Source organism: Rhodopila sp., assembly GCF_965276935.1.
Taxonomy (GTDB): Bacteria; Pseudomonadota; Alphaproteobacteria; order Acetobacterales; family Acetobacteraceae; genus Rhodopila.
Genome location: NZ_CBDIBS010000003.1, coordinates 265,172 through 320,827, shown reverse-complemented (window position 1 = coordinate 320,827; position 55,656 = coordinate 265,172). Strand labels below are relative to the sequence as shown.

Here is a 55,656-nt window from a genome sequence, read left to right as displayed (position 1 = left end):
GATTAGGTACCGATTGGTTGCGGACCAGGTAAGGCTGCGACATGGAAGGTAAATTTATTGCGCAGGCCAATAAGGCTAACCGCCCGAATGAAAGGCGAGAGCGGCCTGACGCCGGTAAACCGGACAGCTCGCCTCGCTCATGCAGGTCGCCCACGCCAGAGACTGCGCGCGGCCGACGGCCACAAGCCACTACGCCGCAAGTGGTATGGTAAATCATGGTGCAAGCAGACCGGATGCCGATGCACCGACGTGCCAACCAGTGGCAGGACCATCCGACGCGAACAGCACTACCTCCTGTGGTTGCAGATGATTCTGGTCCCCAGCCACAGGTTTCTGTTATGGCGCTCACGCAATCGGGAGGTCGCGTGCCTGCGATCCCTGGCGGCGGTGTCCAATGGCGAGCATCAGTGCAATGTGGTTTTTCAGGATGACGACCGGAACGGTGCTTTTCCTGCTGGATGCCGGCCTGATCCTACTCGCCTGGCCGGTTGTCCTGTGGCTGGGCCGATCCGGCTTCACCGACCTGTTTAGCCTGCCCGCCGACCCGCGTGGCCTGCTGTATCCGGCCTGCGAACTGCTTGTCCTGTTCGCCATGGGGTTGTATCGTCGGGATGCCATCCTGGAGGAGCGGCGGTCCTTCAGCCGGGTGCCGCTGGTTGTCGGGATGGGCGCCGCCCTGTCGGTGCTGATCTCACTTGGCCTGCCCATGGTCACGTCCCGGGCAACCCCGGTCGGTCGCCTTGACCAGGCACAGATCTTCACCCTCGCGACGGTTTCCTTCACGGCGTGCGCTTTCGTCGCGCGCCTCGTGCTGCATCTGCTGCTGCGTCAGCATAGGCTGCGCCGCCGGCTGCTGATCGTGGGCGCCGGTCAGCGGGCGTGGGACCTGCTGCTGATGCTGGGGCGCGAAGGCCGCAGCCTGCACGACGAGGTGACGCTGATCCACCACCCCTCGCTGGGGGAGGTCGATCCGCGACTGCTGGACGAACGGCCGGAGCGCATCCTGCGTCCCGCAGGATTCGATATTGCCGCCGTCGCCACGCAGGTCGGTGCGGACATCGTCATTGTCGCGCCGGACGAACGGCGCGGCATGGATCTGCGCCGGCTGCTCGAGTGCAAGAAGGCCGGCTTCCCGGTCATCCAGTACCTGACCTTCGTGGAGAAGGAGATCCGGCGCATCGACCTCAAGCGCATGGAACTTGGCTGGCTGGTCTACACCAACGGTTTTACCTTCGGCATGATGGATCGTGTCCTGAAGCGGCTGTTCGACCTTGTTGTCAGCAGCCTCGTGCTGCTGCTCTCGTCGCCGCTGCTGCTGGCCGGCATGATCGCCATAAGGCTGGAAGGGCCGGGCTCGGTGTTCTACCGGCAGGAGCGAGTGACGCGGGACGGCGCCGTGTTCTGGATCCTCAAGCTGCGCACCATGCGCGTGAATGCCGAAGCCGAGGGCGCGGTCTGGGCGCGGGAGAAGGACAACCGCATCACGCGGGCGGGGGCGTTGCTGCGGCGGACGCGGATCGACGAACTGCCGCAGCTGGTGAACATCCTGCGCGGCGAAATGTCCTTCGTCGGCCCGCGGCCAGAGCGGCCACTGTTCGTGGCGGAACTGGCAAGCCAGATCCCGCTCTATCATGAACGTCATATGGTAAAGGCCGGCCTGACCGGATGGGCACAGATCAATTACCCCTATGGTGCCTCGATCGACGATGGCCGGTCCAAGCTGAGCTACGACCTTTATTACGTGAAGAATTTCTCCATCCTGTTCGACCTGGTCATCCTGCTGCAGACGCTGCGCGTGGTGCTGTGGCCCAGCGGCGTGCGTTAAAGCGCGATTGGTTTAGGTTGCCCCAGCAGTCGCGCTTTAACTCGTTGTTTGATCACGTGATTCACGCCTTCTGACTGGGTCAGCCTCATGCGATCACGCTCTGAGGCAAAAGCCGGCTGGCCTCACGCCCGCTCGAAGTCGATGCGCTCGACCACCGGCAGGCCCTGCAGGAAGCGGCGGAGGCAATCCAGGCCCAATTCGACCGCGCCCAGGCGGACCCAGTCCCGCCCGCCCAGAATGCGGGAGCGGCGGAATTCGGTGCGATCCGCCGTGGCGATGCCGATCCAGATCGTGCCTCCCAGATCAAGCCGGTCAGCGCCTTCGTCCAGCTCGATGAGGACCACCAGGGCATGGCTGGCGCCGGTCTGCCGGCGCGCGGCGTGGACGACAGCCTCGGTGGTGTCCTGATCCAGTTCGGCCGGAATGGCGACGCCGAATAAGTTGCCGGTTCGCCGGACCACGGTGCCGTGGCGGAAGACGTTTTCAGCCCCGGGCAGATGCGCGATGCGCGCGGCGATCTCGCCGGCGGTGAAGGTTTCCACCACGGTCAGCGTCGCGTCCCGCGCGGCCAGCGCCGCCAGGGTCACGCCTTCCAGGGTCTGGTCGTCCTCGGCGATGATGAAGTTGCCCAGGCGCTGCTTCACCTCGGCCGTCACCGGGGCCAGCTTGCGGTGGACGTCGGCCATGTCGGTGCCGCGCACCGTCAGCTTGGTCTCCAACTGCGGATAGTGCGCGCGGAAGCCGAGCTTTACGCCGCCATCCGGGTCCAGCGCCTCCAGCCCGGTCAGCAACTGGTCGACATGCGACTCGCCTAGGCCATAGGAATGGAACCGCTTCAGGTAGATCGACGCCGGCGCGCCGGCGCGGGCGAGGATCCGCGGGATGACCTGCTCTTCCAGCATCCGCCGCAGTTCCCGCGGCACGCCGGGGGTGAAGAAGAAGCGGGCCTTGCCGATATCCAGGGCGAAGCCGCAGGCGGTGCCGACCGGGTTGTCGATCATCTCCGCCGATGCCGGCAGCATCGCCTGCTTGACGTTGTTCGGCGGCATGGAACGCGCCCGCCGGGAAAAGAAATCCTGCATCTTCGCCAGCCACGCCTCGTGCAGCACCAGCTCCACGCCCGCGGCCTGGGCGGCGATCTCCTGCGACAGGTCATCAACGGTCGGCCCCAGTCCGCCATTGACGATCACCGCGTCCGCCCGGGTGCCGGCAAGCTGGAACGCCGCGAGCAGGCTGTCGCGATCGTCGCCCACCGTAGTGCCCCAGTGCACCGACAGGCCGACATCCTCCAGCTTCTGCGCCATGTAGGAGAAATTGGTGTTGGTGATCTTGCCAGTCAGCACCTCGTCGCCGGTGCAGATGATCTCGATGCGCATGCGGGCCCCTTTCAGCGGCGGCAGATTGCGGGCAAGCGGCGCGAGGGGCAAGCCGCTTGCGAGAGCACTGCGGAACCGTCAGCGGAAGGTGCTTCATTTATCAGTGCCTTCGCCGTTATAGTTCGCGTCACGCCGCAGACTCGTGGCGATCGACGCAAGAGGACCCATGGCCACTCGATCACCCACGGTAGACACTCGCCGAATCGCTTCCCCCGCGCTGCGGACCTTGATGAACCGCCGTGCCGCCGAGTTCGGCGGATTGCTGCTGGGGCTGCTGGGCCTGGCGATCCTGGTGGCGCTGGCCACCTATGATCCGCGCGATCCATCGTTGGATACCGCCACATCACGGCATGTCGGCAACATGGGCGGGGCAGGCGGGGCAATCCTGGCGGACGTTCTGCTGCAAGGTTTTGGAGTCGCCGGATTCCTGCCGGGCCTGACCATGCTGGCCTGGGGCTGGCGGATTGGCTCCCGCGGCGGTCTGGGCAACCTGGCGCTGCGTGTGGCGGCCCTGCTTGCCGCGATGCCGCTGCTGGCGGCGGTGCTCGGGATCTTCCCATCGGCGTCTGCCGGATGGCCGGTGGTCGCTGGGCTGGGCGGGTCGATCGGATCGATCATCTCGACCGAGGCGCTGAAGGCCGGCCACTCGCTGTTCGGCATCGTCGGCGCCGCGTCGATCTGGCTGATCGGCGCCGCCCTCGCCGGCATCCTCACCCTGCTGGCGCTCGGCCTGTCGGCGTCCGAATGGCGAACCGCCGGACGCGCCGCCGCAATTGCCGGCCGATATTCGGTGCATGGCGGCCGTAGCGCCGCCGGAGTCCTGGCGCAGGGCGCCGGCAATGTCGGCAGTGTATCAGGCTGGCTGGCGAGCGTGGTCAGTCGCGGACCCGGGCTGGAAACGGATGAACCCGCGGTGGCTCGCCCTGCGACCCGCGCCGAGGTGCGGGAGGAGCCACGCCGGCCGAAGATCACCGATGCGTCGCCCAGGGAAGTACCAAGGGAAGCGGGAACGCCGTCCGGTCGAACCGTCAAGCCAGCCCCTGCTCCGGTTCGCAAGCCGCTGCAGCAGAACCTGCCGCTGGCGGAAGAGGGCTGGAAGTTTCCTTCGCTCGACCTGCTGAACGATCCGCCGGCGCGTGCCGTCGCCGGGCCAAGCGAGGAGGCGCTGCAGGCGAACGCCCGCTTGCTGGAGACCGTGTTGTCGGACTATGGCGTGCAGGGAGAGATCGTCGAGATCCGCCCAGGCCCGGTGGTCACCTTGTATGAACTGGTGCCGGCGCCCGGCATCCGCAGCGCGCGGGTCATCGGCCTGGCTGACGACGTGGCGCGCAGCCTTTCGGTCACCGCGGTACGGATCGCCACCGTCTCCGGCCGCAACGTCATCGGCATCGAGGTGCCGAACAGCAAGCGCGAAACCGTGTTCCTGAGCGAGATCCTGGCGAGTGATGAGGCGCAGCAGCATGGCGGGCGGCTGTCGCTGGCGTTGGGCAAGGACATCGGCGGCAAGTCGGTCGTCACCGACCTGGCGCGGATGCCGCACCTGATGATCGCCGGCACCACCGGGTCGGGCAAGTCGGTGGGCGTCAACGCGATGATCCTGTCGTTGCTGTACCGACTGTCTCCCGACCAGTGCCGGCTGATCCTGATCGACCCGAAGATGCTGGAACTGTCCACCTATGAAGGCATCCCGCACCTGATGGCGCCGGTGGTGACCGAGCCAGCGAAAGCGGTGACCGCGCTGAAATGGGCGGTACGCGAAATGGAGCGTCGCTATCGCGCCATGTCGCAGTTGGGCGTCCGCAACATCGGCGGCTACAACGATCGCGTGGCCGAGGCCCGCGCCAAGGGGGAGATCGTTACGCGCCGGGTGCAGACCGGCTTCGATCCCGACACCGGCCGCCCGACGTTCGAGGAACAGCCGCAGACCTTGGAGTCGCTGCCCTTCATCGTCGTGGTGGTGGACGAGATGGCGGACCTGATGATGGTCGCCGGCAAGGAGATCGAGGCCGCGGTGCAGCGGCTGGCGCAGATGGCGCGCGCCGCCGGCATTCACGTCATCATGGCAACTCAGCGGCCGTCGGTGGACGTGATCACCGGCACCATCAAGGCCAACTTCCCGACCCGGATCAGCTTTCAGGTGATCAGCAAGTTCGACAGCCGGACCATCCTGGGCGAGCAGGGGGCGGAGCAGTTGCTGGGCATGGGCGACATGCTGTTCATGCAGGGCGGCGGACGGATCACCCGCGTGCACGGCCCATTCGTCTCGGACGAGGAAGTCGAGAAGGTGGTGGCGTTCCTGCGTGAGCAGGGCGAGCCGTCCTATGTGGAGGATGTGACGGAGCCGCTGGAATCCTCGAGTGACGCGGACCCGCTGCTGTCCGGCATCACGGGCGCCAGCGACGGCGACAAGACGCTGTTCGACCAGGCCGTGGACGTGGTGGCGCGGGAGGGCAAGGCGTCGACGTCATTTATCCAGCGGCACCTGAACATCGGCTATAACAAGGCGGCAAAACTGATCGAGCAGATGGAGAAGGAAGGCATCGTCGGCGCCGCCAACCACGTCGGCAAGCGCGAGATCCTGGTGCGCCGGACGCATGATGACATGGATTGCTGAACCGGCCGGTCATCCCATCGTCGAACTCCGCCACCATTGTCGCCTTATGCAAAAATGTCAGCAATGATCCATAACAGGCCGAGATGCAATCTTGATCCGATATGGTGTATCCACCACATTACATGACGAAACGGTAAGGCTGGCTTGGTCGCGATGATGTCGATGACCGGCTGCTGCAAGGAGCACCCAATGCGGTTCGTGCCTCTGACCCTGCTCTTGGCTTCGCCCCTCATGCTGGGCGGATGCATTGTCGAGGCTCCGCCGCGACGGCCGCCTCCGCCGCCCGAGTATCGGCCGCCGCCACCGGATTATGACCGCGGTCCGCCGCCGCCCGGTTATGATCGGGGGCCGCCTGGTTATGATCGCGGACCGCCTCGGTAAAGTTCAAGCGCCGTCGGCCTTCGCCACGGTTTTCGGCCGGGCGGCGGACATGGGTCTGGCGGGGTCAGTCTATGCGCCGTGCCGGATCGAATTGCGTCAGCAGTTGGTGGACCGGCGGCCGACGTGCTTAGCGCGGCGAGGCGCCGCTGCCATCCGGCGTCATCTGCGCCAGCACGCGCTCGAACGGCTCGGGCGAAATCCTGAAATCGCCGCGAAACGGATTGCTGAGTGCCACGATCAGCAACAGCACCAGAGCGCCCGACAGCGTGAGCAGGAATGACATCACGAGATGCATGCGCAGGCTACGGGCGCCGAGGAACGAAGCGAAGGCGACGCTGATGCTACCCCCGGCGAGAAGGACGAGCCAGACGATCAAGGGGATCGGATTGCGCTGGACCAACAGGCGCTCCCGCCGCACGCTGCTGAGTTTTGTCAGGTCATCAAGCAGCAAGGTATGCAGGTCGCCGTCAGCGATGTTGCCTGGGCGCAGGTGCAGGGCGGTGCGGGTCAGGCGGATCAGAGTGGGGTCGTCGGCTCGCGGGACAATGCCTTTCGCCTGCGCGGGCCACTCGGTTTCGACGACGGTTGCCGCGTAGGCGATGATGTCGCTTCGCATCGTCACCATGTCGGGTCCGGTCAGGCCGTCGACCAATTGGTAGACGTTCTGAACGAGTGATGCCTCGGTATCGGTGACGGACTGCGCCTTGTTGAAACCGTCCCAGGCCAGCATGGCAACGAATGCCAGCAGCACCGCGTAGGTGGTTCCGACGACGTTGAACATCGCTGAGGCCGCCGTGCTGTGGTTCGTCCGGACCTCGAGCGAGATCAGCCGGCGGACGAGCAATTCGACCAGAACGGCACCCATCATGGCGAAACCCGCGATCAGCAATCCGGCCAGCCAGATCGGCAGGCTGGCGATCATCTGCGGCTGCATCGTCATCATCGTAGGATTGTGCTCATGGGGCTGACTTCCCGCGCTGACGACGGCCAGTCAATCGCCTGGCGGAAACTCAGACGAGCGGCATCGTGGATAGCGTCGCATTGGGCTGAGACCGCATCCGATGCCGGCGATTGCCGCTGAGACATCACGAATCGCGTGTCAGGGAAATTCCGGCGGTTCAACAACGTCCGTCCGATCATACAATTACCGCTTTATCGCAACAAAATAGGCCGGAGAAACCCGCATGGTTGCCGATCCTGAGAGCCTGTCAGGCAGCCCTGTTGGAGACGACCCTAATTTAGGGCATCACTAATGTTAGTCTCGGCGGCGAGCCGCTATGTTGCGCCATCAAACCGCCAGGAGCTATCATGATGCGTGCTGCTGTCCTGCTCGCCGCTCTGCTCGCCACAGCCGCGGCGCACGCCGCCGAACCCATCCGGATCGGCATCACCACAATCCTCAGCGGCCCGACCGCCGACAGGGGCCAGTCAGAGCAGTACGGCGCGCAGCTCGCACTCGACCGGATCAACCAGGCGGGCGGCGTCCTCGGCCGCCCGGTGGAGGCATTCTATGCCGACAATGCCTGCAAGCCCGCCGTCGGCGTCCCCGCGACCAGGCGGCTGATCGAGCAGGAGCACGTTCCCGTGGTGATCGGCGCGCTGTGCACGCCGGTGACGCACGCCATCATGCCGATGATGGCCGAGGCAAAGGTGCCGCTGGTGATCGCCACCTCCGCCGGTCAGGATTTCGTCGATGCCTCGGGTCCCGGCGGCAACGACTATGCCTTCAAGACCATCCCGTCGGAGGTTGACATCGCCCATGCCCTGGTGCGCTGGCTGCAAACGCAAGACGTGAAGTCGGTGGCGATCGTTGCCGACGCGGGCGGCTTTCCGCAGGCCAACGCGGTGGCGATGGCGAAGGCGGCGGCGGAGGCCGGCATGAAAGTGACGGATCAAGCGACAATCGCACCGGCCACGACCGATTTCGCCCCGCTGCTCGACAAGCTGAAGGCGACCGCGCCCGACCGGCTGTGGACGATGCTGGGCAAGTCCACCACCGGTTTCTTCCGCGCCTATGAGGCTTCCGGTTGGAAGGTGCCGATCACCGGCCGCGTGGATCTCGCCGCGGCGCTGGGTGCCGTGTCGCCGGGATTCCGCCCCAGCCTGTCAGACCTGACCAGCGTCGCGGTTTTTACGCCGCTGCTGGATAAGCCCGGCGTGCGAGACTTTGTCCTGGCATATCAGGCTCGTTTCCAACTGATGCCGACGCAGCGATCCTTCTTTGTCTATGAGGCAACCTATCTTGTGGTGGACGCCATCCGACGCGCCGGGTCTGACCAGCCGGCCGCGATCGAACAGGCGCTGAAGACCACCGCCATGCCGTCCCTGCTCGGTGGGACGTATGCGCCCGACCCGCACAACCACGCCCATACGCCGCTGTTCATCCTTGGCATGAAGAATGGCAATCCAGCGGTCATAGCGACGGAACAGTGACACAACGCGCACCTTATCGCGCCGGCGTCTTCGGCAGTCCGCCGCGGCGGTGACGGGGATCACGTGGCGTCTGGCTTAGACCGAAAAAGCGCCGCCCCCGCAAGGGCGGCGCCTTCCTCAGTTTAAAGGCATGTCAAACGGCATAGGCGGGTTGACATAGCGGAACCGGGTCGTGGCTTCCGCGTCCAACGGGTCCGATTCAAAAGGTATCGGAAAGGGCTCATGCCGGCTGAATTCGTCAATGAGCCCCTTATAGTCGGCGACAGTTTCTTCATAATACTGAATGGTTGCGGCAATCTGGGCGAACGTCATGAACTGGGGTAGTTTTCCTTCACGAAGACTGGCGATCTTCTTTTCAAGTATCGCGCGCTCCGTCGTCCACCCTGTTATCAAATCGGCGGTTGATCGAGACATAATTGCTAGCACTGTGCTGGTGTCGCGCGTGCCGTTTTGCCTCGCGCGGCTCAAGGACATACAAGCCAATGATTAATCAATCGCTAACGATAAGTCTGTCAGTCGGTGGCACGTTGAAGCGCCTGGCGGCCGTCCGGTTCAGCGGCCTGCGCACGAAATCGGTCGCCTAGCCTCTGCGTGCAATCCGCCGGACGTCTTGCTGGCAAGCCCATGGCGGCGATGTGTTGCCGCGGTTCGACCGTCCCGCCGCCAGGTCCTGGATTGACTGGTGGAGCCGAGGGGAATCGAACCCCTGACCTCCTGAATGCCATTCATGGGCCGGCGCTTGACAGCACGCGCCACCTGACGCCAAAGCTCGCCATATCAATGGTGTAGCTAGTTGCGTTCAGGACAGGACATGCAACCATACGTCGTAATTACCCGCTCCCGTTGGTCCGCGGTTGGTCCGCGAACTAAGCGAAACGAATCAACAGGAGATTCAAAACCGGCCTTGGGACCCTCTTGTGTTCCGGTCCTGTTCATGGCTGTAGGATCGGCAACCGAGAAATCACGGTGTTCTCTGTGTTCCAGTGTTCCACACACAGATAACAAACTGATTTGCCGGGTTCCCTTGCCCGGATGGCGTGGAACACCAAGGCCGATCGTGGTGTTCCATGGTGTTCCACGAGCGGTGTCCCGATGAAGCTGACTAAGCGCGAAATCGACGCGCTCGGTTGTCCGCCGGGCCGGCGCGATCGGATCGTGTTTGACGACTCGCTTCCCGGATTCGGCATCCGGGTGACCGCCAACGGTGCCAAGACCTTCGTGCTGCAATACCAGCTTGGCGGACGCGCCGGCCGCCGGACCCGTCTGGTGCTGGGATCGTATGGCGAGATCACGCCGGCCGAGGCGCACCGCCTGGCGGAGATCGCGCGGGCGAAACTGCGGCTTGGCCAAGACCCGGCTGGCGAGCGCCGCGCGGCCATCGCCGCCACCGCGGCGGCGGCGGACGCGCAACACCAGGCCCGCCAAGCCGCAGCCTTCACCGTCCGGACGCTGATCGACCAGTGGGGCGCCGGTCCCCTGGCCGACCGCAGCGCCACGCACCGGACCGAGGCGCCGCGGGCGATCAAGACGACGTTCGCGGCGCTGCTGGACCAGCCGGCGCAGAGCGTGACAACGCTGGCCGTGCAGCGCGTGCTCGATGCCGTGGCGAAGTCGCACCCGATCGCCGCGCGCCGCACCCGCGACTACGGCCGCGCAGCATTCAACTGGGGGGTTGGCCGCGGGCTTATCACCGTCAATCCGTTCGCCGGGGTGAGCCTGGACGTGCGCGAGGCAAGCCGCGACCGCGTACTGTCGGACGCCGAGCTGGCCGAGGTCTGGCGCGCCGCCGCGGCGACGGCCTACCCATTCGGTCCGCTGGTGCAGTTGCTGATCCTGACGTTGCAGCGCCGCGGCGAGGTGGCCGGCATGCGGTGGTCCGAGCTGGCCGAGGATCTGTCGACCTGGACGATCCCGGCCAGGCGGGCGAAGAACCGCAAGGCCCACATCGTTCACCTGGCCGAGCCGGCGCGGGCGATCCTGCGCGCGCTGCACCCGTCGGACCGGCGCGCCCTGGTGTTCACCACCAATGACCGGGTGCCGGTATCGGGCTTCTCCCGGGCGCATGAGGACCTGAAGGCCGCGATCGTCGCCACCCGGGAAGCGGCTGGACACGATCGGGCTGGCAAACATCGGGCCGCGCGGGCGGCACCGGATTGGCGATGGCACGATTTCCGCCGCACCGGCGTGACCGCCCTGGTCCGGCTGGGGTTCGCGACCCATGTCGCCGACCGGCTGCTGAACCATGTGCAAGGCTCGATCAAGGGCGTCGCCGCGGTCTACCAGCGGTATGACTTCATGCCCGAGCGCGAGGCCGCGCTATACGGTTGGGCGCAGCATGTGCTGGCGGTGGCGGCGGCCCTGGATCGGACTGAGAGTCTGCCACGATCCGACACGATTGCCGAACCATCCAAGGCGTCGGCGCCTGGCGCGTCACCCGATCGGCGGCGCGGTGTCGGTGGCTGAGATCATAACGTATCCATCGAAACGATCTGGTTGCATCGGATATTAGCGGATATTACCGGGCGCCTTTGGGCGCGGGCCTGGATGCAACGCGGCCTTCAGCCGTTGGGACAGCCCATGCCCAAAACCGTAAACCCCGCCGGCGCGCGTCACGCGTCGGACCGGTTCTGTGAATTGGTATCGAAGCACGCCTACCGCGGCGGCTTCGTTCGGCCGCGTCACCCGTGCGCGGCCGTGGCGCGGCGGGCAACTGTCGGGCTGTCCATGACCCGCCGCGCCAAAGATTTCCCGTCGGCACGACCTGCTTCGCCCGACTCGACACCGCCCGACTCGACAGCGCCCGGCCGATCGCTTGCCATTGCCCAAGCAGCATACGCCTTCATCGCGTGCCTGGAACCCCCTGGCGCCGCGCCGCGCCGTCGCCATGGGGTGCCGCGCCACGGGTGTGGCGGGTGCCCGTCACCAACAGATGCCGACGGCTCGCGTCCATCGCATCGGCCTCGCGCATAGACGCCGCGGGCAGACCATCGGTCCGATCTGAGGTCAATACGAAAGCTGTCCTGCAACATTCGCCAATAATATACTGCAACAGTCACGTCTCAGCCCAGAGGATCATTCATGGGACCGCAGCGCCTTCAGCCGACCGTATCGATTGATACAATCCATTTTCGCGGCATCAAGACACTGGCGACACAGCCACCGTCGGCGACCGTTCGCTCGCGCCCGGCCGCGTGGTCGCGGGTGTGCGCGGAAAAACCTGTCCGATTCCTCGGCATAGGGGCCGGCGGACGCACCCCAGACGTCGCCGCGCGCGAGCGGGATCATCCTGATCCTGGCGGCGCTGGCCGGGCCCGTCAGCAGCGGGCGGACGCCCTGCTGGACCGCTGCGCTGCCGCCGCTGGCATCACCTAGCCGACCGGGAGCTGGTCATCTCCCCCATCCGCCCCACCGCTAATCAGGGACACGCACGGCACGCCAGGCGTCCCGCCGCTTTGCTCTAGCAACAGGAATCAACAATGAAGATCACAGATGATGCAATCATCCAGGGCATGCAAAAGGCGCGCGCGGCGCTGGACGATCGGACACGCCTGGTCGCCTTCGGCCGCGACCTGACCGCCCGCCTGGCGGCGGCCGAGGTGGCCGAGGCGGCAGCCACCGCGGCGCAAGGCGAGGCCGATGCCAAGGCGATCCTGGCACCCCCGGCGGAGCGCGATAGCTGGGCGCAGCGGGCCGATGCGGAAGCCATGAAGGTCGCGACTGCGCGCCGCGAACGTGACCGCCTGACCGCCGCTCAGGGTAGTTTCCCGGCGCTGCTTCAGACCGCCGACGAAGCCATCATGGCCGCGCACACCATGCTTGCGGCAGCCAGCGCGCCGGTTTTGGAGCTGGCACGGCAAGACCTCCAGGCGGAGCTTCGGGAGACGGCCGAGCAGCTCGGCCGGATCAAGCTGCGGGGCTATGCGCTGGCCGCGGCGGGTGTGCCGCTCGGTTCGGTATTGGACCAGATACAGATCCCCAGTGCCACCGGTGGGCCATGGCTGATCCGCGGCGCCACGATGCAGCTTGGCGATGACGCCGTCGCCTTGAACACCGCCTGGCGCGCTGTTCCGGAGGCACTGGCGCTGTTCGAGGCGCACATCGAACTAGCGGCGCTTCAGTCGCAAATCGGACGGGATGTCTCCCGCATCGAGGCGGACCGCCAACAGACCCTGCGGGCGGTCAATCGCGCCGCGCGGAGCCGATCATTCGACAATCCACCCCCGCAACATGTCGGTCCCCGAACAGAGTATGTCGCGCCCAAATCCACGTTCGTGCCAAAGGTAACGAACCAGCCACCCGCCGTTGCGCGGGATGCAACCGTGCCACTGGATGTCCTCGGGGAAGACCCTGTAGCAATGACCCGTGGCGAGACCGATGCCCTGCATGATCAGGCAGCCGGCGCCGGCGCGCGACCAACTCCGCCGGCCGCACCGCAGGGCGACACGCCGGAGGTTGCCGCGCTGTCGCGGCACATGCCGGTCCGAATGGCGCGACGGCAGGTGGAGAACGAAGCTCACCTGAAACGGCTTGCCACCGGACAGGCGCCGGCCGCCGGCGAGCCCGTTGTCGCGGCGGATGTCGACGCGGCATAGACGACAGACGCAGAGCGTCGGGCCCGCTCGCGGCCCGGGCTGGCGGATCGCGCCGGCTCGTCATTTCGTTCGGCGATCAAAGGAACCGCGATGGACCAGCCTGAGGCAATGCCGCCACCCCCAACGCCTGTCGGGTTCCTCGACAACCTGGCGGCGGTGACCTTCGAAGGGCAGCCGATCGATCCGGTGACCATATTGGGTGAGCCCGACGAATGGGCGGACCAGGCGGCGCTTGACTACGCGCTGCTGCGGCAAGCCCTGGAGACCTTCAAACGTTCCGATCAGCAGGTGAAGGGGATGGCGCGGGATAGCGGCCGGGCCCGCTTCGTGGCCTTCGGCCGCGCCGTCGCGGAGCTGCGTGACAGGTTCGCCAAGCTCTCGGAGTTGCTCGAAGCCGCGGCGATCCGGGTTGCGGCCGTCTTGGCGCGTGAACCGGACGGCCGCGCCGATGCGCTGGACATCGCCCTCGCGAACGGACGCGACACCGGCGGTGCGCCGAGCGATGCGAGCCTGATCCTGGCATGTGAGGTATTGGATCGGCTCGACCACGCGGGCATTGAGCATGATCACCAGGCGCATGCGGCCGGCGACGCGGCCAGCCAGGGTCAGCACCGCGCCGCGGCCGAAGCGGCGGCGTCCGGGTGGCTTGCGCAAATCTGGACGGTGAGCTCGATCCCGGCGCAAACGCGCTTTGGCGAGACGTCCAAGGCGGCCATCCTGCTCGACCTGATCACCACCAACCTGGATGGCGCGCCAGACCGGCTGGCCGATCCGTGCGAGCAGCTCGGCTTTTCCCTGGCGTCGGATATCCTCCGCCGCTCCGCGTTGCTACCGACGGGAAGCAGCGAAACCGTACAATCGGGATGAGGTGGACTTGGCCCCGCCCGTGGCGGCTCGGAGCCTCGAACGGCGAGTCGGGCAGGATCGGTTCCGCCGCCCGCCTGGCCGCCATCAGGAGTGCAATACGGGCGACACCTGACGCGCTGACCGCCGGCACCGAGCGTCGTCGCCGCGCATTACCCCAACAGCCGCTGTCGGTCCGTGGACCGCCGTCCACCAGGCCGGCCCAGGACAACACGGTGCCAGCGAGGCGCGCCCGTTGCCCTGCACCACCTGGTTGGCTTGGTGCGCCAACGTGCCGATTGTTGTCCCTCTGACCGCCCAGGACAGCGCCGGGGTTGCCCCCGTGCCTGGCCCGCGGCACCGGGTGGGCTGTCCGCCGGTCGCCCCGAACTGTTGCGCCCCGCGCAAGCCAGGCTGGCGTCCATTGTCGTCGAACGGTGCGCCGCCACGGCATCCGCTGGCCGCCGGCGCGGATCAGCACGTCGGCACAGCCATGCCAGCCGCGGCCACATCGTTTGCGGTAAGGCATTGTTCTTTCACCGGAGGATGGCCTGCGGTAAACCAGGCATCGTTGCGGCTTGGGAGTTTGACGATGCTGGTGATCAAGGTTGATACGGATGGCCTGCTGCGCATGGAAAAGGCGCTGATCGCCCTGGCGGACAAGCAACTTGCCACGGCGACCGCAAAGGCCTTGACCCGGGTGGCGACGGGTGCGCGAAAAGACGTCATGGGTCGCCTCGACAAAATCTTTGATCGGCCGGTCCCGTTCACCCTCAACGCCATCCGCTACGAAGCGGCGACGCGGGATCATCTGCAAGCGCGGGTTTTCATCAGCGACGATGCGCCGAAGGGGATTTCACCAAGGAAGTACCTGGAAGCTGAAATAGCGGGCGGCAACCGCGGCATGAAACGTTCTGAAAAGGCCTTGGTGGCCATGGGCTTGATGCAACCAGACCAGCACATCATGCCAGCAAAGGGCATGACATTGGACGGTCACGGCAATATCTCTGCCAGCGCGATGACCCTGCTGTTGTCGCGCATCGGCGGCTTTCGCGAGGCAGGCTACAGTGCCAATGCGACGGCCAAGACGAAAAAGCGATTGGCCCGGCGCAAGATGGCGACGCGCCGATCCGGCACGGATTTTTTCGTTGCGCAGAGCAAGCAAGACAGCGCACCGCTTGGGGTCTACCAGCTTATGGGACGCCATAATGTAGCACCGATCTTGTATTTTTCGCGAAAGGCACCGTCCTATCGGCCGATATTTCCGTTCCCGAAGCTGGTGGAAGAGTATGCGAAACGGAAATTTGCAATCGAAATGATTAAGGCAGTAGAAGAAGAGATGGACCGGTCAAAATAGTCGGATATTACGGCCAACTACTATCATTATTTTGTTCTAGCAATCATCCGCTTGTCGGCTGATCCGCCTACGTGGGTCAGGCCGCGCCACCAACCCTCGCCCTGGCGTTCCTGGCGCCCGGCGCAGACCAGCCACGGCCAAAGTCGGCTGACGCCAGGATGACGGTCTGCCCGTCGATCGCCGGCGACGGCCGCCGAACCAACCTGCTTGGCGACGCGCATCGCCATTGGTCGCCGGTCGCCGCTGATTGTCGCCGGCGGTCGCTTGCTATGATGAAAGCCATGTCGGCCGGCTCCGTCAGTGCCCTGAAGCGCCGTCGGACCGCGCGAATCGCCTGTCTTGTCACGATCAAGCCGTAACATCCTATCTGGAACATTCTGCCTAGCCAACGGAGCCGCGTTGTCGGCGTCGGACGGCTGGTGGTTTGGCGCAATATCCGCTCCTCTCCATGCGCAACTGCTTCGGAGCCGCCAGGTCGGGCCGCAACTCCGCGCCCAACGCGAAGACCGTAAACGCAAGCAAGGGGAAGCGATGCTCATGACCAGTCACACCATGCGGATTCGGCTTTTGCCTTTATGCGGGGTGGCATTCGTCACGCTTGAAAATGGCCACCCTGGGCCATCGACGGTTCGCCGGATCGGCTGTTAGCGATGGCGCACCGCGTTGCCGCGAAACGGCCGTCGGCGCCGCGTCCGCCCAAACGCTCGGAGATCCTCGACAGGATGGACGAGGTCGAGGCGGCGCTGCTGTCGATCGTGCGGCGCTGGCAGGACGGCGTCGCGCCGGAGCTGCGGGACGAGATCAACGTCAAGGCGCGTGAGCCGCTGCTGCGGATGCTGATCCGTGCCGGCCGTCGGCCACACGCCGCGCGGGGCCGATGATCAGCCGGGACGAGTAACTAAGGCACACCTGGTCCGCAGCGCCGCTCACGCGCCGGTTTGGCCCGCCCGGAGAACCTCGCGTTCGCCGCGTAACAGAAGCCATCTTCCGGAGTCGCCTTTTCCATCTGCTTCGTCCGTGCAGAGATCACGAACCCAGCCCCGAGGAACCAATGGTCGTGACCAGTCACAGCACGCGAACCATGCTCTTGGGCGACCGAGCACGCGAGGAAGGGCTTCGTCCCCGAGGGTTGGGCCTTGCCTTCAGCTAAAATGCCAATCGCCACCCTGCACAATCATGCTGTCGGGCATCGGTGGTCCGCCAGGATCGGCGGTTGGTAATGGCACGCCGTTTTGCAACGCAGGGACCGCCGCGTCAGCCGCGGCCCAGACGATCCGACATCCTCGACAAGACGGACGAGGTCGAGGCGGCGCTGCTGTCGATCGTGCGGCGCTGGCAGGACGGCGTCGCGCCGGAGCTGCGGGACGAGATCAACGTCAAGGCACGCGAGCCGCTGCTGCGGATGCTGATCCGCGCCGGCCGTCGACCGCACGCCGTGCGGGATCGATGATCAGCCGCAAGCGCGCAACGCGGCAACGCCCGGTCGCCGGCGTGTCTCTGGCGCCGATCACGCGCCGGCCGGCCGTCGGCCTGACAGGCACTGAGCCGCCGCCCATCACCTGGCCGATCACCGCCCGCCTCGGCGCCGGCCTGACAGCACGTCGCCGCTGGTCAGTCACCCCGCCGCGCGGTTGATTGCCGCTTACCCCGCGCGGGCTTCAGCAATCGCCTCGGCAACGACATTCGGGCTCTGGCTGATCACGATCAGCAATATGCGGGCGGCGGAACCAGGCCGTCGCAACCCTTGCTCCCAATCGCGGACGGCCGCGACCGCCAGGCCGAACCGCTTGGCAAACGCCGGGCGACTGAGGCCCAGCTTTTCGCGGATGGCGCGTACGTCGACCGCGTCCGGCGGCTGGTGGACCCGCGCCGGCTCTGTCTCGCCACGCACGATGGCGACTGCCTCCATAGCGGCGATCAGCGCGCGTCCGAACTCGGTATCTTCGTCCATCACGTGCGCTGCTTCGTCTCGGCCGCCAGATCAGCCACTTTCTTGCGCTGTGGTGGGCTGAGGTCCCCCGGCTCGTTCTTGCCATGGATCAGCAAAGCCAGGATCGGTTGCGCCTCGGTCAGCACGTCGTGGATCACCCGGAAGGCGCCGCTCTTGCCGCGCCCCTTCGGAGCAACACGAAGCCTTCGTATACCGTCAAGCCCGGGCATGACATCGCCAGCGCGCGGATCGCGGGCCAAGGTGTCGATCAACGCCATTCGCGTCCCGCCACAGCAAAGCATCGGCCTGACTGGAAAAGATCGAGGTTTTCAGCCGCACATGCAGCACAGCATCGCTGTAAGGTTGCAGCAACAGCATTGCTGTATGCCACTGCCCTTGCTGGCAGCCGCTTGTTCGACCCGTTGGCGGCGTGGTCCGTGCATCGAGCGGCGTTTGTCTGGACACCATCCGGCGCGCACGGCGAGCCCGCCCCGTTCAATGATGCCAGAGGCGCGCCACGGAACGGCCCAGGGTAGACCGAGACAAGGGAACGGCGCTTGGCGTGACCAGCGGCATCCACCCGCCGTCGCGCGACCGCCGCCGCCGCCCACCGCGATCCTGGCATTTGCCGATGCACCGCGCTTTGCTGTCAGGGCACCGATCTGCGTCACCGGGATGGTGCGACGCGCGGACCGGATGCCGAGGCGAGACGGCCAGCGCTGGTCGCCGGCGGCGGCACAGCGGCCGAGCCAGGCAACCCAGCCCGCCCTGGAGCGCAATGCGCGCTGATCCCTTGCGGTCGTTCCATACAAACCGCTTGCACCGACTCGGTCCCGTCAATGAGCGTCGCCGCTGGCGCGGCTAGGTTGGCCGCCGAACGGCGCGACCACGCGCGCCCCGCCGCGCCATTTCACTGCGCGCGTGGGACAAGGAACGTGGACAACCTTGCCTGACCAATTCTCGCAGCACGGGCTATGCCCGCCGTCCGAGTACGGCGTGCCGCTTTGGTCTGCGGCCATACTTGTCGAGCCACCCATGGCCCTCTCGCTTTATGAAGCGCGACAAGCATACCGTGTCGCGCACGACCGATTCGATCGGTTGTATCGAGCAGCCGTTTATGAAGCTGCTGACAGACAAGAAATCTATGGGACTGAAAGCAACGTTCTACGCAACGTTTGGCGCGAAGTGCGGGACGCCTGTCTGCCCCGCCTGCAAGCGGGCTACTGGCTGGCCTCGGGAAGGCGGTCCGATTGCAAGTATCATTCGATCGAGCGGGATGAATGGTCGCACATTGGAAACCACACGATCGAAGACTGGCTGGCCGGACATTTGAAGCTTGCGGGCCAGGAATACCACGTTATACATGTCCGACCGGCGTCTTTATTGCCATTTTGCGTCGCCGCGATTGTATTCGGCAATTGGATCTTGGTGAGGGCTCACCTTCTACATCAGCGCGGTGGCAATAAAATTGCTGCCGAAAGTGTCGCTCAGCAACTGAATAGCGACTTGCTCAAGGCCATTCTCAACGGTCATGTCGAAGCGAGCGGTTTTGATCAATCGTGTGCAAACCGACGCCTCATAACCGTCCAGGATCTGCACAAGCAGTGGCTAGGGATTTCAGGATCGGATTTTACGTTCGATAATGGAACGTCGATACAGGATGTCCGCGTCCGCCTCCGAGATCCGTTCACGCCCGTGATGTTAGTAAGCCCCATTCCAGTACATGTTGTAAATGCCTCTGACATAAAACCGGATCAGTCCAACGGCGATAGCTTTCAGGGATCAAAAAGGAAATCGGGACCAAAGCCGGTTTATAATTGGCGTAAGCTTGTGACCGAACTTCTGCGGCGCGCTCACAAAGGCAATTTTTCTTCAATCGGCGAATTAAACCGGGGGGACCTGAAGACATGGTGCGAGGTGACGTGGGGCAGGGAGCCTGGAAGTATCCTTAATACAAAGATCAGTCTTTTTGTGCCGGCTGAATTCAGCCAACTTGGTATTTACGATCAGGATGCCAGCAATGACTGTGTATCGAAGCCGATATCGGACAGAGCACTGGAGCGTATCTGGCGCGAGCTTATTGGACTGGCCATGGCTCCAGACGGTTTCCCGGAGTCCTGGACCGACGTTGTGCGGCACCTGACGGGCTTTTGCATTCGAAGCCTAAAATTTAGACCGTCCGCCCCGCACCTTCTAGAAGAGCTTCAACGCACGATACCGCCGGAAATCGATCGCTCAAACAATATCGGCTAATATCGGACGATAGCGGTCGTGTTCTGGCCTGCCAATCTGCAAACACCCGTGACGGCGCCAAGCCGCGCCACAACATGAGGTGTCGCGACATGTTTCAGAAACCGCTTAACGTTCTGCGAGAAGACAAGGCCGCCGAAACCGTTGGCCTCAGTCTGCGAACCATGCAGCGGCTGCGCCAAGACGGCGGTGGGCCGCCGTTCGTCAAGCTGACCGATCGCCGTGTCGGCTACATGGAGTCGGCGCTGCAAGACTGGTTGCAGGCCCGTACGGTGGGCTCCACCTCGGCCGCCACCGTTGCAAAGGCCGCGAAATCCCGATGATCACCCAGATGAACACGTCAGGATGGCCGATGCGGATCCTGGCAAGCTGGCGCGCCGACGCCAGCCTTGCCGTCGATGGCCTGAAGCACCCGCCGCCGTCTCGCTCCGCCCCATGGTCGGCCGAAGACGAACGGGTGTTGCAGCCCGCCATCGCCCGCCTGTCGGCCATCATCGGGCACCACGACCGGATCGATCAGCGCCAGTGGGACCAGATGGAAGCGGCCCTCGCCGCGCTCCGGCACCACGTCTTGCGGCGCCGGGATGCCTGTTGGCCAGCCTTGCCCGCCAGGGCAGGGACCCGCGCGCCGATCGACTTCACCATCCTAGTCGGATGGGGTGCCGCCTGGCATTGCCGCCGGCTCGGCACCCACACCGATGACCGGTCGCGGCGCGCCCGCGCGGCTGCCGAACAGGTGGTCACCGCCGTCGCTCTCGCGCTGGATGTCGCGCAACGTGACACCAGCCGGCCGGCGCACCGTGATCAAAACGTGAGCCGCAGGCTCCTGGCGCTGCGAACCGTCCTTGACAACCGCCATCGGGTCGATCCGGCCAACCAAGGTCTCGCCGCGGACATTGCGTCACTGGCGGTGGCGCGCGTCCTCGGAACTCGGCGGATGCTGGCGGGCGTCCTGCTTGGCCTCTGATGCGGGGGATCTCGCGCGGATGCTGGCCGCGCGCGCGCCGGAGCTGGTCGGGCGCCTGCTGCCGGATGGCCGGCGGGAGGGACACGAATGGGTACACGCCAGTCTGAACGGGACATCCCGGCGCAGTCTCTCGGTCCATCTGACCGGCCGCAAGGCCGGCGTCTGGTCTGACTTCGCCAGCGGCGACGCCGGCGACGCCCTCGACCTGGTCGCCGCGGTGGTCTGCGCCGGCAAGCTGCGCGACGCCATCGCCTGGGCGCGCGCCTGGCTTGGCCTGGCGGACGGCCCGGCCCCATCCGAGCAGCGCCGGCCGCCGCCGCCAGCGCCCGATCCCGCCGAAGCGGCGCGGGCGGAAGCTGCCACGCGAGGCGCCGCGATCAAGCTGTTCCTTGCGGGCGCCGAGACGCTCGCCGGCACCCCGGTTGCCGCCTACCTCGCCGGCCGTGGTATCGATCTGGCCGAGCTGACGCGTCAACCGCGTAGCTTGCGCTACCACCCGGCCTTGTGGAACCGCGAAAGCCACCGCCACTGGCCGGCGATGCTGGCTGGCATCACCGACGCGGCTGGCGACATGGTGGCGGTGCACCGCACCTGGCTGGCGCTGGCCGAGGATGGCCGCTGGCGCAAGGCGCCCCTCCAGGACCCAAAGATGTCCCTCGGCCGCCTGGCCGGTGGCGCGGTGCGTCTCTGGCGAGGCGCCTCGGGCAAGCCGCTCGCCCGCGCGCCGCATGATGAAACGGTTGCCATCGGCGAGGGCATCGAGACCGCCCTCTCGGTCGTCATGGCCTGCCCTGAATTGCGCGTCCTGTATGCGGTCTCGCTCGCCAACATGGCCAATGTCGTTCTGCCGCCGGCGGTCCATACGGTGATCCTGCTGAAGGATGAGGACGGCGCGAATGTCGCCACCACGCGCGCCTTCGCCCGGGCGATCGACGCCTTCCAGACACAGGGGCGCAGCGTCAGGGTCGCACGCCCGCCGGTCGGCAAGGACTTCAACGATGCGTTGCTGGCGGAAGCGGTCTGATGGCGGTCAAAAAGGGCGGCAAGACCGCAATCCGCCAGTCGATCGAACAGGCGGAGAAAGTTCCGCCGAAGCCGGCTAATGACACGCCTGAAGGTGAGGCGCCGAGCATCAGGGTGAGCGGCGGCCGCCTAATCATGCGCCTGGACGGTCTGTTCAAGACGTCGGATGAAAATGGCGTGTTGCAGATCGCCGGCCCGTTCGAGGTGATGGCGCAAACCCGCGACGATGAAGCCACCGCGTGGGGCCTGATGCTGCGTTTTCGGGACCCGGATGGCCAGGTGCAGCACGTCGTGGTGCGGCGCGACCTGTTCGCCGGCGAGGGCGGCGAGCTGCGCACCCTGCTGGCCCGTCGCGGCCTGTACGTCAATCCCGGGCATGGCGTGCGGGGCTGCTTGCCGGAATACCTGGCACGGATCGGCAGCGATCGGCGGGCCCGGATCGTCGTGCGCACCGGGTGGCACCGATTGACGGTGCCGCGGTATTCGTGCTGCCTGGTCGCACTTTCGGATCGCCACCCGTGGATGTGATCTATCAGCCGGCGGTCAATGACGCCTCGCTGTTCAACACGGCCGGCACCCTGGCGGAATGGCGCGACCAGGTCGCCGCGCTCTGCGTCGGCAATTCCCGTCTCTTGTTGGCGGTATCGGCGGCGTTCGCCGGTCCGTTGCTCGACATCGCCGGCGAGGAAGGTGGCGGACTGCATTTCCGGGGGTCGTCGCGTGTCGGCAAGACGACGGCCCTGCGGGTCGCGGCGAGCGTCTGGGGTGGCGAGGCCGGCGCCGGCGCGGCCGGCTACATCCGGCAGTGGCGCGCGACCGACAACGCGATGGAGGGGCTTGCGCTGGCCCAGAGCGACACGCTGCTGCCCTTGGACGAACTCGGACAGGCCGATGCCCGGGGCGTCGGCGACACCGCCTACCTGCTGGCCAGTGGCCAGGGAAAGGCACGCTCCGATCGGGCTGGCGGGTTGCGCACCCCGATCCGCTTCCGGGTGCTGTTCCTGAGCACGGGCGAACTGTCGCTCGCCGACAAGATCGCCGAGGCCGGCCGGCGCGTGAAAGCCGGCCAGGAAGTGCGCCTGGTCGACATACCGGCCGACGCCGGCCACGGCTTGGGTCTCTTCGAAGATCTGCACAAGGAGATTTTCGAAGACCCCCATAAGACGGACGCGGGGCCCAAGGCGATCGGGCCGGAAGAGTTCATCCTGGCGCTGCGCGCCGGCACAACCCGTGCCTATGGCACCGCGGCCCCGGCATTCCTCGATCACCTGGTGGCCGAGGTCGCGGCTGATGCCGATTTCGCGGATGATATTCGAAGCTGGATGCGTGACCTGGTCACTGGCTGGATGCGTGAAAACCCGGGTGCTGGCGGACAGGTCGGCAGTGTCGCGCGGCGCTTTGCCCTGGTTGCGGTCGCGGGTGAACTGGCGACGAAGGCCGGTATTACCGGCTGGACGCCGAACGACGCCACGGCGGCCGCGAAGATCTGCTTCCAGGCATGGTTGGCGGAACGTGGAACCACCGGCGCGCGGGAGGACGCTCAGGCGGTGGCCCAGCTTCGTGATTTCCTGACGCGACACGGTGATTCACGCTTTCACGAATGGAAGGAGCCGCCGCCGGGCGATGCCGGGCAGGCGGAAACAACGCCACCGCCAGCAACCTCGGAACGCTTCCGCACCGTCAATCGGGCCGGGTGGAAGCGTCGTCTCTCCGACGCGGAGCGCAATCCGGACGCATGGCACTACTACCTGACGGCCGATGGAATGAATGAGGCGTTGACGGGTCTCGACAAGCGCCAGGCCAACAAGGTGCTGATCGATCGGGGGTTCATGCTGAAGGGTTCTGGCAACAAGGCGGCGGGTAGTTTCAGCCCGCCCGGCCACGCCAAGGTCCGTCTCTACCACGTCCTGCCCACGATTTTTGATGCGGATGACAGCGAGTAGGGACCTTTGCTCGGCCCGACCGCAACGGCGCCAGCCCTGACGGCACCGTGTTGGTGGCACGGTCGGGCTTCGTGGCATGGCTTGGCATCGTGACGCCCATGCGGGTCCTGTCCCGGTGCTTCAAGTCGATCTCGCGCGGGCAGCAGGCTGCCTGGATGGGACCGCCTGCGAAATCGAATGCGGAGCCGCCGCCGCCAATCTCGGCTGCGGTGGACAGGCGACCGAGCCGGTGAGGGCGGATGAGCTTTGACCTCACCCTGAGGTCGGAGCAGCGACCTTACCAACCGGCCGTTGCGGACGCTGGCGCGGACCTGATGGCACGACGGCCTGATGGCACGACGGCCTGATGGCACGACGGCCTGATGTCAGCACGCGAGGCGAGCAACGCCGCGCGCGCCGCTGGACGACGTGCCGGACCCGATGTTCATGCCGTTCACCGGTGTGCGGCTGTCGGCATGATGGACCGCCTGCCTTGGCTGGCGGTCCATCACCGCCCGAGATGAAGTGCTGTGATCAGGACGGAAATGAAGCCGGCGAAGCCGCCGATTACGGTCACCACCGCCAAGGCCGGCGCCAGCCAGCGGTCGCGATCCAGCTTCATCGCCTCCGCCATCAGCTTGCGCTGTTCGGCCACGAACTTCTCGGTCTCGCCGCGCAGCTTGCTGCTTTCCGCAAGGTCACGGTCGATCCGCGCCTTCACGGCCTGAATGTCCAACGGGCCTTCTGATGTTGCGCTCACCGGGGTGATCCTCCGATTTCTGTCAACGGGCCCATTTCAGCAGCGCGACCGCCACCCCGAACAAGGCGGCGGCGATCCCCACGCCAGTTGCAATCAGCGTGTGGGGATCGTAACGAGTTTCCTGGGTGCGCCTGACGCTTTCAAGCGCCTTCAGCATCGCATCGTTCTCCAGCAGCCGAATCCTGGCTTCCTGTTCGCGAATCGCGCGCTCGGTGGTGCCGTTCATGTTGTCCCTATATCGCCATTGCCTGCCGCGCGATGGCCAGATCATGCGCCGTCTGCAAGTTCATCTACAACGCCCCGCTAGTCCCGAACCGGCGCGCCAGCAGCAGGGCCGTCTCTGCCGTGATGCTGCGTAACCCATTGACAAGGGCGGAAATGCGATTGCCTGGCACCCCCAACTCCGCCGCCAGTGCACGTGCCGTCAACCCGAGTGGCCGCGTGAACCCCTCCAGCAATACCTCGCCCGGCGTGAGCGGCGGCAACGCCGGCCCCGGCGCGATGTCGTCAAACGACAGGCTGTTCATGTCATCCCGGCTGGTCATCCTGGTCGACCAAAAGGTCGTCCACGCGAACGCCGAGACGCTTTGCAAGCCGCTGGAAGACCGCAATCGTCGCCTCGCACTGACCGCTTTCAAGCTGGGCCAGGCAGGATTCCGCTATCCCAACGAAACCGGCCAGTTCCACTTCGGTCAGCCCGCGGTGCTTGCGCCAGAACGCCAGCGGCGTCGGCGCTGCCAGATAGGCGTCCACATCGGCCCCGGACACGGTCTGTATCGTGCCATTGGCGATCTCGCGCATGGCGATCGCATGGTCGCGCGCGTCGATCAGGTCTTGGTATTCGTCGGCGGTCATTGTCACCAGCCGTTCGCCGGTCGCCGAGATCGTGGTCTCAATGGTCATGGCGCCGCCGCGCGCGCCGGCGCGTCCTTCAGCCCAAGCGTCTGGCGTAGCAACACGTTGATCTGGGACTGCCAACCCGGGCCGGCTTCTCGCAGCTTCGCCACCACGTCCGGGTCAAGTCGCACGCTGATCTGTTCCTTGGGGGCCGGCGACTTCGGCCGCCCCCGTCCACGGCGGATGAACCGGTCACCATCGAAATACTCGGCTTCGTCAAAAAACGCGTCCGTGAGCGACGGCGCGTCATCCAGGTTAGAATGCATCGCTTTATCCATTCGCGGTGACTGTTGACGATCCTTGTGCCAGCAGCCTGCGGACGTGCAGCAACTCAATGCCGATCACGCGCCCCTGCTTGTCATAGTCGAGGACAACCCCGGGGGCGACCTCCCGGCTGGAGTCGTATTCCGCCCCGTCCGGCACGAAATAGACACCGATCGCGTCGGCCTCGCTGTCGTAGCTGACGCGCCCTCCCTCAAGTGCTCGGTCGCCCTTTGGCTCGTTGGTCATGCCGTTATCGCCTCCCGCGCGACCGCCAAATCATGCGCCGTCTGCAGGTTCATCCACAACTCGCCGCTGGTCCCGAACCGACGCGCCAGCAGCAGCGCCGTCTCCGCCGTGATGCTGCGCGAGCCGTTGACGATGGCGGAAATACGATTGCCCGGCACCCCCAGCTCCGCCGCGAGTGCCCGCGCGGTCAACCCGAGTGGCCGCATGAACTCCTCCAGCAGCACCTCGCCAGGCGTCAGCGGCGGCAGCACCGGCCCTGGCGCGATGTCGTCAAACGACAGGCTGTTCGCATCATCGCGGCTGATCATTCCGACCTCCTTAGTGATAATCAACGATTTCAACATCTTCCGCATTCCCGTCGCGCCAGACAAAGCACAGCCGCCACTGATCGTTGACGCGGATACTGTGCTGGCCGGCGCGCGCGCTGGACAGCGCTTCAAGCCGATTTCCCGGCGGCGACCGCAGGTCGTCAAGAGTGGCCGCCGCGTCCAGGTAACCCAGCTTCCGTCGCGCCGCCGTCAGCAAGTCAGGCGGAAAGCCCTTGGGAAGCCGACCTTGGGCGACCGCTGCTGTCCGCTTGTCTCTGAACGACCTGATCATACGTGGTATGTATCACGTATCGCTTGCGTCCGCAACGGGAATATTGCCCGATGACCTCCGACCCGGTCACCCTGCTGGTGAACGGCATGCACTACGCTGGCTGGAAGGAAATCACCATCGAGCGCGGTGCCGATCGCTGCATCCGCAGCCTGCTGGTCGTCAGTCGTCCGCTACCATTGCTGAGACAGGCGAAACAGAAGCCCTCCTGCTGACCTGATCCTTATCAGCAACGAACAGTGATATCTATGCAAGTGGCGCATGGCATCGCACCAACAAACCTTATCCGAAAACCTTATCCGAGGCAGGCGACGGCGACTGCACCTGGCAGGCGAATAACGTTTTCTCGGCCGATGTCCGCGCCTGTCGGGCGGATCGGTGGAACACCAGATCAGCCGGTGTTCTCCATGACCCAGCCCCGGTGTTCCACAATTAGACGTGTGCTAGCAACAGGTTGGCATCAGGTGGAACACAGGAACACATGGAACACCGGTTCCGGGACAAGGGTAGCGATCGGGCAGAGGTGTCACCGCAGATAGACATGCGCTTCATGCATGGATCGCGGAAAATGATCTCCCTGACGGCACCGCGTAGGAGGGCCGATGATCATGGGTCCCTCCTGGCCAAAGTTTGTCCCGGGGGTAATTCGAACCCCGGTTAGTCACACCCGCTTCAAAGAAAAAACTCGCTTGGTTTTGTTGGTTTTGTTGATTTAAGGTTATAAAACAATGATTTGAGGTTTGACGGATGCGCGTCAACAAGTCTGAGATCGCCCGGCTACTTGGTTGCAGCCTGCCAACCGTGAACGCCTACCTGGTCCGCTATGGTGAGGACTTTCCGGTACTTGACCGAGGCGGCCGAGGCCGGGACTGGCGGTTTGATCATGAAGCGGTTGTCGCCTTCCTGGACGGCAAACGAGCGGACGAAGCAGCGGCAGACGCAGATCGCCAAGCGGCCCTCCAGCAAGCGATGTTGCCGCTTGGGCACAATGGCGGCCCGCCGATGGACGCCGAGCCCAGTCTACGACCGGCTGAGCTGCTGGCGTTGATGAAGGTCCGGCGGCTTCAGCGGGAGGAAGCCTATGCCTGCGGCCGACTGGTCGAGGCATCGAAGGTGCAGCACGCTCTCCAGGATCTGCTGGCGACATGGAACCGAGAATTGCACCAAGCCCTGCGACGGTTTGGGCGGGAGCGTGGTCTGGCTGATGACTTGGTTGTCGACCTGACCGAGACGCTCAGTGGCTGCCAGCGACGAACCGTCGACTATGCGCAGACGGTGGGCGTTGCAGGAGCGTCGCAACCCTCATTGTTCGGGAACAATGCCGCGTGAAGCCCGGCCAGGATGTGTCTTTCGTTGGTCCGCGGTTGGTCCGCGAGATTTAAGTAATCGAACCGGTTTCAGACTGGAAATCCCGTAAACCATTGATTTCCCTGGTGGAGCCGAGGGGAATCGAACCCCTGACCTCCTGAATGCCATTCAGGCGCTCTCCCAACTGAGCTACGGCCCCGACCGGTGCGGCAGGCGGTATAGCCACCTCGGTCGGTGGGATCAAGGGCAACCGTTGGAAATGCGATGCCTGCTCAGGCCCGTCTGAACGTCCAATACAATGGGGAACGCCCGGCCCGCAGCGCCTTCGCTTCATACCGTGTCGGCGGCCAGCCATCCGGACGGCCGGTCGCCGGTTCAACCCGCTGAAACAGAGTTTGCGTCGTCATCACGTCCCGCACCCAGGTTTGATAGGTCGGGTCATCGCTGGCCACTCGCCACTCGGCGCCAGGCTTCAGCACCCGCGCCACCAAAGGCAGCATTGCCGGATGCACGAACCGCCGCTTGGCATGCCGTCCCTTCGGCCACGGATCGGGAAACAGGAGGAACAGGCGGTCAAGGCAGGCATCCGGCAGCGCCCGCAGCAGGACCCGCGCATCATCAGGCCAAAGGCGCAGGTTTGGCGGCAGTGGCGCTGCGGCTTCCTGGCCTTCGGGCACCAGCGCCGCCAGCAAGGAACAGATGCCGTTCTCGAACACCTCGCAGGCAATCAGGGTTGCCTCGCAATGCGCCCGCACCTGGGCCAGCGTGTGCTCACCGCCGCCAAAGCCAACTTCCAGCCATAGCACACCGGGTGGGATCGACAGTGGTTCCGGCAGCAGCAATCGGGGCAAGGTCACATCGAGCAGGCGTTCCTGCCGGGACCGCAGGCGGTGGCCGCGGCTGCGGCCGTACAGCCGGTCCGGTGGCGGCTTTACCGCCCGAGCGCCGCCCTCAACGCCGGCACCAGATCGGTTCGTTCCCACGTGAAAGTGCCCTTCGTCTCGTCAGGCTCTCGCCCAAAATGGCCATAGGCGGAGGTGGGTGCGTAGATCGGCCGGTTCAGGTGCAGATGCTCCCGGATGCCGCGCGGCGACAGGTTCATCACGTCGTGCAGCGTCTTCTCCAGGCGCTTTTCGTCGACGTCCTTGCCGGTGCCCTGAAGGTCCACATAGACCGACAGCGGGCGGGAGATGCCGATTGCGTAGCTGATCTGCAAGGTGCAGCGATCCGCCAGGCCGGCGGCGACGACGTTCTTCGCCAGGTAGCGGCAGGCATAGGCGGCCGAACGGTCCACCTTCGTGGGGTCCTTGCCGCTGAACGCACCGCCGCCATGCGGGGCCGCGCCGCCATAGGTATCGACGATGATCTTGCGTCCGGTCAGGCCGCAATCGCCGTCCGGACCGCCGATGACGAAATTCCCGGTCGGGTTGACGTGAAATTCGTCCTCCCGGCACATCCAGCCGTCTGGCAGGATCGATGCGACCAGCGGCCAGAGCAGGCGCTTGATTTCGGCCTGCTCCATGCCGGCCTCATGCTGGGTGGAGACCACTACGGAGGTCGCGCCGACCGGTGTGCCATCAACATAGCGCAAGGTCACCTGGCTCTTGGCATCCGGCAGCAGCCCTGCCACCGCGCGGTCACCGATCTTCCGCAGGTCGCGGATATAGCGCAGGATCTCATGGGCGTAGAACAGAGGTGCCGGCATCAGCGTCTCGGTCTCACGGCAAGCGTAGCCGAACATGATGCCCTGGTCGCCGGCGCCCTCGTCCTTGTTGCCGGCGCTGTCCACGCCCTTGGCGATATCGGAGGACTGTGAATGCAGGTGCACGGCGACATCCGCGGTCTTCCAGTGAAAGCCGTCCTGCTCATAGCCGATGTCGTGGATCGCCATGCGCGTCAGATGCGTCAGCAGGTCCGGGGTGATCGACGCCGGGCCACGGGTCTCTCCGGCCAGCACCACGCGGTTGGTGGTCACCAAGGTCTCACAGGCTACACGTGAATACGGGTCGGCATCGAGGAACGCGTCCAGCACCGTATCGCTGATACGATCCGCGACCTTGTCGGGATGTCCCTCGGAAACCGATTCCGAGGTAAAAAGATACTCGCCCGTGTCACGCATGGGTGGTGTCTCGCGTCGCGGTAGGTTGCGGCCGCCGGAACGGTGGCCCTGGGCGGAATGCCAAGCCGGCGGTGTGTGGCGGAATCCGGCGCAAGGGTCAAGGCAAGCGGAACAGACGCTACGCCATACCCAGCACGTCCATCATGCTGTAGAGCCGTGGCGGCTGGGAAACCGCCCACAGCGCCGCCCGGACCGCGCCGGTGGCGAAGGCGCGCCGGTCGAACGCGCGATGGGTCAGCGCGATGTGTTCGGTCGCCGAAGCAAAGATCAGGGTATGCTCGCCCACCACCTGACCGCCGCGCAAGGCCGCGAACCCGATCGCCCCAGTCCGGCGCGGGCCGGTGTGGCCATGGCGTCCGCTTTCCATCACCTCTTCCAGCCCCACGCCGCGACCCTTCGCCACCGCTCGGCCCAGGCCGACGGCGGTGCCGGAGGGCGCGTCCACCTTCTGGCGGTGGTGCATTTCCATGATTTCCGCGTCGTAGGCATTTGCGGGCAGGGCCGCGCCCATGCGTTCGGCCAGCGCCAGCACCAAATTGACCCCGGCGGAGAAGTTGGCGGCATAGACCACCGGAATGCGCGCCGCCGCCGCCTCGACCGCTGCCTCATCGGCGCCGGACAGGCCGGAACTGCCGAGCACCCAGGGTTTGGCGGATGCGGCCATGGCGGCGGCGTGGGTTTGGGCGGTGGCCGCGTTGGTGAAGTCGATCACCACGTCGGACGCGGCGGCGAGGGCAGGAAGGTCGGGGAAACTCCGAACCCCCGCCGGTGTGGTCCTGCCGGCGCTGCCGCGGCTGGTACCGCCTGACAGCGTGGCACCCGCCGCCGGGATTTCCTCGGCCAGAAGCTGACCCATTCTGCCAGTGATGCCGGCAATGCCGATGCGGTGCGCCATGGCGTCCTTCTTGAACATGGTCGCGTAATCCTGCGTGTGGTCACACGCCGCGTCCAGAGACGGTGCGCAGCGGCCGGTGACTTTCCAAGGATGCCGGTCCATTGTCTGATGGTCCGTTGCCGTCGTCGGTATCGCAACTTCCGGCTGAACAGTATTAGCGCGGCGCCCGAGGCGCGGGAGTTGGAGTCTGTTCCTGGTATTTTCCAACGGGATCGGCAGCGCTGACCCACTTCTACGTCTCCAGCAACTGGGCCGATCATCCGGGCTGACGCTGCGATCGAGCGATGCCAAAGCTGCTGGAGGATCTTGCGAATGCGCCGTGCGCCGAAGGAGCGTGCGGACCCGGTCCAGCTCGTCACCTGTCAGTTGGTGCCATCGGTCAGGTGGGGACAGCACGCGCGCCCGGCTACCGCGGTCGTCCGAAGACCATGATCGTATCATCGTTTCCAATGTTCTGACAGGTGGAGACGTGGCATGATGACCGGCACAGGCGGCGTATCGCCGCATTGCAGCTATTGTTCCGCGAAAGGATGCGGCACATCGATCAGGCTCGGCTTCATCAATTCATCTCGGCCATGCCAAAGGCCGAATTGCATCTTCACATTGAGGGCACGCTGGAGCCCGAAATGATGATGAAATTATCTATACGCAACGGTGTGGCTCTGCCTTACACCAGCGTGGACGCCATCAGGGAGGCCTATCGTTTCAATTCGCTCCAGGATTTCCTGGAGCTCTATTATATCGGCATGTCGGTGCTGCTGACCCGGCAGGATTTCTTCGATCTCGCGTTCGCGTATCTGGAAAAGGTCGCGGCGCAGCATGTGACGCATGTCGAGATCTTCTTCGACCCACAGGGCCATACCGAGCGCGGCGTCACTTTCGGTACGGTCCTGTCCGGCCTGACCGACGCGCTCGACAGGGCGCGACGTGATTATGGAATTAGCTCGAAGCTGATCATGTGCTTCCTGCGGCACCTGCCGGAGGAGCAGGCGTTTGAAACATTGCGACAGGCCTGCCGGTGCAAGGACCATATCTTCGCGGTCGGCCTTGATTCATCCGAAACCGGGCACCCACCGGCGAAGTTCGCGCGCGTCTACGCCGAGGCACGGCAACAGGGCTTCGTGCCCGTCGCTCATGCCGGCGAGGAAGGACCAGCAGCCTATGTGTGCGAGGCAATCGACGTGCTGCGGGTCAGGCGTATTGACCACGGCAATCGGGCGCTTGAAGACCCCGCGCTGGTCGCCCGCATCACGCACGCGCGGATCCCCATGACAGTCTGCCCGTTGTCCAACCAGTGCCTTCAGGTGTGCCCCGATCTGACGCTGCATCCGCTCCGGCGGATGCTGACGGCAGGTCTTCTGGTGACGGTCAATTCCGATGATCCGTCCTACTTCGGCGGCTATGTGAATGAGAATTTCCTGGCCGTGCAGGCGGCACTTTCCTTGACCGAGGCTGAAATCGTGACGCTTGCGCGGAATTCGTTCATCGGGTCCTTCATGTCCGACCCGGAGAAGGCGGCGGCGCTGAGGGGCTTTGATGCATTTCATGCGAAATGGTGAAAACACCGAAACATTTATGATTTGGGTTTTACCAAGCCGAAGCCGCCGGTCGATCAGCGGGATTGTTTTGCGGTCGCCGAACGGGTCCACGCCGCCGGCAACATCATCCTGCCGCGGGACCAGGATGCGGTGCGCCGTTCATCGACCGTCTGCTCAGATGGCAGGGTCTGTGTCAGGCGCCGGGCGCAAGCAGCGGGCGACGTAAGGCAGGAAGTGGGCAACCGGTGGGGTTTCCAGGTGCTTGACCTTTGCCTGCTCATCGAACCGGCGCAGTTGGACTGCGGCGGATGACTGCGGAAGCGCATCGAATGCGGCAACCTCCGCCGCTGACATCGGGCCACCCTGCAGCGACAGGCTGCGCACCGAGTCTTTCGACAACTTTCCAAAATAATCCGCTTCGGTTGCGCAGAGGTAGCGCTTGGCGGCGACATGCAGCCGCACGGGTTCGGTTACCTCTGGTCCAAACCAGACGGCGAGGAATTCATAGCCGCGTTCCTCATGCAGATCGTCCACGCCGGCTTCGGCCGGATTGGCGCCGAGGTCGTGCACCAGATGGCCGATATCGTGCAGCAGGCTGGCGGCGATCAGCGAGTCGGGACAGTCAAGCCGCTCCGCCAGCCAGGCGGATTGCAGCGCGTGCTGACGCTGAGTGATGTCGCTCAGTCCATACAAACCATCCGCCTTCAGTGTTAGCAGATCGGCGATCTGTCGCAGCCGCTGATCGGTCATGTCCTCATCATTTGCTGATGCTGTTCAAGCTTAGTAAATTAAGCGATAGGTCAACCCGAGGCAACGCCCGCAATGCCATCGAACGGCGTGTCGCTGGACGGGCGCCACACCCTACGAGAGGGATCATCATGTCATCAACCGACGCTGGCATCCCGCATCTTGAGATGACGTTTCCAAAAAAGATTGTTGAGCAAAAGTACCGTGCGCACGAAGAGACGATGAACGCGCATCTGGTAAAGCTTCTGGCATTTGAGGTCGACAATCGAACCCGGACCTTTTGGAAGAAGGAAATTCTTAATCACGTCAACTATCTTTCGGATATTCGATCCAAGGGCCAGGGCCTTGTCCGCCGTCGAGATGCGTTCATGTGGCTCTACAGTGACCCCTTTGGCGGCAATGAGGAGACCTACGTGGCGGCATTGATCCGCATGGCTGACGATGATGACCGGCGCAACAGCCGTTCGACCGAGGATATCGCCGCACGCATTCAGGTATTCCACGAGCAGGTCGCTGACGCGCTGGCCAATGGCATCGCCAGGGCGGATGTGCTTGACGACCTGTAGCGCAACCTGCCGATGAGTTATGGGACGTACTACAAAATGATCACTGCGATTGTCCTCTATGACCTGCCCCCGCACATCGACAAGGAAAGCTGCCGCGCACATTTTCATGCGATCGCGCCAGGCTTCCTGGAGGTGCCGGGTCTGCTTCGCAAGCAATTCATCCATGCGGCCGAGGGCGGGTTCGCCGGCGGCTCATACCTGTGGGAAAGCCGAACGGCGGCGGAGGCGTTCTATTCGGGATCGTGGCTGGACGGGATCATTGCCCGCTACGGCGCACCGCCGCGCATTACCTACTTCGACACGTTCGCGATCGCTGATGTGCCGGCGCGGCAGGCGGTTGTATTCGACGACTGACGCGACAGGCTTCCCGCCGCCTCGCGGTGCGCGTAGGTTCCGGTACCATTAGAGCATGATCGTTTTAAGTTGACTCCTGCGTGAGTAGGGGTTCCGGCGCGGCCTAAAATCTGATCCAAGCTGTGGGCTGGGTCGGAGGCCAGCATGGATGGGTGCTCCTTACACGTTGGATTTGCGAGAACGCGCTGTCGCGGCATTCCGCTCAGGCAGGAGCCGGCTTGAGACGGCGACCCTCTTCCAGGTCAGTGAGTCGTCTGTGCAGCGGTGGTCGCGGCTGGATCGACAGAAGGGCAGCGTGGCGGCGCAGGGGCTGGGTGGTCATCGGCCCTTCGCACTGGCCAACGAACGCGACAGGATTATCGAACGGATTGCGCAACAGCCGGATCTGCCGTTGCGCGCACTGCTCGCTGAGTTGCAAGACCGTGGCATCACGGTGAGCTATTTTGCTGTCTGGAACATCGTTGACCGCGCTGGTCTCAGCTTTAAAAAAAAGCCTGCACGCCAGCGAGCAGGATCGTCCCAATGTTGCCCGTCGGCGCCTGCAATGGCAAAAGCGGCAGGATAAAGTTGATCCCAGACGGCTTGTTTTTGTAGACGAAACCTGGACGAAGACGAACATGACCCCGATCCGGGGGCGGTGCCCGGTCGGCCAGCGTCTGCTCGCCAAGGTGCCGCATGGTCATCGCCAGACGCAAACCTTCGTTGCCGCCCTGCGATGCGACGGCATTCATGCGCCATGCCTGCTCGATCAGCCGATGAACGCGATCAGTTTTCGCGCCTATGTCGAGCAGTTCCTGGTGCCGACGTTACGACCGGGCGACGTTGTGATCATGGATAATCTGAGCAGTCACAAGGGCCCTGTCATCCGCAAGGCAATCCGGACAGCGGGTGCAAAGCTGATTTTCCTGCCACCCTATAGTCCCGACCTCAACCCGATCGAGCAGGTGTTCGCCAAACTCAAAACCCTGCTGCGCAAGGCCAACGCCCGCACCATCGACGCAGTGATCGAAGCGATCGCCAAGCTCCTCGACGAGTATACCGTCGAAGAATGCGCCAATTACCTCGTCAACTCCGGCTACGGGTCAACCTAAAACGATCATGCTCTAATAGCCGGATTGGGCAGGGAGACGTTCAAACAGATGCCAGTTGGCAGCGACACGGTCCGCCTGGGCTGCGGCGCGGGCTTTTCGGCCGATCGGTTGGGACCCGCGATCGATCTCGCGCAGCGCGGCGTGCTGGATTATCTCGTGTTCGAGTGCATCGGTGAGCGCACCATGGCATTCGGCCACCGCGACCGCATGCTGGACCCGGCACGTGGCTATAATCCGCAGTTACGCGCACGCATGCTTGGCGTCCTGGGTCACTGCCGAGCGAACGGGACGACCATCATTACGAACATGGGAGTGGCCAATCCGCGGGCTGCTGCCATGCTGGTCGTCGACATCGCGCGGGAGCTTGGTCTGCCGGGCCTCAAGGTCGCCTGTGTCGAAGGTGACGACGTCACCCATCTTGTTGATGCCGATACCGCATTCATCGACCATCCGGGTGCGGTGAAGGATGTCGGTCTGCGGATGGTTGGAGCCAATGTCTACCTGGGTGTCGACGCGCTGCTGCCGGCGCTCGAGGCAGGCGCCGATGTCGTGATCGCCGGCCGGATCGCCGATCCGACATTGTTTCTGTCACCGCTGGTCCATCGTTTCGGTTGGGCGCTGGATGACTGGTCCGCGCTTGGGCGTGGCACCCTGGTGGGCCACCTGATGGAATGCGGCATGCAGATCACCGGCGGCTACTTTGCTGATCCCGGCTTCAAGGATGTGCCGCGCCTCGCCGATTGCGGCTTTCCGATCGCCGAGGTTCAGCCGGATGGCAGCTTCGTCATCACTAAGCTGGATGACACTGGCGGATGCGTGACACCGGCGACGGTGAAGGAGCAGCTTCTATACGAAGTGCATGATCCCGCGGCTTATCTGACGCCCGATGTGACAGCCAACTTCCGAGGTGTTTCGGTCGATCCGGTTGGTCCCGACCGGGTGCGGGTCAGCGGGGCGAACGGCAGTGCGCGTCCGGACAAGCTGAAGGTGACGATCGGGTTTGACGGCGGATTCCTTGGTGAGGGCGGAGTCAGCTACGCCGGCCCGAATGCCGGCGCCCGCGCCGAACTGGCGGCCGGCGTGGTGCGGCAGCGTCTGACCCGGATCAATCAACTGGGTGGCGACCTGCGGGTCGATCTGATCGGCCTGAATTCGCTTTATCAGACAGCCGAGGTTCCGGCTGGCGACAATGCCGACGTGCGGCTGCACGCGGGCGAAGACGTGCGGCTGCGCGTGGCGCTTCGCTCGTCCAATCGGGATGACATCGATATGATGCTGTGGGAGGTGGAATCGTTGCTGTGCTGCGGACCCGCGGGTGGCGGCGGCTACCGAGGGCAGGTGACACCCTGCGTCGTGACCCACTCGGCCTTGATCGGGCGCGATCAGGTCAACCCGACGTTCGAGATGTTCGTCGCATGACCCAGCCGCGCCTGATCCATGACATTGCCCATGCGCGTGCCGGCGACAAGGGAAACACCTCGAACGTGTCGGTCTGGGCGTACGATGCGACGGACTATCCGCTGCTGAAGCAGCAATTGACGGCCGAACGGATCAAGCAGGCGTTTCCGAAGCTGTTCACCGGCACGGTCACGCGGTACGAGATGGATGCCTTGCATGGCCTGAACTTCGTGCTGCTGGATGCGCTCGAGGGAGGGGTTAACACGTCGCTCAACCTTGATTCGCACGGCAAGTCGTTCAGCTACCTGATTTTGGGGCTGCCGATCGAGCCGTAACGTTCAGGGCCTTTTCCGTCCTGGTCAGGGCCAGTGCTGCTATAATGCTGCTCTATTAAGCGCACGTCGGTTGAAGCACTCGTGTCACTTATTGTCTTGGTCCTGACACCGGCGGTTGGCCGTGGTAGTCTTCATCATTGGGCCGCTGGTTCAACGCGCGACAAGGCTGGGCGTGTAATCCGGCTGTGCCACGCGACCCCATGGACCCACCCAACTGCGTGTCCATCTGCGCTGCCACAGCGTAAGCCCAATCAGAACGAAGCCGGACAGAGCGGCATAGCTGATGAACCCGGTGGCGAAGCTGCCGGTCCACTGCTTGGAAAATCCCATTACGTTCGGCAGGATCGCGCCCCCAAGCGCGCCGATTTCGCCAATCATGCTGGCGGCGACCGCTGTGTTACCCGGCCAGCGCAGCGGCACGAGTTGGAACAGCGCACCGTTGCCGGCGCCCAATGCGGCAAAGCAGATCATGAACAGCACAGTACTGACCACCAGCGAAGGTTGCGTCGACAACGCCAGGAAGCAGCCGACGGCCGCGATCAGAACAACGCAGAGCGCCGCTATCCCGCCGACCCGGTCCGCCGCCAGACCGCCCACGGCGCGGATCCCCGAGCCCATGATAGCCGCCAACATGGTCAGCCATCCGGCCTCCACCTTGGTGACATGGAATTCCGAGAAGAAGAAGCTTGGCAGGAATGTGGACAAGCCAATAAAGCCGCCGAAGGTGATGATGTAGATCAGGTTGAAGGACCAGCCATCCCTCTCCCACAGGCACGAAAGATGTTCGCGCAGGCTCTGGTGCATGGTGTCCGGCGGCTCCTTCGCCATCGTGATCATGACGATGAGTGGGATCAGCATGACAACCGCGGACCATGCGTAGACGGCATGCCAGCCGTAAGCCTGAGCAACCGGAGGCGCCAGCAAAAGTGCCACGACTGTTCCCGCATTGCCGGCGCCGGCTATGCCCATCGCCAGGCCCTTATGCTCCACCGAATACCATCCCGCGCCCAACGAGAGCGCTACCCCGAATGAGGCACCAGCAATGCCCAGAAGCACGCCCATTGCCAGCACATCATTGAAGCTCGTGACGAACAGCCAGCCATAGAGCATCGCCACGATGATCAGGATCATTTCTACCAGCGCGGCATTCTTCCGGCCGATATACTGCGACAGCACACCAAGCGGGAAGCGCATCAGCGCGCCAGCGAGCGTCGGGATCGACACCATCAGCCCGGTCTGTGACGGGCTTAGATTGAAGGATTGGGTCAGGAATGGACCCATCGCCCCGTTCAGCACCCAGACCGAGAAGCAGAAATCGAAATACAGGAACGCGGCGAACAACGTGGGCCAGTGGCCCGACTTCACTGCCTGCCGAAGATTTGCCATGGATGACCTTGTTTCCAGAACGCGCGGGTTGTCAGTTGGCGGCCGTGATCGCCTCGGACGGCTGCGGCACAAGCTGGATCGTGCCGTCGGCACCGATCCGCACAGGGTACACGCTGATAGCGCAGGGGGTCCCAAGGCCCGTCCCGGTGCGCAGGTCGTAGATGCGATCGTGCAGTGGACAGACAACCGAGATATCGTCGGTCAGACCGTCAGCCAGCGGACCGCCGCGATGCGGACAGTGTGCCTGTGTGGCGAATACCTGGCCCGCGCGGGTGTGGAACACCGCCACGCGCAGTCCGCTGAGTTCGAACGTCCGCCCCTCGCCCATGGGTATCTGGGACAGGTGGCCGATCGCAAGCGCCTCGGCCATGCTCAGTCCTCCGCCGCGACAAGCGAAGCGAACTGATTGGGCGTCCTGGGTTGCTCCCGCTCCTTCCAGGGGTCGCGCACCGCCGCGGCGGACGCTGCCATCGCCGCGTCCAGGGCCGCGGCTACTCCATCCGCGTCGTCCACGACAACGGCGCGCGCCCGCTCAATTCCCATGCGTTCGACAAACGTGTGCGTGCGTTCCTTGAACTTCGCGTTCTCGCGATACCACTGCATGAAGCGGCCGGTGATTTGCAGCACCGCTTCCTCGCCGGTCACGATGCACAGGACATCGCCCTTGCGCACCTGCGATCCGGCGGCGCCGCCGACATAGATCTCCCACCGGTCGTCGCCGATCGCCACCGCGCCGACGTCCTTGACCATCGCCTCGGAACAGTTGCGGGGGCAGCCGGCGGTGGCCAGCTTCAGCTTGCCAGGGCTGTCGATGCCGCGGAACCGCGCCTCGATCTTCCGCGCCAGGCCCATGCTGTCGCCCAGGCCGAACCGGCAGAAATCAGTGCCAATGCAGCTCTTGCAGGTGCGGTAGCTTTTGCCCCAGGCCCAGCCGGCGGGCATGTCCAGGTCGGCCCAAACCTTGGGCAGATTGTCCTTCGATATGCCCACCAGATCGATCCGCTGGCCGCCGGTCAGTTTCACCAGCGGCACGTCGTGTTTCAGCGCCACCTCCGCGATGCGCATCAGGTCGGCGGGCGTCGTGATGCCGCCCGGCATCTCCGGCACCACAGAGAACGTTCCGTCCTTCTGGATGTTGGCGTGCACGCGGTCGTTGATGAAGCGGGCGTCACGCTCATCCTCGTAATCGTCGTTCCACAGCGTGATCAGCAGTGACGCGAGTGCGGGCTTGCTGGCCGCGTCCGCCCGCCCATCGATCGCCAGCGCCCGGAACACGGCGGAGACCGATTTCAGCCCCTGCTCGCGGACGGCGCGCACCAGCGCCGGTTTCGCCATCGGGATGCACGGCACGTAGTAGTGGATCGAGGGATCTTCCTCGATCTCGCCGCCGCAGAACCATTCCACCAGTTCACCAACAAGGCTTTTGCAGGAGCCGCACCCCATGCCGGCCCGTGTCGCCCGCATCACCGCCGCGGCACTTCGCCCGCCGCCGGAGACGCAGGCCCCGATCGTCGCCTTGGTGACGCCGTTGCAGTTGCAGACCTGCGCGTCGGCCGGCATTTCGTCCAGGGTCACCTTCTGCGGCGGCGTGCCGAGGTCGAACAGCAGTGACAGCCGTTCCTCCGGCAACGGACTGTCGCGGTCGAAGGCCTGCATCAGATAGGCTGCCTTGCTGATGTCGCCCATCAGGATGCCGCCGGCCAGCCGGCCGTCGCGCACGATCAGCTTCTTGTAGGTGCCGTGCTTCGGCTCGGTGAACTGGATGACCTCGTCGTTCTCATCGGCCGGTTCCGTGATGCCCATCGAGGCCAGCTCGACACCCATCACCTTCAGCTTGGTTGCCAGTTTCGAGCCATGATAGGCGGCATCACGGTTCGCATCGGTCACATGATCCGCGAAGACCTTTGCCTGCTCCCATAGCGGCGCGACTAGCCCGTAAACGTGCCCGCGATGCTGCGCGCATTCGCCAACGGCATAGACGTTCATGTCGTCCAGCGAACGCATGTGGTTGTCGACCACGATCGCGCGTTCGACCGTCAACCCCGCGCCGTGCGCGATCTCGACATTCGGCCTGATGCCGGCGGAAATCACCACCATGTCGCAGTCCAGCCGCTCACCATCCTTGAAGACCAGGCCGGTGACGCGGTCCTCGCCCAGGATCTCAGTGGTCAGTTTGTGCAGATGAATCCGCACCCCCAGCTTTTCCATCATCGTACGCAGGATCACGGCACCAGTCCGATCGAGCTGCGCCGGCATCAGATAGTCGCCGAGGTGGATGACATGCGTTTCGCAGCCATGGTTCAGCAGGCCACGCGCCGCCTCCAGGCCGAGCAGGCCGCCGCCGATCACGGCGGCACGTTGACTGGTCCTGGCGCTGGCGATGATGCCGTTGCAGTCGTCGATGGAGCGGAAGCCGAACACGCCGGCCTTCATCTTTCCATCCGGTCCGGTCAGTCCCGTCATCGGCGGAATGAAGGAACGGCTGCCGGTGGCGATCAGCAGCACGTCGTAGGCGGCCCGAACGCCGTTCGCGGCCTGCACCAGGCGTGCCGCGCGGTCGATCTGGGTCACCGGCGAACCGACGTGCAGGGTGACGTCGTTGTCCGCGTACCAGGCCATCGGGTTAATGTAGATGTCGCTGCTGTCCTGAACGCCGCTCAGCACGTTGGACAACAGGATGCGGTTGTAATTGCCGTATGGCTCGTCACCGAACATGGTGATCTCGAATTGATCCGCTCCACCGCGCGCCAGCACTTCCTCGACCGCGCGGGCGCCTGCCATGCCATTGCCGATCACAACGAGCCGTTGCTTTTCCATGATTGTGCTCCGCCTCAGATTTCGACCAGGCCAAGATCGACGACCGCCGAACCGGAGCAGCCCGACGGCGCCGCCAGGAACAGCTCGATGCGGCTGTCGGGCGGCAGGTCCTCCACCACGGCCAGCGGCACGTGCGACGCGGACTTGGCACCAACCGGAAAAAGCCGGATCGGCTTGCCGTCGTGCATCAGCGACAGGTAGATCATTTCCGAAGTGGAATTTCCCAACCGCACGTAGATGAGCTGCGCGCGCTTGTCGAACGGCACGGTATAGACAAGCCGCGGATCAAGCAGGTTCGGCTTGTCATAGCCGTTGCCGATGAAATGATAAGCGCCGTTCAGGAAGCGTGGGATCGAATCGATCATGATGCCTTATTCTCGGGAACTGGGCGAGGGATTCGCCGCGGCGGAGCTTGCCCGGGCGGCCGGCATCTTCTCGATGCGAACCGCGCAGACCTTGAATTCGGGAATTCGCGAAACCGGATCGAGCGCGGCATTTGTCAGCCGGTTCACGGCTGCTTGGCCTGACCAGTGGAACGGCACGAACAGCGTATCCAACCTGATGTCGCGATTGACACGGGCACGCAGTTCCGCCGTTCCGCGGCGCGTCGTCAGCCGCACCATGTCGCCAGCGGCAACCCCCAGCCCACGTGCCGTATCCAGGTTTATCTCGACGAAGGCATCCGGTTCGGCTTCGCATAGTTCGGCCACGCGCCTGGTTTGCGCGCCGGTCTGGTAGTGCGACAGCACGCGCCCGGTGGTCAGCACATAAGGAAATTCCCGATCGGGCGTTTCCGCCGGCCCACGATACTGAATCGGATGGAATCGTGCGCGCCCATCCGCGGTGGCGAAGCCGTCGAGGAACAGGCGCGGCGTGCCGGGATGCGCGTGGTCCGGGCACGGCCAGAACACGCCGTCTTCCTTGGCAATGCGTTCATAGGTGATGCCGGCATAGTCCGCCGGCCCACCGCTGCTCGCCTGCCGCAGCTCGTCGAACACCCGACCTGGTTCGGTGTCGAATCGTGCCGAACATCCCAGCCGTTCGGCCAGGGCGTGAAAGATCTCAAGGTCGGTCCAGACGCCCGGCGGCGGCGCCTGCGCCCTGCGGCGCAGCAACACGCGGCCTTCCAGATTGGTCATGGTACCGTCCTCTTCCGCCCATTGCGTAATGGGTAGGACCACGTCGGCGCGCCGAGCGGTTTCAGACAGGAACATGTCGGCGACGACCATCAAATCGAGGCCGCCGATGCCGCCGGACACATTGTCGGCATCGGGTGCGGATATCAGCAGGTTCGACGCAACAACGAACAACCCGCGGATCTTGCTGCCCAGTTCGCCCAGCAACTCGCAGGCCGAAAGGCCCGGACCAGGCAGGCTGCCGGGTTCGACCCCCCAGACAGTCGCGACCTCGGCGCGGTGGCGGGGATTGTCGAGCTTGCGATAGCCTGGAAGCTGGTCAGCCTTCTGACCGTGCTCACGGCCACCCTGGCCATTTCCCTGGCCGGTTAGACAGCCGTAGCCACAGTGCTTGCGGCCGGCATGACCCAGCGCCAGGATCAGATTGATGTAGGCGAGCACGTTGTCCGTGCCGTTTCGCTGCTGTTCGGCGCCGCGCGCCGTCAGCAGCATGGCTGTGGCTGCCTCCCCCAGCATATGCGCGGCACGTTGCAGTTGGGCCGCCGGCACGCCGGTGATGCGCTCCACGCGGTCTGGCCAGTAGGACGCGCAGATCCGCCGCACGGCGTCGAAGCCCGTGGTCCGCTGCTTGATGAAGGCATCGTTCAACAGCCGGTCGCGGATGGCGATATTCATCAGGCCGTTGGCCAGTGCGGCGTCCGTGCCCGGGGTCAATTGCAGGTGCAGGTCGGCGGCGCGCGCGGTCGGCGTACGTCGCGGGTCGGCCACGATCAGCTTGCCGCCGCGGCGCTTCTGCGCGGCGAAATACTGCATGATCGGCGGCATCGTCTCGGCCGGGTTGCCGCCCGGCAGCAGGATGACCTCGGCCCCCGGAATATCATCCAAGGGAAACGGAAGACCTCGATCAATGCCGAACGCCCGCTGGCCGGCGGCGGCTGCCGACGCCATGCAAAACCGGCCATTGTAGTCAATGTTGGCCGTGCCAAGCGCCAGACGGGCAAACTTGCCGAGGAGGTAAGCCTTTTCGTTGGTCAGACCACCGCCGCCGAACACGCCGACAGCGTCCGCGCCGTGTTCGGCCTGGATGCGGCGGAAGTCAGTGACAATGCGGTCGAGGGCTTCATTCCAACTTGCCGGTCGCAACCGCATGCCCTTGCGATCGCGGATCAAAGGGGTCGTCAGCCGATCGGGCGCCGACAGCAGAGCGGCCGAGGTCCAGCCCTTGCGGCACAGGCCGCCTTTATTGGTCGGAAAATCCCGCGCACTGACGGTCCAGTCGGCAGTGTCCCGCGTCAGCGTCATGCCACACTGAAGCGCACAGTAGGGACAATGCGTATCGACGGGCTTGGTGATCGCCGGAACGCCCAGGAGCAGTGCGGCGTGATCTGTCATTCGCGCGCCTTATCATCGCCCGTCGCTGCCTGTCACCCGATAAGCCTATGGAATGAGCATAATGACCGAATACTCACGATTTGTTGTCAGAAGATGCAGTGGATTTTGAACATAAGATTAGAAAATATGCATAAACAGCGTAAGATAGGCATAATCTGCACAATTATCAGTCGCGACGTGAGATCCGATCCAGGCCCAACTGTTCCTCTGCAAGCGCCCTTAAGTAAGAGTGTCGGGATAGCGTGCTGGCAGATAAATATCCGGTCGTCGCACAATCGAACTTACGTGGCCCCGCCCGTTGCGTCGGGTCTCGAAACATTTGGCCAGAGCGTGGCAGGCCTGTCCCGCAACTCCTATGCTCGCCCAGTCTCGCCGCCTGGTACAGTGAGGGGGCAAGTTGTTACATGTTGCAACGCGCTGCCCTTACCTCTGGTAGGCTGGGCATGATCAAGCGGGCGGTGCCCGGGCATTTGCGGTGGCGTCGGACTGCGCCATGATCCGACTGCCATACACGATGGGAAGGTCGCGACCATGCCATACGATGCCCTGCGCTCGATCCTGCCGAATGCCGGCTGGGCCGCCGAACGCGCCGACGCCGTTGCGTTCACCGGCGGCACCGATCCGGTCCTGCCGACACCGTTCCGCATCGGTGTCGCCGGGGCGGCGACCCTGGCCGCGACCGGACTGGCCGCGGCGGACCTGTGGGAGACGCGTATCGGCCGGCGTCAGCAGGTGGCCGTCGATCTGCGCCAGGCCACCGCATCGCTGCGCAGCGGCCACTACATGAAACTCGGAGACGGCGCTGTCTCGGCCGAACGCAACGCGATCATGGGCGTCTATCCCGCCAGGAATGGCCGCTGGAGCTACATCCACGCCAATTTTCCCAACCACCGCGCCGCCGCGCTTGCCGTGCTGGGTGTCCCCGAGGAGCGGGAAGCCGTGGCGCGCGCCGTGGCGGCCTGGGATGCCGCTGACCTGGAGGAGGCGATCATCGCCGCCAAGGGCGCCGGCGGCATGGTGCGCACACAGGCGGAATGGGCCAATCATCCCCAGGCCGCCGCCATCGCCGCGCTGCCCCTGCTGGAAATCGTCCGCATCGGCGACGGCCCGGCGGAACCGCTGCCGCCCGGCAACCGGCCGCTGTCGGGCGTCCGCGTGCTCGACCTGACCCGCGTGCTCGCCGGCCCGACCTGCGCACGCACGCTGGCGGAGCACGGTGCCGACGTGATGAAGATCACCGGCGCGCACCTGCCGAACCTCGGCTATCAGGAATTCGACACCGGCCACGGCAAGCTGTCCGCCCAACTCGATCTGCGCGAACAGCACGACGTGGAGACGCTGCGCGGGCTGGTCGGGCAGGCGGATGTGTTTTCGCAAGGCTACCGGCCGGGAACCCTGGGCACGCGCGGCCTGTCGCCGGAGGAACTGTCGGCCATCCGGCCAGGGCTGGTGTATGTCTCGCTGTGCGCCTTCGGCCATACCGGTCCTTGGGCGTCGCGCCGCGGCTTTGATACCGTGGTGCAGACCGTCAGCGGCATCACCGCTCGGCAGGCCGAGGTCGTTCCAGGCAAGACACCAGGACCGCAGTTCTACCCGGTCTCCGCCATCGATTACTGCACCGGCTACCTGATGGCCTTCGGCGCGATGGTCGCGCTTGAACGGCGTGCCCGGGAAGGCGGAAGCTGGCTGGTCCGCATCTCGCTGGCCCAGGTTGGCAAATGGATTGTCGATCTGGGTGAAGTCCCGGCGGCCGAACTGCACGGCGTGCCAGGCGAATTCACCGCCGAAGAACTGGATCGGTGGTCGATGGTGACTGAAACGCCGGCCGGCCGGCTGCGCCACCTGAAGCCCGTCGTCCAGTTGTCCGAAACGCCACCCCACTGGGCTCGGCCTTCGGTTCGGCTCGGCTACCACCCGCCGGTGTGGCCGGCGCGCGGCGCGTGATGCCGGCACCCCGGTTTGCACGACCAACCAGGTCTGCAAGCCGGACTTCGCCTGCCTGAGGATCGGCTCCGGTCGACCATGGACGCCTTGGAATGGCATGCGGCCGCCCTTGGTTGGTATGACGGCAAGGCTGGCCGGAGGAGCCGGGCATAGGCGGTCCATGGCGAGGCCAAACCAGGCGAAGCGGCATTCGCATTGCTGCCCGGGAGTCGTTTCGTCAAAAACTAGAAAAACGGGCGCACGTTCGTAGGAACTAGGTCTTATACAAACTTCTGGAAAGATCGATCCTCGCGCGTCGCCTCCAACGTCCAGCGCGGGCAACCGAGCACGCGAGAAAAACTTGATCTGGACATCTGTGCATGGACATAATCCATTGTATCATAATGTTTTTATCTGGTGCGGATGGCGGGGTCAAGTTCTGGCCATGATAATGAGTAGGCAGTGCCCACCGGTTGATCCCTACAGAGATGCGGTATAAATACCTATTTAATTGTTGCATTATTTCCTACTACCCGCTAGGAATGTTCCGCCACGCCGAACTTGCTCCCAGCGGCAAGAAGGAACATGCGCAATGGTTCATCCCTGCTGGATGCTTTCTTATCAGGGCGCCGTTCCGGCGATACATAGGGTCTTACATGCACCCCTTTCAGGGTCTTGTTTTCGCATATGCAAGGACGCGTGCGGTTGCGACGTGGGCGCGTGCGGTTTTGCCATCGACGCAGCCCTTTGGTTTGGGGGTGTTGGGGCCGCGCTTGCTGGTGGCGACCTGCCGCGGGTTGATGTGACGGGCGAGGGCAAGCAGCCGTTGGGCCAGGCGTTCGGGATCGGCGCCGTGCCCGGGCGGCCAGTGCTCAGGTGGCACGGCGATGAGCAGGCCTTCGTAGCTGCCCCTGACCTTCGTAGCTGCCCCTGACCTGCTGGGCCAGGTGGAAGGTGGACACCTCGGGCGGCGGCTCGTGTTGCCGGTGCGCCTGCTCCACGCAACGGCCCAGCAGGGCAAGGACGTTGTAGGCCAGCACCGAAACCGCAAACCCGAGCAGCGCCGCGCGAGGGTGGCCGAGGCTTGCGATCTCGCTGTGCAACACGCTTTCCCGCCGCCCGAACATGCCTTCGATCTGCCAGCGCGTGCGATACAGCTCGGCAATCCGCCCGGCGCCCACCGCTGCGGGCAGGTTGCTCCATATCCGGATGGTGGCGTCGCCATCCTCGGTGGGCTGATCCAGCGCAAGCTCGATGCGGCGCCACAGTGCTTGCGAGCCGGCCACCGCGATCTCCTGCTCGCGCACCTCACCTGTTTCGGTGCGGCCACAGCCTTGCCATCCACCCTGCCGGACCAAACAGGGATGGCGGCCGTGCTCGCGCACGATGAAGCTGGCGCCTGTCTCCTGCCAGCCGCCCAGGATCGCCCCGGTGCAGAAGTGGCGGTCGGCAATCCACAGCTCACCCGGACCTGCGCCCTCCAGCAGCGGTGCCACCGCAGCGCGCTCACTCGCGTGCGCATCCTCGCAGGCCACCAAGTCCACAGCCAGGCCCATGTCCGGGTCATACACCACCAGCGACTGCCCCGGCAGGGCCGCGCCGCGGTGGCCTCGCAACGGGGCCAGCCGTTGCTCGCTTGCGGGCAGGTGGTTGCCGTCCAGCACACGCAGCCGCCAGCCGGGCAAACCGGCAGGGCCGCCATGGCCCACCGCCGCCATCAACGGCGCCAGCCGCTCCGCACTCCCGCGTATCAGCGCACGCAGGACGCCGGGCTCCGTGTGGTTCACCTTGTCATACAAGGCGGCCAGCGACACCGGCAGCGCCGCCATCTGCCGCGCCGCAGCGTGCAGCGAAGGGCGCAGGCCAAGGCACACAAGCGTCATCAGTTCAACCACGGTGGAGAACAGCAGCTCCCGCGCATACGGCTTCTGACGATCGGCCTCGAAGACCTCGTCCACCCAGCCCGCCGGCATCGCGTGCTCCAGCGCAAGCCGCGCCATCACACTTGCCGGCACGCGCCGCTCAAACCGATCCAGAACAACAGACCATACCAACCCAGTCCCGTCCGATGCACCGCTCATCCACCAAGGCTGGGAATGAAATGACCACCCTGAAAGGGGTGGGTCTTACGCCGCGTTCGCCAGCGCCCGCCACACCCGCTCGGGGGTCGCGGGCATGTCGATATGCGTCACGCCGTCGCCGCTGAGTGCGTCGATGATCGCGTTGATCACCGCCGGAGGACTGCCCACCGCCCCGGCCTCGCCCGCGCCCTTCACCCCCAGCGGATTGGTGGCGCAGGGGATTTCCAGCAGCTCGATCTCGATGTCCGGAAACTCGTTCGCCCGCGGCAGAGCGTAGTCCATGAGGCTGCCGGACAGCAGCTGACCGGAGGACGGATCATAGACCGTATGCTCCAGCACCGCCTGGCCGAAACCTTGCACCACGCCGCCCGCCACCTGGCCGCGCACGATCAGCGGGTTCACCGTCTTGCCGAAATCGTCGCAGACGATGTAGCGGACCAGTTCGACCGTGCCGGTTTCCGGATCGATCTCGACCTCGGCCATGTGGCAGCCGTTCGGGAAGGTATGGGCGGCGATCGGGGCGACCTCGGCGGTGTCAAGGATGGTTGCCGGCTGGCCGGCGGCGGCCTTGTTTCGCTGCGTCGTGGCCAGCGAAACGATGTCGATCGCGCGGTCCGTGCCGACGATGGAGAAGCTGCCGTCGGCGAAGGCGATGTCGGTCACCGCCGCTTCGAGTTCCTCGGCCGCCGCCTGCTTGCCCTTGGTGATGACGGAATCGGCGGTCACCAGGATGGCCTGGCCTTCGGAGTACAGGCTGCGCGCACCGCCGGTGCCGCCGCCGGTCGGGATGGTGTCGGTATCGCCCTGCCGAATGCGGATCTTGTCACCGTCAATGCCCAACTGCGCGGCGGTCAGTTGAACATAGGCGGTCTCGTGACCCTGTCCGGTGGACTGGGTGCCGACATAGACATCGACGAAGCCGTCCTCGGCGAAGCGGATTTCCGCGCGCTCGCTGTCCGAACCGCCGGTGGCTTCCAGGTAGTACGCAAGGCCAAGGCCGAGGCGCCTGCCGCGGGAAGCGGCGGCGGCCTTGCGGGCGGGGAAGCCGGCGTAATCGATCTTCGCGGTTGCCGCATCGAGCACGATGCGGAAATCGCCGCTGTCGTACATCTTGCCGACTGGCGTCGCGTGCGGCATCGCCGAGGGCAGCACCATGTTCCGCCGCCGCAGTTCGACCCGATCGATGCCGGTTTCACGCGCCGCGGCATCCACTAGCCGCTCGACCAGATAATTGCTCTCTGGCCGGCCGGCGCCGCGGTAGGCATCCACCGGCACGGTGTTGGTAAAGACGCCTAAAACGTTGGCATAGATCGCCTTGAACCCGTAGACGCTCGCCAGCACGCCGGTGCCGGCAAAGGTCGGGATGAACGGCGCGAAGGTGGACAGGTAGGCACCCATGTTGGCGACATTGCGGGTACGCAGCGCCAGGAACTTGCCATCCGCGTCGATCGCCAGTTCGCCAATGGTCAGGTTGTCGCGGCCTTGGGTGTCGCAGACGAATGCCTCGCCACGTTCGGCCGCCCATTTCACCGGCTGGCCCAGCTTGCGAGACGCGTAACAGGTCAGAATGTGTTCGGCGTACAGAAACAGCTTCATGCCGAAGCCACCGCCCACATCGGGAGTGATAATGCGAAAGTTCTCCGGGCTGGTGCCGAACAGCGGGCCAATCAGGTTCTTCACCATCCAGCCGCCCTGGGTGTTGGCGTACAGCGTCCAGCGGCCGGTCGCGGAATCGAAATCCGCCAGCGCGGCGCGGGCCTCCAGTGAATTCACCACAATGCGGTTGTTGACGATGGTCAGCTTGGTGACATGCGCGGCCTTGGCGAACTCGGCCTCGGTGGCGGCCTTGTCGCCGATCTCCCAATCAAAGGCGAGGTTATGCTTCACCTCCGGCCAGACCAGGGCCGAAGCGGTGTCCATCGCCGCGGCCAGTTCGGTGGAGGATGGCAGGATATCAAAATCCACCTCGATCTGTTCCGCCGCGTCACGCGCCTGCTTGGTGGTTTCGGCGACGATGAAGGCAACCGGGTCGCCGACGTGGCGCACCGTGCCGTCGGCCAGAACCGGGTGTGGCGGCGCCGCCTGCGGCGTTCCGTCGCGATTTGTCACCGGTGCCGCGCAAGGCATGGTTCCCAGACCATCGGCCTTCAGGTCCGCCGCCGCAAAAATTCCCCGCACCCCCGGCAGGCTGGCTGCCGCCGCGGTGTCGAGCCGTGTGATCCTGGCCGCGGCATGCGGGCTGCGCAACACGACGCCGAACAGCATGTTCGGCAGGACGATGTCGTCCGTATAGCGTCCCGCGCCTTTCAGCAGGCGGGGATCCTCGACGCGACGGATCGGCTGGGCAACGCCAAATTTCGTGGCCATGGTGGTAGATCTCCGGTCTGCGGCGGACATCACATCCCGCGCTTGCACTGCATCATGTACGCTGTCGTCAGCAAAGGCCAAGAGGTGCCGTTCATCTACCTTATCGGGCGTTCGGTCCTGGCGGGAGCTGAACGTCGTATCGTCATCCTGAACCCTGGCGCCCGCAGGCGGAATTTGGCTGGCTCTGCCGACCAGCCAGAGGCCCGGTCGGTTCTTCGAAACCTGACGAAGGCATTGGATGGGGTCAAATGGCGAATAGCGATGGACGGAAGGCACGCACCACGGCCGGTTCGCGTCCGGCGTTTGTCATGCCGATGGATGAGCAGCGGGGGCTGGCAGCGAAGACGGCCGCTCCGCTGTCACGACGGCTGGGCGGTCGTCCTTCAGTTCCACACCGGTCAGCTTGCGCGCGCGGGCCTCGGTCATCAACCAGGCCAGCATGTCGGCCGCGGCATCGTAGGACAGGCCGTCCTGATGGATGTTGGAGATGCAGTTTCGTTGCGCATCCCGCCGGCCGGGTCGGGGTTGATAGGTCAGATAGACACCCAGGCTGTCGGCGACACTCAGGCCTGGACGCTCGCCTATCAGCATGGCGCAGAGCTGGGCGTCGAGGCGAGCGCCGATGTCGTCGCCAAGCGCGACCCGCGCCTGAGTGGCGATGACGACAGGGGCAACAGACCAGCCGGGCAGGCGGGCGAGGCACGCGCGCAGCAGGGGTGCGGCGTGGCGGCCTACGCCGACAGGCGAGAGGCCGTCGGCAATGACGAAGACCACGTCCCAGATGCCGGTCAGTGCGCCGTGGCTCGCGGGATCGAGTTGCCGACCCAGATCGGGACGCCGCAGATAGGTTGCCCGGTCGGCCGCCTGACTGCGCACTGTCACTGTGGGCAAGGGTGCCAGCGCCTGAGCGATAGCGGCGGTGTCAAGCGGCGTGTGGACCGCATCCCGCGCCCTGGCGTGGGCAAGCTGGAAGTCCAGCAGATGGCGCAGCGGCGGGGCATCGCCGGTGCGACCAAGACCGATGCGGGCGCGGGTCGTTGCTCGCAACGCGGCCCAGGGGTCAGGCGGCATCGAACGGGTCCGGCTCGGATGCAGGCAGCAGGCGGCTGGTCCGGGCTTGCGAAAGACGGATGCGGCCAGCGCGGTCCTTCATGTCCATGCGGTCCAGCCAGGCATCGAACTCGGGCGCGGTTCGCCGGTGGAACTGGGAACGCAGATACAGCAGGTCGTGGAACGAGGCACTCTGGTAGTTCAGCATGATGTCATCGGCGCCGGGAACCGCGATCAGAAAGCTGACGCCGGCGACGGTCAACAGGGTCATCAGCGTGTCCATGTCGTCCTGGTCGGCTTCGGCGTGGTTGGTATAACAGACATCGCAGCCCATCGGCACGCCCAGCAGCTTGCCGCAGAAATGATCCTCCAGACCGGCGCGGATGATCTGCTTGCCATCGTACAGATATTCCGGACCGATGAAGCCGACCACGGTGTTGACCAGCAGGGGCGAGAAGGCGCGGGCGACGGCGTAGGCGCGGGCCTCCACCGTCTGCTGATCGATGCCGTGATGGGCGTTAGCGGACAGCGCGGCGCCTTGCCCGGTCTCGAAATACATCACGTTGTTGCCGGCGGTGCCGCGCTTCAGGGCCAGGGCGGCGTCGTGGGCTTCGCGCAGGATCGCCAGGTTGACACCGAAGCCGGCGTTGGCGGCTTCGGTGCCGGCGATGGACTGGAAGACCAGATCGACGGGTGCGCCACGGCGGATGATCTCCAGCGCATTGGTGACGTGCGTCAACACGCAGGTCTGGGTGGGGATGTCATGTCGTTGCCGCAATGTGTCGAGCATGTCCAGCAGGGCGATGGCGTTGGCGACGCTGTCGGTGGCGGGATTGACGCCGATGACGGCATCGCCGCAGCCCAGCAGCAGGCCGTCGATGACGGCGGCGCCGATGCCCGCCAGGTCATCGGTCGGGTGGTTCGGCTGCAGCCGTGATCCCAGACGGCCGGGCAGGCCCTGGGTGTTGCGGAAGGCGGTCGTCACGTGACAGCGGCTGGCGACGCTGATGAGGTCCTGGTTGCGCATCAGCTTGGTCACCGCGGCGGCCATCTCCGGGGTGATCGCGGGGGCGATGTCGAAAAGTTTCTCCGGGGTGGCTTGATATGACAGCAGCCAGTCGCGAAAGCCGCCGACCGTCAGGTGCGCGATGGCGGCAAAACGGGCGGCATCATGGCTGTCGAGGATCAGTCGAGTGACTTCGTCGGTTTCATAGGGAACAAGCGGTTCGGTCAAAAAAATGCCTAGTGGCAGGTCGGCCAGCACGGCACGCGCGGCGACGCGCTGGGCGTCCGTCTCCGCCGCCAGGCCGGCGAGTTCGTCGCCGGAGCGGCGGTGGGAGGCTTTGGCGAGCACGTCCCGCAGGCCAGTGAAGCGGTGGCGTTCGCCATGGAAATCGCTGGTGTAGGTCGGCATGACATCCTCCAGATCCATCAGCGGGTGCGGAATGTCGCCCAAGCGTATAATGTCGGTTGAACCACGATTCACATCCGTGCGGTCATCGAGCAGGAGGTTGCGGCGTGACTTTAGAGATCCTGGCGGAATTAGCCATCATTGTGATGGTTGCCGCGCTGCTGGGGACCCTCGTTGGTCACTGGTTCGGTGGCCGGCGAAGATCGGCCGACCCTGCGATGATGCATCAGTTCCAGGGCCTCTCGACCCTTGTCGAGCAGTCAGGAAAAGCCACAAGGCAAGACGTCGACAGCCTGCGCAAGGCCATGACGGACACTGAACGTGTCCTCGGCGCCAAGATCGATGAAGGTCTGCGGTCGGGGTTTGATCGGTCACTGGCGACCATCAACGATGGTGCGAAGGTTCAGACCGCGCAGATCGACACGTTCCGGACGGAAATCGCAGCGGTGCTGAACGCCATGACAAGGCTGGGAACCGAGGTACCAGCAGCACTCGAGACCGCGGGAGCCAAGGCGAAGCTTGACGCGATCGACGCCAGCAGGCTTCTGCTGAATGGGCTGACCGCCGGCCTGCATCAGCACGGCCTCGACCAGGGCCTGAAGATAGAAGCATTCGGCGCCAAGGTTGAAGCATCGGGTGCGGCCGTCCTGAAAGCGCTGGCCGAATTCCAGATGTTGCTGACGGAACGTCTGGGCGATGTCCGTCTGGCGGTAACCCGCATCGGCGGGGAGATGACAACCACGCTGGCGGAGAACCAGGGCAAGACAGCGAAGGCCCTGACCGAGGATTTCTCGAAGTTGATCGTCCACGTCGACGCGAAGATTATCGAAATGCGCGAAGGCAACGAGGCGAAACTGCTGCAGATCCAGGGCATCGTGGACCAGAAGCTGCAGGAGGGCATCGAGAAGCGAATGACGGAGAACTTCGCGAAGATCACCACGCAGTTCGCCGAGGTTCAGCAGGCGGTCGGCGAAGTCAAGACCGTGGCGGGTCAGGTCGGCGACCTGAAACGATTGTTCTCCAATGTGAAGTCCCGTGGCGGGTGGGGTGAGGCGCAGGTCAAGGCGACGTTGGATGACATCCTGCCGCCTGGGTCCTACGAAACCAATATGCGCATCAACCCCGCAACGTCCGACATGGTGGAATTTGCGCTGCGATTGCCGGTGCAGGGCGGATCGCCGGTCTATCTGGCCATCGACGCAAAATTTCCGGTCGAGGACTACACGCGGTTCCTCGAGGCCATCGAAGTCGCGGATGCGGTGGCTGAAAAAGCCGCCAAGAGCGCGCTGGAAGGTCAGATTCGCCTGGAGGCCAGGAAAATCCAGACGAAATACATAGCGCCTCCCCACACGGCGGAGTGGGCGATTCTCTATCTGCCCAGTGAGGGGCTCTACGCCGAGGTTACCCGCAATGGCGAATTGATGGAGGCGATCCATCGCGACAATCGGGTCATCATCATGGGACCCTCGATGCTGGCCGTGATGCTTCGGACCATCCAGCTTGGCCACTACACCCTGGCGATCAGCCAGAAAGCCGACCTGATTGGCAAGATACTGGGGGCGGTGAAACATGAGATGGTGGATTTTGGCAAGCAGTTCAGCGCGCTGGAAAAGAATGTTCGCGCGCTTGGGAACAACATCAAGAAAGGGCAGACACGAGCGACCGTCATTACGCGGAAGTTGAAAGACGTCGCGGCGCTGGAAGGCCCCGCGGCCGCCGCGCTGCTGGAGATCGCGCAGGATGGCGAGGACGACGCGGATGCGGACCTGGAGGCCGTCGAGTAAACCCTATTGCAGATCCGCCACGGCGAACGGCTGCGCCAGTTCGATCACCCGCGCCGCCCGCAGCACCAAGTCATCCCGGAACTGTGCCGCGGCGATCTGCACCGAATTCGGCAGGCCATCCGCGCGCGGCCCCATCGGCACGGTGATCGCAGGCTGCCGCGTCAGATTGAAGGTGAAGGTCCAAGGCGCCCAATCGGTCCATAGCGCCCGCACCGGGTCGGCCACGGTCGCATCGGCCAGCGGCGGCCCCGCCGGCACCGTCGGGCACAGCAGCAGATCGAACCGCCGGTGCAGCAAAGCCATGGCATGGCCGGCGGCGGCGCGCGTGGCCTCGGCATCCATGAATTCAATCGCGCTCATTCCGCCCAAGGCCGCGGCGACCTGCCGGATCCCAGGGTCGAGCAACTCGGCCAGTTGCGAGGGCAGGGCGGCGACCAGACGGGCCAGCGCCGCGCCCCACACGCGCCCGAACACGCTGCTGGTATCTGGCAGGCCGGCATCCGCCTGCTCCACATAAGCGCCGGCATTCGCCAGAAGCTGTGCTGCCCGCTCCACTGCGGCGACCCCATCGCGATCGGTCGGCGCGTCGAAGCCGGGATCGCCGAGGATGCCGACCGTCAGGCCGGCGACGCCGTCCTCGATCCCGTCTCGCCAGTCGCGTGGATCGTCGGGCAGGCAGAACGGATCGCGCAGGTCCCACCGTGCCATGGTGGAGAACATCAGTGCCGCATCGCGCACGGTGCGGGTCATCGGACCGGGGCAGGAAACGCCGGCGAAGGCGCTGGCCGGCCATTGCGGAATGCGTCCATAGGTCGGCTTCAGGCCAACCAGCCCGCACCAGGCGGCGGGAATACGCACCGAACCGCCGGCATCCGTACCGATATGCAGTGGCCCAAATCCCGCCGCGCCTGCCGCGCCAGCCCCGGACGAGGACCCGCCGGTGGTATAGGCCGGGTTCCATGGATTGCGGGTGATGCCATGCAAAGGGCAGTCGCCGGGCGATTTCCAGCCAAACTCCGTCGTTGTCGTCTTGCCGAGGATCACCGCACCAGCCGCCTTCAGGCCCATGACCATCGGCGCATCGTCCGCCACCGGATCGGTACTGCTTGTTCGGCTGCCGCGCCGCGTCGGGAAGCCGGCCAGATCGACGAGGTCTTTCACCGTGCAGGGCACCCCGTCCAGACAGCCGAGGGGACGGCCGGCGCGCCAGCGGGATTCGCTTTCCCCGGCGGCCTGCAGCGCGGCTGGGTTCATCACCGCAAACGCGTTCAAGCCGGGGTTCAGACGGGCGACACGCTCGGTTGTCGCTTGCAGCACCTCGACCGGGCTGAGCTGGCCGCGGGCGTAGCAGGCCAGCATGTCCTCGGCATTGAGCAAGGCGGGGTCGGTATCGGGCATGGGTACTCTTTTCCTTCGGGGCCAACCGGGTGCAGCATGGCGACGGCATCGCGTGAAGGAAACCCCGCATGAGCAAAGCTACAATGGAACCCTGGCAGTGGCCCGAGGAGACCTGGCGGAAGATGGTCGGCCGAGCACGTGGCGGGCGAAGCCTGAAGCCGGCGTCCTGGCCCGAGGGCGCGCGCTGCGCCGTCGCCATCAGTTTCGATGCCGATCATGAGACGATCCCGCTGCGCGACAACGACGAGAGCCCGATGCGCATCAGCCAGGGCCAGTATGGCGC

The 55,656-nt window shown here is 64.9% G+C and carries 54 protein-coding genes, 1 tRNA gene and 1 pseudogene (1 of these 56 running past the window's edge); 28 read left to right on the top strand and 28 right to left on the bottom strand.

Annotated elements, in window-relative coordinates; genetic code table 11:
- The first annotated feature begins 427 nt into the window (after positions 1 to 427).
- Entirely contained in the window at positions 428 to 1,825 is a 1,398-nt protein-coding gene (locus ACQY4S_RS09335) for a TIGR03013 family XrtA/PEP-CTERM system glycosyltransferase (RefSeq protein ID WP_428484927.1), read from the top strand.
- 122 nt (positions 1,826 to 1,947) lie between these two features.
- On the opposite strand, the gene ACQY4S_RS09330 is transcribed toward ACQY4S_RS09335, so the two are convergent.
- A complete protein-coding gene (locus tag ACQY4S_RS09330; protein WP_428484926.1) occupies positions 1,948 to 3,201 on the bottom strand; it encodes a CinA family nicotinamide mononucleotide deamidase-related protein in 1,254 nt (417 codons plus the stop codon).
- Between the two features lie 229 nt (positions 3,202 to 3,430).
- Here ACQY4S_RS09330 and ACQY4S_RS09325 point away from each other — a divergent pair, with 229 nt between their 5' ends.
- Entirely contained in the window at positions 3,431 to 5,815 is a 2,385-nt protein-coding gene (locus ACQY4S_RS09325) for a DNA translocase FtsK (RefSeq protein ID WP_428484925.1), read from the top strand.
- 508 nt (positions 5,816 to 6,323) lie between these two features.
- Here the strand turns inward: ACQY4S_RS09325 and ACQY4S_RS09320 are convergent.
- Positions 6,324 to 7,139 carry a hypothetical protein gene (locus ACQY4S_RS09320; RefSeq protein WP_428484924.1) on the bottom strand — a complete coding sequence of 272 codons (816 nt, stop codon included), beginning with the start codon at positions 7,137 to 7,139 and terminating at the stop codon, positions 6,324 to 6,326.
- Between the two features lie 365 nt (positions 7,140 to 7,504).
- Between ACQY4S_RS09320 and ACQY4S_RS09315 the strand changes: the two genes are divergently transcribed.
- Positions 7,505 to 8,629, top strand: a complete 1,125-nt coding sequence (locus tag ACQY4S_RS09315) for an ABC transporter substrate-binding protein (protein WP_428484923.1) — start codon at positions 7,505 to 7,507, stop codon at positions 8,627 to 8,629.
- A 117-nt stretch (positions 8,630 to 8,746) separates the two neighbouring features.
- Here ACQY4S_RS09315 and ACQY4S_RS09310 read toward each other — a convergent pair whose 3' ends face one another.
- Positions 8,747 to 9,097 (bottom strand): hypothetical protein, encoded by a 351-nt coding sequence (locus tag ACQY4S_RS09310; protein WP_428484922.1) that lies wholly within the window; start codon positions 9,095 to 9,097, stop codon positions 8,747 to 8,749.
- Between the two features lie 624 nt (positions 9,098 to 9,721).
- Between ACQY4S_RS09310 and ACQY4S_RS09305 the strand changes: the two genes are divergently transcribed.
- From ACQY4S_RS09305 to ACQY4S_RS09270, 8 genes are all read left to right on the top strand, one after another.
- A complete protein-coding gene (locus ACQY4S_RS09305; protein WP_428484921.1) occupies positions 9,722 to 11,092 on the top strand; it encodes a tyrosine-type recombinase/integrase in 1,371 nt (456 codons plus the stop codon).
- A 615-nt stretch (positions 11,093 to 11,707) separates the two neighbouring features.
- Entirely contained in the window at positions 11,708 to 12,001 is a 294-nt protein-coding gene (locus tag ACQY4S_RS09300) for a hypothetical protein (RefSeq protein WP_428484920.1), read from the top strand.
- A gap of 104 nt (positions 12,002 to 12,105) precedes the next feature.
- Entirely contained in the window at positions 12,106 to 13,221 is a 1,116-nt protein-coding gene (locus ACQY4S_RS09295; RefSeq protein ID WP_428484919.1) for a hypothetical protein, read from the top strand.
- Positions 13,222 to 13,311: 90 nt separating this feature from the next.
- Positions 13,312 to 14,088 (top strand): hypothetical protein, encoded by a 777-nt coding sequence (locus ACQY4S_RS09290; protein ID WP_428484918.1) that lies wholly within the window; start codon positions 13,312 to 13,314, stop codon positions 14,086 to 14,088.
- Between the two features lie 568 nt (positions 14,089 to 14,656).
- Positions 14,657 to 15,421, top strand: a complete 765-nt coding sequence (locus ACQY4S_RS09285; protein WP_428484917.1) for a hypothetical protein — start codon at positions 14,657 to 14,659, stop codon at positions 15,419 to 15,421.
- Positions 15,422 to 16,071: 650 nt separating this feature from the next.
- Positions 16,072 to 16,302: a hypothetical protein gene (locus ACQY4S_RS09280; RefSeq protein WP_428484916.1), complete on the top strand. Its 231-nt coding sequence runs from the start codon at positions 16,072 to 16,074 to the stop codon at positions 16,300 to 16,302.
- Between the two features lie 338 nt (positions 16,303 to 16,640).
- Positions 16,641 to 16,871 carry a hypothetical protein gene (locus tag ACQY4S_RS09275; RefSeq protein ID WP_428484915.1) on the top strand — a complete coding sequence of 77 codons (231 nt, stop codon included), beginning with the start codon at positions 16,641 to 16,643 and terminating at the stop codon, positions 16,869 to 16,871.
- The gene (locus ACQY4S_RS09270) at positions 16,868 to 17,056 is read left to right on the top strand and encodes a hypothetical protein (RefSeq protein ID WP_428484914.1); all 189 of its coding nucleotides are present in this window, start codon (positions 16,868 to 16,870) and stop codon (positions 17,054 to 17,056) included. Before ACQY4S_RS09275 ends, ACQY4S_RS09270 begins: the two co-directional genes overlap by 4 nt.
- A gap of 7 nt (positions 17,057 to 17,063) precedes the next feature.
- Here the strand turns inward: ACQY4S_RS09270 and ACQY4S_RS09265 are convergent, their stop codons facing one another.
- Together ACQY4S_RS09265 and ACQY4S_RS09260 are read right to left on the bottom strand one after the other, a co-directional pair.
- Complete coding sequence (locus ACQY4S_RS09265) at positions 17,064 to 17,372, bottom strand: helix-turn-helix domain-containing protein (protein WP_428484913.1); 309 nt, start codon at positions 17,370 to 17,372, stop codon at positions 17,064 to 17,066.
- On the bottom strand, positions 17,372 to 17,629 hold the full coding sequence (locus tag ACQY4S_RS09260) for an addiction module toxin RelE (RefSeq protein WP_428484912.1): 258 nt from the start codon (positions 17,627 to 17,629) through the stop codon (positions 17,372 to 17,374). Before ACQY4S_RS09260 ends, ACQY4S_RS09265 begins: the two co-directional genes overlap by 1 nt.
- 757 nt (positions 17,630 to 18,386) lie before the next feature.
- Here ACQY4S_RS09260 and ACQY4S_RS09255 point away from each other — a divergent pair.
- The 6 genes from ACQY4S_RS09255 to ACQY4S_RS09230 all read left to right on the top strand — a co-directional run bounded on the left by ACQY4S_RS09255 (position 18,387) and on the right by ACQY4S_RS09230 (position 23,534).
- Positions 18,387 to 19,604, top strand: a complete 1,218-nt coding sequence (locus ACQY4S_RS09255) for a hypothetical protein (protein ID WP_428484911.1) — start codon at positions 18,387 to 18,389, stop codon at positions 19,602 to 19,604.
- An 89-nt stretch (positions 19,605 to 19,693) separates the two neighbouring features.
- Positions 19,694 to 19,924, top strand: a complete 231-nt coding sequence (locus ACQY4S_RS09250; protein ID WP_428484910.1) for a helix-turn-helix transcriptional regulator — start codon at positions 19,694 to 19,696, stop codon at positions 19,922 to 19,924.
- 8 nt (positions 19,925 to 19,932) lie between these two features.
- The gene (locus ACQY4S_RS09245; RefSeq protein ID WP_428484909.1) at positions 19,933 to 20,568 is read left to right on the top strand and encodes a hypothetical protein; all 636 of its coding nucleotides are present in this window, start codon (positions 19,933 to 19,935) and stop codon (positions 20,566 to 20,568) included.
- A 19-nt stretch (positions 20,569 to 20,587) separates the two neighbouring features.
- Positions 20,588 to 21,592, top strand: coding sequence for a DUF7146 domain-containing protein (locus tag ACQY4S_RS09240; RefSeq protein ID WP_428484908.1), 1,005 nt, complete (start codon positions 20,588 to 20,590; stop codon positions 21,590 to 21,592).
- Positions 21,592 to 22,119, top strand: coding sequence for a DUF927 domain-containing protein (locus ACQY4S_RS09235; RefSeq protein ID WP_428484907.1), 528 nt, complete (start codon positions 21,592 to 21,594; stop codon positions 22,117 to 22,119). Before ACQY4S_RS09240 ends, ACQY4S_RS09235 begins: the two co-directional genes overlap by 1 nt.
- Positions 22,110 to 23,534: a DUF927 domain-containing protein gene (locus ACQY4S_RS09230; RefSeq protein ID WP_428484906.1), complete on the top strand. Its 1,425-nt coding sequence runs from the start codon at positions 22,110 to 22,112 to the stop codon at positions 23,532 to 23,534. Before ACQY4S_RS09235 ends, ACQY4S_RS09230 begins: the two co-directional genes overlap by 10 nt.
- Before the next feature lie 487 nt (positions 23,535 to 24,021).
- Here ACQY4S_RS09230 and ACQY4S_RS09225 read toward each other — a convergent pair whose 3' ends face one another.
- The 8 genes from ACQY4S_RS09225 to ACQY4S_RS09190 all read right to left on the bottom strand — a co-directional run bounded on the left by ACQY4S_RS09225 (position 24,022) and on the right by ACQY4S_RS09190 (position 26,280).
- Positions 24,022 to 24,273, bottom strand: coding sequence for a hypothetical protein (locus ACQY4S_RS09225; protein WP_428484905.1), 252 nt, complete (start codon positions 24,271 to 24,273; stop codon positions 24,022 to 24,024).
- Positions 24,274 to 24,295: 22 nt separating this feature from the next.
- Complete coding sequence (locus ACQY4S_RS09220; protein ID WP_428484904.1) at positions 24,296 to 24,499, bottom strand: hypothetical protein; 204 nt, start codon at positions 24,497 to 24,499, stop codon at positions 24,296 to 24,298.
- 64 nt (positions 24,500 to 24,563) lie between these two features.
- Entirely contained in the window at positions 24,564 to 24,800 is a 237-nt protein-coding gene (locus ACQY4S_RS09215; RefSeq protein WP_428484903.1) for a HigA family addiction module antitoxin, read from the bottom strand.
- 1 nt (position 24,801) lies between these two features.
- Entirely contained in the window at positions 24,802 to 25,128 is a 327-nt protein-coding gene (locus ACQY4S_RS09210; RefSeq protein ID WP_428484902.1) for a helix-turn-helix domain-containing protein, read from the bottom strand.
- A gap of 44 nt (positions 25,129 to 25,172) precedes the next feature.
- A complete protein-coding gene (locus ACQY4S_RS09205; protein ID WP_428484901.1) occupies positions 25,173 to 25,436 on the bottom strand; it encodes a BrnA antitoxin family protein in 264 nt (87 codons plus the stop codon).
- 4 nt (positions 25,437 to 25,440) lie between these two features.
- Positions 25,441 to 25,680: a DUF2283 domain-containing protein gene (locus ACQY4S_RS09200; RefSeq protein ID WP_428484900.1), complete on the bottom strand. Its 240-nt coding sequence runs from the start codon at positions 25,678 to 25,680 to the stop codon at positions 25,441 to 25,443.
- Positions 25,677 to 25,988, bottom strand: a complete 312-nt coding sequence (locus ACQY4S_RS09195; RefSeq protein WP_428484899.1) for a HigA family addiction module antitoxin — start codon at positions 25,986 to 25,988, stop codon at positions 25,677 to 25,679. The genes ACQY4S_RS09200 and ACQY4S_RS09195 overlap by 4 nt, the downstream gene beginning before the upstream one ends.
- A gap of 10 nt (positions 25,989 to 25,998) precedes the next feature.
- Complete coding sequence (locus ACQY4S_RS09190; RefSeq protein ID WP_428484898.1) at positions 25,999 to 26,280, bottom strand: type II toxin-antitoxin system RelE/ParE family toxin; 282 nt, start codon at positions 26,278 to 26,280, stop codon at positions 25,999 to 26,001.
- A gap of 50 nt (positions 26,281 to 26,330) precedes the next feature.
- Between ACQY4S_RS09190 and ACQY4S_RS09185 the strand changes: the two genes are divergently transcribed.
- Positions 26,331 to 26,492: a hypothetical protein gene (locus ACQY4S_RS09185; RefSeq protein ID WP_428484897.1), complete on the top strand. Its 162-nt coding sequence runs from the start codon at positions 26,331 to 26,333 to the stop codon at positions 26,490 to 26,492.
- 532 nt (positions 26,493 to 27,024) lie between these two features.
- The gene (locus ACQY4S_RS09180) at positions 27,025 to 27,606 is read left to right on the top strand and encodes a hypothetical protein (RefSeq protein ID WP_428484896.1); all 582 of its coding nucleotides are present in this window, start codon (positions 27,025 to 27,027) and stop codon (positions 27,604 to 27,606) included.
- A gap of 102 nt (positions 27,607 to 27,708) precedes the next feature.
- Here the strand turns inward: ACQY4S_RS09180 and ACQY4S_RS09175 are convergent.
- From ACQY4S_RS09175 to dapB, 4 genes are all read right to left on the bottom strand, one after another.
- Positions 27,709 to 27,784 (bottom strand) — tRNA-Ala (locus ACQY4S_RS09175).
- 73 nt (positions 27,785 to 27,857) lie between these two features.
- Positions 27,858 to 28,568, bottom strand: a complete 711-nt coding sequence (trmB, locus tag ACQY4S_RS09170) for a tRNA (guanine(46)-N(7))-methyltransferase TrmB (RefSeq protein ID WP_428484895.1) — start codon at positions 28,566 to 28,568, stop codon at positions 27,858 to 27,860.
- The gene (gene metK, locus ACQY4S_RS09165; RefSeq protein WP_428484894.1) at positions 28,517 to 29,704 is read right to left on the bottom strand and encodes a methionine adenosyltransferase; all 1,188 of its coding nucleotides are present in this window, start codon (positions 29,702 to 29,704) and stop codon (positions 28,517 to 28,519) included. The genes trmB and metK overlap by 52 nt, the downstream gene beginning before the upstream one ends.
- A gap of 118 nt (positions 29,705 to 29,822) precedes the next feature.
- Positions 29,823 to 30,599 (bottom strand): 4-hydroxy-tetrahydrodipicolinate reductase, encoded by a 777-nt coding sequence (gene dapB / locus ACQY4S_RS09160; protein ID WP_428486248.1) that lies wholly within the window; start codon positions 30,597 to 30,599, stop codon positions 29,823 to 29,825.
- A 530-nt stretch (positions 30,600 to 31,129) separates the two neighbouring features.
- Here dapB and ACQY4S_RS09155 point away from each other — a divergent pair.
- Positions 31,130 to 32,158, top strand: a complete 1,029-nt coding sequence (locus ACQY4S_RS09155) for an adenosine deaminase (protein WP_428484893.1) — start codon at positions 31,130 to 31,132, stop codon at positions 32,156 to 32,158.
- A gap of 153 nt (positions 32,159 to 32,311) precedes the next feature.
- On the opposite strand, the gene ACQY4S_RS09150 is transcribed toward ACQY4S_RS09155, so the two are convergent.
- Positions 32,312 to 32,887, bottom strand: coding sequence for an HD domain-containing protein (locus tag ACQY4S_RS09150; protein WP_428484892.1), 576 nt, complete (start codon positions 32,885 to 32,887; stop codon positions 32,312 to 32,314).
- A gap of 128 nt (positions 32,888 to 33,015) precedes the next feature.
- Between ACQY4S_RS09150 and ACQY4S_RS09145 the strand changes: the two genes are divergently transcribed.
- The 5 genes from ACQY4S_RS09145 (at position 33,016) to ACQY4S_RS09125 (ending at position 36,628) form a co-directional block, all read left to right on the top strand.
- Positions 33,016 to 33,450, top strand: coding sequence for a hypothetical protein (locus ACQY4S_RS09145; RefSeq protein WP_428484891.1), 435 nt, complete (start codon positions 33,016 to 33,018; stop codon positions 33,448 to 33,450).
- A 12-nt stretch (positions 33,451 to 33,462) separates the two neighbouring features.
- Positions 33,463 to 33,804, top strand: coding sequence for a YdhR family protein (locus ACQY4S_RS09140; protein WP_428484890.1), 342 nt, complete (start codon positions 33,463 to 33,465; stop codon positions 33,802 to 33,804).
- 148 nt (positions 33,805 to 33,952) lie between these two features.
- A protein-coding gene (locus tag ACQY4S_RS09135; RefSeq protein WP_428483280.1) for an IS630 family transposase occupies positions 33,953 to 34,895 on the top strand; the annotation gives its coding sequence in 2 pieces (ribosomal slippage) (positions 33,953 to 34,288 and positions 34,290 to 34,895; 942 coding nt in all).
- A gap of 48 nt (positions 34,896 to 34,943) precedes the next feature.
- The gene (locus ACQY4S_RS09130) at positions 34,944 to 36,314 is read left to right on the top strand and encodes an acyclic terpene utilization AtuA family protein (RefSeq protein WP_428484889.1); all 1,371 of its coding nucleotides are present in this window, start codon (positions 34,944 to 34,946) and stop codon (positions 36,312 to 36,314) included.
- Positions 36,311 to 36,628, top strand: coding sequence for an AtuA-related protein (locus tag ACQY4S_RS09125; RefSeq protein WP_428484888.1), 318 nt, complete (start codon positions 36,311 to 36,313; stop codon positions 36,626 to 36,628). Before ACQY4S_RS09130 ends, ACQY4S_RS09125 begins: the two co-directional genes overlap by 4 nt.
- Before the next feature lie 150 nt (positions 36,629 to 36,778).
- Here ACQY4S_RS09125 and ACQY4S_RS09120 read toward each other — a convergent pair whose 3' ends face one another.
- Genes ACQY4S_RS09120 through ACQY4S_RS09100 form a run of 5 tightly spaced genes read right to left on the bottom strand, consistent with a single transcriptional unit; the run spans position 36,779 to position 43,359 of the window.
- Complete coding sequence (locus ACQY4S_RS09120) at positions 36,779 to 38,014, bottom strand: MFS transporter (RefSeq protein ID WP_428484887.1); 1,236 nt, start codon at positions 38,012 to 38,014, stop codon at positions 36,779 to 36,781.
- A gap of 31 nt (positions 38,015 to 38,045) precedes the next feature.
- Positions 38,046 to 38,384, bottom strand: a complete 339-nt coding sequence (locus tag ACQY4S_RS09115) for a Rieske (2Fe-2S) protein (protein ID WP_428484886.1) — start codon at positions 38,382 to 38,384, stop codon at positions 38,046 to 38,048.
- A 2-nt stretch (positions 38,385 to 38,386) separates the two neighbouring features.
- Positions 38,387 to 40,831: a nitrite reductase large subunit NirB gene (nirB, locus tag ACQY4S_RS09110; RefSeq protein WP_428484885.1), complete on the bottom strand. Its 2,445-nt coding sequence runs from the start codon at positions 40,829 to 40,831 to the stop codon at positions 38,387 to 38,389.
- A 14-nt stretch (positions 40,832 to 40,845) separates the two neighbouring features.
- On the bottom strand, positions 40,846 to 41,196 hold the full coding sequence (locus ACQY4S_RS09105) for a hypothetical protein (RefSeq protein ID WP_428484884.1): 351 nt from the start codon (positions 41,194 to 41,196) through the stop codon (positions 40,846 to 40,848).
- A gap of 6 nt (positions 41,197 to 41,202) precedes the next feature.
- Positions 41,203 to 43,359, bottom strand: a complete 2,157-nt coding sequence (locus ACQY4S_RS09100) for a molybdopterin oxidoreductase family protein (RefSeq protein ID WP_428484883.1) — start codon at positions 43,357 to 43,359, stop codon at positions 41,203 to 41,205.
- Positions 43,360 to 43,890: 531 nt separating this feature from the next.
- On the opposite strand from ACQY4S_RS09100, the gene ACQY4S_RS09095 reads away from it, so the two are divergent.
- Positions 43,891 to 45,303: a CoA transferase gene (locus tag ACQY4S_RS09095; protein WP_428484882.1), complete on the top strand. Its 1,413-nt coding sequence runs from the start codon at positions 43,891 to 43,893 to the stop codon at positions 45,301 to 45,303.
- 646 nt (positions 45,304 to 45,949) lie between these two features.
- On the opposite strand, the pseudogene ACQY4S_RS09090 reads toward ACQY4S_RS09095, so the two are convergent.
- From ACQY4S_RS09090 to ACQY4S_RS09075, 4 genes and pseudogenes are all read right to left on the bottom strand, one after another.
- A pseudogene (locus ACQY4S_RS09090) lies at positions 45,950 to 47,282 on the bottom strand (transposase).
- A gap of 126 nt (positions 47,283 to 47,408) precedes the next feature.
- Positions 47,409 to 49,730, bottom strand: coding sequence for a xanthine dehydrogenase family protein molybdopterin-binding subunit (locus ACQY4S_RS09085; RefSeq protein WP_428484881.1), 2,322 nt, complete (start codon positions 49,728 to 49,730; stop codon positions 47,409 to 47,411).
- Positions 49,731 to 50,036: 306 nt separating this feature from the next.
- Positions 50,037 to 50,801, bottom strand: coding sequence for an ethanolamine ammonia-lyase subunit EutC (gene eutC / locus ACQY4S_RS09080; RefSeq protein WP_428484880.1), 765 nt, complete (start codon positions 50,799 to 50,801; stop codon positions 50,037 to 50,039).
- Positions 50,791 to 52,194: an ethanolamine ammonia-lyase subunit EutB gene (locus ACQY4S_RS09075; RefSeq protein ID WP_428484879.1), complete on the bottom strand. Its 1,404-nt coding sequence runs from the start codon at positions 52,192 to 52,194 to the stop codon at positions 50,791 to 50,793. The genes eutC and ACQY4S_RS09075 overlap by 11 nt, the downstream gene beginning before the upstream one ends.
- A 104-nt stretch (positions 52,195 to 52,298) precedes the next feature.
- Here ACQY4S_RS09075 and ACQY4S_RS09070 point away from each other — a divergent pair, with 104 nt between their 5' ends.
- Positions 52,299 to 53,975: a DNA recombination protein RmuC gene (locus ACQY4S_RS09070; RefSeq protein ID WP_428484878.1), complete on the top strand. Its 1,677-nt coding sequence runs from the start codon at positions 52,299 to 52,301 to the stop codon at positions 53,973 to 53,975.
- Positions 53,976 to 53,978: 3 nt separating this feature from the next.
- On the opposite strand, the gene ACQY4S_RS09065 is transcribed toward ACQY4S_RS09070, so the two are convergent.
- Complete coding sequence (locus ACQY4S_RS09065; protein ID WP_428484877.1) at positions 53,979 to 55,373, bottom strand: amidase family protein; 1,395 nt, start codon at positions 55,371 to 55,373, stop codon at positions 53,979 to 53,981.
- A 68-nt stretch (positions 55,374 to 55,441) separates the two neighbouring features.
- On the opposite strand from ACQY4S_RS09065, the gene ACQY4S_RS09060 reads away from it, so the two are divergent.
- Positions 55,442 to 55,656: the beginning of a polysaccharide deacetylase family protein gene (locus ACQY4S_RS09060; RefSeq protein WP_428484876.1), read on the top strand. 673 nt of this gene lie beyond the right edge of the window; 215 of the gene's 888 nt are visible here — the first part of the coding sequence; the start codon lies at positions 55,442 to 55,444; its stop codon lies off the right edge, out of view.

Coding starts and splice junctions, on each gene's coding strand:
- ACQY4S_RS09335 (WP_428484927.1), top strand. CDS start 428: ATGACGACCGGAACGGTGCTTTTCCTGCTGGATGCCGGCCTGATCCTA.
- ACQY4S_RS09330 (WP_428484926.1), bottom strand. CDS start 3,201: ATGCGCATCGAGATCATCTGCACCGGCGACGAGGTGCTGACTGGCAAG.
- ACQY4S_RS09325 (WP_428484925.1), top strand. CDS start 3,431: ATGAACCGCCGTGCCGCCGAGTTCGGCGGATTGCTGCTGGGGCTGCTG.
- ACQY4S_RS09320 (WP_428484924.1), bottom strand. CDS start 7,139: ATGATGACGATGCAGCCGCAGATGATCGCCAGCCTGCCGATCTGGCTG.
- ACQY4S_RS09315 (WP_428484923.1), top strand. CDS start 7,505: ATGATGCGTGCTGCTGTCCTGCTCGCCGCTCTGCTCGCCACAGCCGCG.
- ACQY4S_RS09305 (WP_428484921.1), top strand. CDS start 9,722: ATGAAGCTGACTAAGCGCGAAATCGACGCGCTCGGTTGTCCGCCGGGC.
- ACQY4S_RS09300 (WP_428484920.1), top strand. CDS start 11,708: ATGGGACCGCAGCGCCTTCAGCCGACCGTATCGATTGATACAATCCAT.
- ACQY4S_RS09295 (WP_428484919.1), top strand. CDS start 12,106: ATGAAGATCACAGATGATGCAATCATCCAGGGCATGCAAAAGGCGCGC.
- ACQY4S_RS09290 (WP_428484918.1), top strand. CDS start 13,312: ATGGACCAGCCTGAGGCAATGCCGCCACCCCCAACGCCTGTCGGGTTC.
- ACQY4S_RS09285 (WP_428484917.1), top strand. CDS start 14,657: ATGCTGGTGATCAAGGTTGATACGGATGGCCTGCTGCGCATGGAAAAG.
- ACQY4S_RS09280 (WP_428484916.1), top strand. CDS start 16,072: ATGGCGCACCGCGTTGCCGCGAAACGGCCGTCGGCGCCGCGTCCGCCC.
- ACQY4S_RS09275 (WP_428484915.1), top strand. CDS start 16,641: ATGGCACGCCGTTTTGCAACGCAGGGACCGCCGCGTCAGCCGCGGCCC.
- ACQY4S_RS09270 (WP_428484914.1), top strand. CDS start 16,868: ATGATCAGCCGCAAGCGCGCAACGCGGCAACGCCCGGTCGCCGGCGTG.
- ACQY4S_RS09265 (WP_428484913.1), bottom strand. CDS start 17,372: ATGGACGAAGATACCGAGTTCGGACGCGCGCTGATCGCCGCTATGGAG.
- ACQY4S_RS09260 (WP_428484912.1), bottom strand. CDS start 17,629: ATGGCGTTGATCGACACCTTGGCCCGCGATCCGCGCGCTGGCGATGTC.
- ACQY4S_RS09255 (WP_428484911.1), top strand. CDS start 18,387: ATGGCCCTCTCGCTTTATGAAGCGCGACAAGCATACCGTGTCGCGCAC.
- ACQY4S_RS09250 (WP_428484910.1), top strand. CDS start 19,694: ATGTTTCAGAAACCGCTTAACGTTCTGCGAGAAGACAAGGCCGCCGAA.
- ACQY4S_RS09245 (WP_428484909.1), top strand. CDS start 19,933: ATGAACACGTCAGGATGGCCGATGCGGATCCTGGCAAGCTGGCGCGCC.
- ACQY4S_RS09240 (WP_428484908.1), top strand. CDS start 20,588: ATGCTGGCCGCGCGCGCGCCGGAGCTGGTCGGGCGCCTGCTGCCGGAT.
- ACQY4S_RS09235 (WP_428484907.1), top strand. CDS start 21,592: ATGGCGGTCAAAAAGGGCGGCAAGACCGCAATCCGCCAGTCGATCGAA.
- ACQY4S_RS09220 (WP_428484904.1), bottom strand. CDS start 24,499: ATGAACGGCACCACCGAGCGCGCGATTCGCGAACAGGAAGCCAGGATT.
- ACQY4S_RS09215 (WP_428484903.1), bottom strand. CDS start 24,800: ATGAACAGCCTGTCGTTTGACGACATCGCGCCGGGGCCGGCGTTGCCG.
- ACQY4S_RS09210 (WP_428484902.1), bottom strand. CDS start 25,128: ATGACCGCCGACGAATACCAAGACCTGATCGACGCGCGCGACCATGCG.
- ACQY4S_RS09205 (WP_428484901.1), bottom strand. CDS start 25,436: ATGCATTCTAACCTGGATGACGCGCCGTCGCTCACGGACGCGTTTTTT.
- ACQY4S_RS09200 (WP_428484900.1), bottom strand. CDS start 25,680: ATGACCAACGAGCCAAAGGGCGACCGAGCACTTGAGGGAGGGCGCGTC.
- ACQY4S_RS09195 (WP_428484899.1), bottom strand. CDS start 25,988: ATGATCAGCCGCGATGATGCGAACAGCCTGTCGTTTGACGACATCGCG.
- ACQY4S_RS09190 (WP_428484898.1), bottom strand. CDS start 26,280: ATGATCAGGTCGTTCAGAGACAAGCGGACAGCAGCGGTCGCCCAAGGT.
- ACQY4S_RS09185 (WP_428484897.1), top strand. CDS start 26,331: ATGACCTCCGACCCGGTCACCCTGCTGGTGAACGGCATGCACTACGCT.
- ACQY4S_RS09180 (WP_428484896.1), top strand. CDS start 27,025: ATGCGCGTCAACAAGTCTGAGATCGCCCGGCTACTTGGTTGCAGCCTG.
- metK (WP_428484894.1), bottom strand. CDS start 29,704: ATGCGTGACACGGGCGAGTATCTTTTTACCTCGGAATCGGTTTCCGAG.
- dapB (WP_428486248.1), bottom strand. CDS start 30,599: ATGGCGCACCGCATCGGCATTGCCGGCATCACTGGCAGAATGGGTCAG.
- ACQY4S_RS09155 (WP_428484893.1), top strand. CDS start 31,130: ATGCGGCACATCGATCAGGCTCGGCTTCATCAATTCATCTCGGCCATG.
- ACQY4S_RS09150 (WP_428484892.1), bottom strand. CDS start 32,887: ATGACCGATCAGCGGCTGCGACAGATCGCCGATCTGCTAACACTGAAG.
- ACQY4S_RS09145 (WP_428484891.1), top strand. CDS start 33,016: ATGTCATCAACCGACGCTGGCATCCCGCATCTTGAGATGACGTTTCCA.
- ACQY4S_RS09140 (WP_428484890.1), top strand. CDS start 33,463: ATGAGTTATGGGACGTACTACAAAATGATCACTGCGATTGTCCTCTAT.
- ACQY4S_RS09130 (WP_428484889.1), top strand. CDS start 34,944: ATGCCAGTTGGCAGCGACACGGTCCGCCTGGGCTGCGGCGCGGGCTTT.
- ACQY4S_RS09125 (WP_428484888.1), top strand. CDS start 36,311: ATGACCCAGCCGCGCCTGATCCATGACATTGCCCATGCGCGTGCCGGC.
- ACQY4S_RS09120 (WP_428484887.1), bottom strand. CDS start 38,014: ATGGCAAATCTTCGGCAGGCAGTGAAGTCGGGCCACTGGCCCACGTTG.
- ACQY4S_RS09115 (WP_428484886.1), bottom strand. CDS start 38,384: ATGGCCGAGGCGCTTGCGATCGGCCACCTGTCCCAGATACCCATGGGC.
- nirB (WP_428484885.1), bottom strand. CDS start 40,831: ATGGAAAAGCAACGGCTCGTTGTGATCGGCAATGGCATGGCAGGCGCC.
- ACQY4S_RS09105 (WP_428484884.1), bottom strand. CDS start 41,196: ATGATCGATTCGATCCCACGCTTCCTGAACGGCGCTTATCATTTCATC.
- ACQY4S_RS09100 (WP_428484883.1), bottom strand. CDS start 43,359: ATGACAGATCACGCCGCACTGCTCCTGGGCGTTCCGGCGATCACCAAG.
- ACQY4S_RS09095 (WP_428484882.1), top strand. CDS start 43,891: ATGCCATACGATGCCCTGCGCTCGATCCTGCCGAATGCCGGCTGGGCC.
- ACQY4S_RS09085 (WP_428484881.1), bottom strand. CDS start 49,730: ATGGCCACGAAATTTGGCGTTGCCCAGCCGATCCGTCGCGTCGAGGAT.
- eutC (WP_428484880.1), bottom strand. CDS start 50,801: ATGCCGCCTGACCCCTGGGCCGCGTTGCGAGCAACGACCCGCGCCCGC.
- ACQY4S_RS09075 (WP_428484879.1), bottom strand. CDS start 52,194: ATGCCGACCTACACCAGCGATTTCCATGGCGAACGCCACCGCTTCACT.
- ACQY4S_RS09065 (WP_428484877.1), bottom strand. CDS start 55,373: ATGCCCGATACCGACCCCGCCTTGCTCAATGCCGAGGACATGCTGGCC.